This window comes from Vibrio sp. 10N.247.310.17 (genome assembly GCF_041466605.1).
GTDB classification, from domain to species: Bacteria; Pseudomonadota; Gammaproteobacteria; order Enterobacterales; family Vibrionaceae; genus Vibrio; species Vibrio tasmaniensis_A.
In genome coordinates this window covers 1-46,034 of record NZ_JBFSTC010000035.1, presented here as the reverse complement: position 1 = coordinate 46,034, position 46,034 = coordinate 1, and the positions used below count along the sequence as shown (strand labels likewise).

The following is a 46,034-nucleotide window of genomic DNA, read 5'->3' as shown; positions in this document are numbered from 1 at the left end:
TTTGAAGTAGTCATAATTCGTCCTCAATGTGTAAACACATTTCAGGACGGGACAACCAAACGCAAAAGGCCCAATCGACATACCGACTGGGCCTTTTATCTGATGTGTCAAAGTTCTCTCACGAAAGCTCAATCGATTTCAGCTGAGCGAACCATACATCACCAAATTAGAATGCGTAGTTTGCGTCAATCAGTTCGCTTACTTCAACTTTGCTTACTTCTGCGCGAGCTTCAAGCCATTGTGCAACTTGCAGTTGTTCTGCTTCTGTTACTGAACGGTAGCGCTCAATAGAACATAAGAAACCTTCAAACAGCTCAAGGCCACCACCACCAAAGCACAGACCGATGCTATCAATGAAATCGATGAACTCGTCAATGAACACATCGTACTGGTCAAAATCAGCAATCGAAGTCGTGCAGCTTACTTCAAAACCTAAAATAGCGAATTCACCTAGGTATAATTTCTTGCGTAGGCGACGATTTTTGTTTTCGATTTTATCTAATTTCATAACTGTCTCTCTTTTCGTTTGATAAAGCATTTATACACAGTTCCTCGTTAATTCCCAAGAGTTTTGTATTACACGAGAGGCTTAACGGGAAAAATCGTGCTGCAGAAACAAAACCTTAATCAAAACTATAAAAATCTGTCACTTAACTGCTTCACGATTGGTCACACATTGAACCAGCTATTAACTCATTAGAAATAGCTTGGTTACACGTGAATAACGAATAATAAAGTCAGCCAACAGGAAGCAGTCCCGATGAGCAAGGAAACATTTGATAGCACTCGTTTTAACAAGAGTAACAACAAGCCCTTCGAAGAAGTTCTAGATGCGAACCTTTCAAGAAGAAACGTTCTGAAAGGCGGTCTTGGCATCAGTGCAATGACCGCCTTTGGCGCATTTGGTTTAGCGGGTCACAGCACGGCTAACGCTACGACAATGCAAGCAACGGGCGCGCACAAAAGCACCGCAACACTTGCCTTCGAATCGGTTAAAGGCTCTTTAACAGACAGTGTCGTTGTACCAAAAGGCTATACAGCACAAGTATTGGTTCCTTGGGGTACCCCACTGAACAAGCAAGGCAAGGCTTGGTTAAAAGATGGAACCAACAACGCACAAGATCAAGCGAACTCACTGGGCATGCACCACGACGGCATGCACTTCTTCCCGCTTGATGGCAACAGTAACGACGGCTTGTTGGTGATCAACCACGAATACATCGACCAAAAAGCACTGCACACTAATGGCCCAACATACAACGAAGGCGCTCGCCCTAGCCTTGATGAAGTACACAAAGAGATCAACGCGCACGGCGTGAGTGTGGTTCGTGTAAAACTGGATGGCAACCAGTGGGTGATGGTGGATAACGATCCACTTAACCGCCGCTACACGGGCGCGACCGTAATGGATCTATCTGGTCCTGTTGCTCACAGTGAATTTACCAAAACCAAATTCTCACAAGACGGCAGCCAAGCTCGTGGCACGTTGAACAACTGTGGTAATGGCTACACGCCATGGGGCACTTACCTAACGTGTGAAGAAAACTGGCCGGGTTATTTTGTTAACAAAGGCGAGACAACGCCAGCACAAGAACGTATTGGTATCGCAACCGACAAAACACGTTACGGTTGGGACACGCTTTCAGGCAATAAACAAGAACGCTTAGACGAGTTTGCACGCTTTGACGTAACACCAAGCGCTGATTCGCCGATTGATGACTACCGTAACGAAGCACATGGTCACGGCTACATTGTCGAAATCGACCCATATACAGCGAACTCTCGCGCTAAGAAACGTTCAGCATTGGGTTGTTTCCGTCATGAAGGTTGTACGTTTGGCAAACTTACTGAAGGTGAGCCTATCGTGTTCTATTCTGGCCACGACTCTCGTTTTGAATACCTGTACAAATTCGTTTCTGAAGCGAAATGGGACCCACGTGATGCAGAGCCGAGCAATCGCCTAAGTGCGGGTGACAAGTATATGGACAAAGGCACACTGTATGTGGCTAAGTTCAATGATGATGGTTCAGGTACTTGGCTACCACTGACTCTGAGCAGCAAGACTAAAAACGGCGGTAAGCTAGGTGATTCATTTGACTCTCAAGCAGCGCTTATCATCAATACAGCAGGCGCTGCCGACCTTGTTGGTGCAACGCCAATGGATCGCCCTGAATGGTGCTCTGTTGACCCAATGACGGGGACGGCTTACCTAACGCTAACCAATAACAACAAGCGTAAAGAAGCGAACTCTGCGAACCCTCGCGTAGACAACAAGTTCGGTCATGTTATTCGTTGGGATGAAGGTAAAACGGCAGGCGAGTTCGATTGGGATATATTCGTATTTGGCTCTCCAGCAGTAGAAGACAAGTCTATTAACCGCTCAGGTCTAACAGACATGAACCAATTCGCGAGCCCTGACGGCTTAGCGTTTGATGCTCGTGGCATCTTGTGGATTCAGACAGATAACGGCGCAGACGAAGTAACGGGCTACACCAATGACCAAATGCTGGCAGTGGTTCCATCTCAGTTAACGGATGACAACGGCAACAGCGCGGTAATTGATGCAAACAACCAAGCACAACTTAAACGCTTCTTTGTTGGTCCAAACGGTTGCGAAGTAACAGGCTTTACCATTAGCCCTGATTACAAATCACTGTTTGTGAACATTCAACACCCTGCAAACTGGCCATCGTCAGAAGATGCGACCGCACAGACTAAAGGCAATGTGCGCCCAAGAGCATCTACCGTTGTGATTCGTCGTGAAGACGGCGGTGAAATCGCGGTTTAATAAGCAAATCTAGCTAAGATCAGTAACCTTACTGTTATCTAATTTCTGTTCGCTAGCTAAGTAAAATCAAAAAGAGCGATAAGGCCAAACGCCCTATCGCTCTTTTTATATTCTATACGCTCTTTGACTCAACTAATGATCTGCGGCTTTGTGAACTGCTCTTCACCCCAAACCAAATCACGCACCGTCATCCTCGAGAAGGAGGAACGACTGAATTGGGATCTCAAACCGTTACCGCTGATCACAATTAACTCACGAACAACCAAACACCAACACCCATCATCAGCGTGCCAGCAATACGGTTCATCAACTTAACGTTATCGGCTTTGCCCAACATATGCTTTAAGCTCTTTCCGCCTGTCGCGTATAAGGTCATGCAGACAAATTCAGAAACTAGAATAATAGACACTAAAATCAACAACTGCGGCGCTAAGTCTTTATTGCTGTTAATAAAAGGAGGCAGTAACGAAATCATGAATGCCCAGCCTTTCGGGTTCGCAATCGCTGTCACGAAGCCTTGAACCACCAAGTCCCAATCATTGCTGACTTTTGTTGTTTGGTTGTCAGTGCTGATCGCCAGTTTACCTCTCGAACGCCACATCTGAACGCCTAAATAGAACAAGTAAGCTGCACCAACAAATTTGAAGCCCGTAAATAGCCACGGGTAGTTCAACATAATAGATGCAATACCCAATACCGCAGCAATAGAAACCACCGCAACACCAGCCAATTCACCGATCATCATCCATAATGTACGCTTGTATCCAACACTCATTCCAAGTGTCAACGCCAAGGTCATACACATACCGGGCGTAATTGACACAAAGAAAAATGTGGGAATAAAAGCCCAAAGTAGTGCGCTATCCATATTATTACCTTATCGACTTATTTTTATTTAAGTGTTTAGCTTGTTGAGCTGTCTTTCTAAGGAGCTACCTTATATTTAGCGACACAACGAAAAAGAGCCACAATACAGTGGCTCTTTTCCATTACCAACCGTAATTTTACTTACGACGGTTTTTAATTCGCTTCATCATAGTCAAACGACGTTCTGCGCTTGCTTGATCTTGAGGCTCTTCGTTCGCGTTGTTCTTACGACCTTGGCGGTTTTTGTACGCCGATTTAGTGTTCAGCTTCTCGATGTAAGCATCACGTTTCTTCGGTTCATAACCCGGTTGTTCAACACGGCGAATACGTTGTTGAATCAGTGTTTCAACTTGAACAACAGTCAACTCTTCTTCGCGGTTAACGAAAGAAATCGCATGACCTTGTTTACCAGCGCGACCTGTACGGCCAATACGGTGAACGTAATCTTCCGCTAGGAAAGGCATGTCGTAGTTAATTACATGTGGTAAGTCTTCGATATCAAGACCACGAGCTGCAACGTCGGTTGCTACCATCACACGTGCTCTGCCTTCTTTGAAGTCATCCAAAGCACGACGACGAGCGCTTTGTGCTTTATCACCGTGACAAAGTACCGCTTTAATGCCGTCTAATTTAAGCTCTTTAACAACGTCATTCGCTGTTTCTTTGTAGTTCACGAACACAAGCACTTGGCGCCAGTTTTTACGGCCAATCAGCTCAGAAAGCAGTTCTGTTTTACGCTCTTGATCCACAGGGTAAACCACGTGACCAACAGTAGAAGCCGTTGAGTTTTCGCGCTCAACACTGATACGTTTTGGTTTACGTAGAATATCAACAGACAGTTGGTTTAACTGAGTAGAAGTCGTTGCAGAGAACATCATGATTTGCGGTGATGTTTCTACATCTAGCATGATCTTACGAACGGCATTAATGAAGCCCATATCAAGGATACGGTCAGCTTCATCAAATACTAGAAATTCTAGGTTTGCGATAGACACGTTACCCGCTTCTAAGTGCTCTTCTAAACGTCCAGGTGTTGCAACCAAAATATCCACACCCAGCTCTAATTGACGAACTTGTGAAGACATTTTGTTACCACCGTAAACCGCTGAAACGCTTAGTTCAGTGTATTTAACGTAGTCTTTAATGTTTTGAGCGATCTGCGCAGCAAGCTCACGAGTTGGAGCAAGAATAAGGCCGCGAGCCGTTCCTCTAGACGCCTTTTTGTCGCTGTTCAAAAGGTGTTGGATAACAGGCAATGAAAATGCCGCTGTTTTACCCGTACCGGTTTGAGCAGTAGCAAAAATATCATGGCCTTTACGAGCCATTGGAATCGCTTTTTGTTGAATTGGAGTGAGTTTTTCATAACCACACTCAGTCAACGCTTTGACTAATTCAGGAGCAAAACCTTGAGAGGAAAATGACATTGTTACGGGTTCCTTAAGCAGACAGCCTACATTCTTATTTCAGCCGAGCACTATAAAGTAATTAGAGTGATTTATCTCACATTTATCGTGATATAACGCAAACTTTCTCATTTAATCTGGTGTTTATCCCACCTTCAACGAGGTAAACACCAAGATCCTTGGTTCAAACAGCAAAAACAGGGCTATTTGATGCCACACAGCTTGAGTAGAATCTGCTCGAGATCGCTCCACGGCATTAGCTGCGAGTCAATCACTTCAAGACGAGACTCAAAGCCGTCCAGTGTAATTTCATTCACAGATACAACTTGATTCGCCACGTTGAACGCGTAGCAACCTTGGTCAGTATTTACCACGGCTTTCACGCGCTCAGCCGTTAGCTCCGACAACATTGAGAATAGCGCATCGAAGTCGAACTTATGCTCTGCGCCAAACAACCAACCACAACTAAAATAACCCTGCCCTTTATTCTCTTTACGGATAAACGCTTCACCGGGAGGCAGTTGGAATTGAGGCTCTTGTTCAGCGTGGTCATGATGATGCGCTTCAAGATGAGAGGAAGCACTGCCGTAAACCCTTTCAATGTCCAACACTTCCAATGGCACCTCACCATCGTGAATCAGCTTATAGAATACTTTTGCTGGCGTTTGATCCGTCACCCAATCATTGAACACATCGATGTCTTCAGAATGAACAAGGTCAACTTTAGTACCAAGAATCACATCTGCACTGTCCAGTTGGTCATTGAAATTCTGATTCGAGGTGTACTTTTCATTAGATAGATTTCGAGGGTCAACCAAACCAAGCGTCGCTTTTAAATCAACATAAGGTGTGTATTGCTCTGAAGTTAACGTCGCAATAACCTGCTTTGGATGACCAAGCCCTGTAGGTTCAATCAATAAACGGTCCGGCTTCTGGCGTAGTAAAGCATTAATACCCACTGACATAGGCACACCAGCGGTACAGCACATGCAGCCACCCGGTACTTCTTTAATCAAAGCACCTTGATCTGTCATCAATGCGCCATCGATGCCAATTTCCCCGAACTCATTAACCAGAACAGCCCAGTTTTCATTCTCAGGTTTATTTTTGAGCAGGTTCAAAATAGCTGTCGTTTTGCCAACACCCAAGAAACCCGTAATTATGTTTGTAGGAACTTTTTTGGTCATATCAGTTCTCCTTTTTTTAGGAGTATATACACAATCACGGAGAAATTGACCCCAATCGCTTGTTTATACGGAGAATGATTTAAGCCAGAAGTTGTATGAGTGTCACTAGAAAGGGGGGAACTATGAAAAAGGAATGCTCCAGACGAACTAAAGGCGTACTTACTCAGTACGCCTCACCCTCGTTACTCAATCGTGAGTTCGCGAATCAGGAAGCCTTAAATATCGACCTGAACATTGAACGAGGAACTAAAACTTTATTCTGAATCCATCCAAATTGTGTGTAAAACCTCACTTCTCCTTGCGGTTCGTTATGTTGCTTTACGATTTAACTATGGTTCATTTTTGGGGATATTCAAGCCGCCACCGGAGAATCGATCAAAATTGTGACGGCGATTCAACTATTGCCTATAGATTCCATTTATGTAACACGTATATTCCATAAATGAAATTCAACTTTGCATCTTTGCTGCTATAGGATATGCAGAGGACGCGTATAATTTATTGCAGTCCCGCCTCAACCCATTCAGGAGCCTTATCTCAATGACCAGAAGAGAGAAAATTAAGCAGTCCCTACTCGCCAAAATGCCAAGGGATGCTATTAATCAATTTCTCTCAAGAGATAAAACACCCGCTTCCGTTCTCTTTCTTTCTTGTATTGTAGGTGTACTTGCTGGCGTGGTGGGTACCTATTTCGAAGTCGCGGTTCATTTCATCACAGAAACTCGTACCGATTGGCTTAGAGATGAAATCGGTAGCTATTTACCCCTTTGGCTGGCCGCTTTCCTTATTAGTGCTGCATTTGCCTTTATTGGTTACTTCCTCGTTCACCGCTTTGCTCCAGAGGCTGCAGGCTCAGGCATCCCCGAAATTGAAGGTGCTATGGACGGTATGCGCCCTGTTCGATGGTGGAGAGTATTGCCAGTAAAATTCTTTGGCGGTATGGGCGCATTAGGCTCTGGTATGGTTTTAGGTCGAGAAGGACCAACCGTTCAAATGGGCGGCAGTATTGGTCGCATGGTCACCGATATCTTTCGAGTTAAAGATGACGACGCCCGACATTCACTACTGGCTTCGGGTGCCGCAGGTGGTTTGGCCGCAGCATTCAACGCACCACTCGCCGGAATCATGTTTGTAGTAGAAGAAATGAGACCACAGTTTCGCTACTCACTCATTTCAATCAAAGCCGTCATCATCTCGGCGGTTTCAGCCAATATTGTATTTCGTTCGCTCAATGGCCAATCTGCCGTTATCACAATGCCTCAATACCAACCGCCGGAACTGGATGCTCTGTGGTTATTCTTGTTGTTAGGTGTGTTGTTCGGCCTGTTTGGTGTGATTTTCAATAAGCTGATTACACTTTCGCAAGACCTGTTTGTGGCAATACACAAGAATGACCGTAAACGCTACTTAATGACAGGCTCCCTATTGGGCGGTTGCTTTGGCTTATTGCTACTCTATATACCGGAGTTGACTGGCGGTGGTATTGGTATCATCCCGAATATCACTAATGGCAACTACAGCGCAAACGTGCTGCTGTTAATCTTCTTAGGCCGCGTACTCACCACGCTTCTTTGTTTCGGCTCTGGTGCACCGGGTGGTATCTTTGCACCAATGCTTGCCTTAGGAACACTCTTTGGATACGCGTTTGGGCTTATCGCGGCTGCATTCTTCCCTGAACTGAACATAGAGCCGGGTATGTTTGCGATTGCTGGCATGGGCGCCTTATTTGCCGCCACTGTGCGAGCGCCTATCACTGGCATACTGTTGGTTATTGAAATGACCAATAACTACTACCTCATCTTACCGTTGATCATCACCTGCTTAGGCGCGGTAATCATTGCTCAGATGTTAGGTGGTCAGCCAATTTACAGCCAACTACTTAACCGCACGCTGAAAAACGAGAAACTAAGACAGCAAGATCTCCCTCAGCAAGAGGAAGTTCGTTAATTGCATTGAAAACGTCAGTTCAAATGTGGGACTTAAACGTAACTCGTTAAGTTCCACTAATACAATCAAATTCCACTAATACAATAAGCAAACCAAGCTCAATATTTATAGAACACTCAAGAAAATCAAAAACACTTTCATCGCGCTTTATATATCAATTTCGAATCAAAACCTTAAAAGCAAACGTTAAACTTGCTATTATCCACGAAATTATTTACATGCCTAACAACACCGATTGTGAGCATGACTGAACGTTTTGATTAGAGTATACGTTCTACATTTAACTGAGTGGAGCAAGTCGTTGAACTGGAGAAGATTAACCCAAGTAAAGAATGTTCCACCGTCTCAGGCGTCTTTAGCACTTGGCGTTATCGGGCTGGGGCAAGCTTGGGCATTATATCTGCCAGGGGTTGGTGAGATCATTCGCCCTTACCTTGCTGCGTTTGGCGCACTGTTATTGCTGCCCGTTTTACTTCGTTATCTCACAAGTTTTGATACTTTTATCAATGACATTCGCCATCCACTTAGCGGAAGCTTAATGGCGCCGATGAGCATGGCGTTATTGATTCTATGTGACTATCTGGCCGAGATATCTCCAATAATCGCCTATCCAGTCTGGTTCTGCGCGTTGTTGTTGCATTTTACCATGATGGTGTTGTTCTTTAGTTTCCAGATCCTCAATTTCAAAATGTCGAACATTGTGCCGAGTTGGTTCCTGTATCCCGTGGGGTTAATCAGCAGTTCCTTAGCAGGTACACAGTTTGGACACACCGTTTTTTCAGAGACACTGGCGGCCACTTGTATCGGTATCTATTTCCTCATGCTGCCAGTAGTGTTGTATCGCTTGGTGTTCGAGGGAAACCTGCCACGCCGAGCAAGACCAACACTCGCAATCATGGCGGCTCCGGTTAACTTATCTTTAGCCGCTTACTTGGTGAACTTCGACAACCCAGATCCGATTCTGACAGGAGCATTGGCTGGCATTGCTATCACCATGACTCTATTGATTTACTTATGTTACATCCGTCTAATGCGTCTGAAGTTCCAACCTTCGATTGCAGCCGTCACCTTCCCGTCCGTGATCAGCGCCATTGCTATGCACCGCTTAACCACATTTTTCGGTGCTGAATACCCACAATGGTATTGGCTGCATAAATTCGGCTTCTTTGAATTAACCATCGCGACCATCCTAGTGATTTGGGTGGCAGGCGGTTATGTGAAAATGTACTGGCCTGAGTTTTTTGATTCTGATTACATGTCCAAAAAGGTTAAGCGTTCTTAAAACGAACGCCAGAAGATCTTACCCTGATCACCCCCTACTCCAATATCCAATTGTCTCTCGCTGGACAAACCAAACGAAAAAAGGCCTCACAATGTGAGGCCTTTGAATAGGCAAGGTGTTAATAGTTCAGGCGAGTGTTAATAGAACTAGTGAGAGCTATTAGAAATTAGCGTGAGGGCCAAAGACTTCGTAGTGGACGCGAGAACGGTCGACTTTAAGTGCATCTAGCTGTTCTACGATGTTCTTCATGAAGCCAACAGGACCACAAATGTAAAAATCGCTCTCTTCAAAGCCGTTGGTGTCAGAGATAGATGCTAGATCCATTTGACCTTCATGTGTGTTCTCACACGCAGATTCGCCTTTGTTCATGTACCACGTTTTCGCTTCCCAACCTTTATCGGCAACAATATCTTTAACGCGAGTCGTGAAAGAGTGTTGACCTACGTTTTCACAAGCGTGAAGGTACAGTACAGGTTCGTTTTTCTGCTGGTTGTTTAAGAACTCAAGCATTGATTGCATTGGTGTTATACCCACACCTGCAGAGATCAGCGTTACTGGCTTGCTACGCTCTTGATACATGAAGTCACCCGCTGGAGCATATAGGCTAACTTCATCACCGACAGCAACAGTATCGTGCATGTGATTAGATACTACGCCTTGAGTCTCTTGACCTTGGCCTTCACGTTTCACAGAAATTCGGTACTGCTTGCCGTTTGGCTTGTCTGATAGTGAGTATTGACGGATCTCGCTGTACTGAGCACCTTCAGGTTTCACTTCGATACCAATATATTGTCCTGGCGTATAATCCAGAACGTCACCGCCATCTTTTGGTTGTAGGATGAAGCTTGTTACTAATGCTGATTCTTCAATTTTATCTGCAATTACGAATGCACGTGCAGCTTCCCAACCACCAACAGCTTGCTTGCGCTGTAGGTAAAGTTCAGCTTCACGGTCGATGAATACTTGCGCTAAGAATAGGTAAGCCGCAGTCCACGCTTCTTCTACTTCTGGGGTGAATGCATCAGCAGCTAATTCACGCAGTGTTTCAATTAGGTGAAGACCAACGATTTGGTAATGGTCTGGTTGAATATTAAAGCTTGTGTGTTTCTGTGCAATACGCTCAACCGCTGAGGTTAACGCTGCTAGATTTTCGATGTTCTTTGCATAAGCCGCGATAGCTTCAAACAGTGCGACACCTTGGCGACCTGTTCTTTGGTGAGTCATATTGAAGATATCTTTCAATTCAGGGTTATGCGTGAACATGCGTTGATAGAAGTGTTGAGTTAAAGCAGGGCCTGCGCTTTCTAAAAGAGGAATCGTCGATTTGATGATGTTGATATGTAGATTGTTTAGCATTGATTTACTCCGAACACTTAGTCTTTTGACCTTTCATGTCAAATTGACTAATTTTATTTAAAGATGACTTTATATTAATTCTTTCTCAATGAGCTCTTTGGCTACTATTTTTATGAGAATTACGTGGACTGATAAATTCGCATTAATTGATTCAAATCAATGATAGGTCAGATATTCAGTCATATAGACAACACGCAATGGACACATTGCACAAACGGTGCCAACATGCGAAAGCTTGTTGTGCCTAGCATTCCTTCAAAAACCCTCTTCAAACTTTAGTCAAAAAGACCTTTTTTTTATGTCATAAAGACTCTACCATGTATAAAAATACAAACAGTATGAGCCCTTTATGCAAGATATCTCAGCATCCACTCTCATGGAAATGACCATTGGTTTAGCCAGCGGTGTGAACGATCAAGACCGTTTCAATCGCTTAATCGATGCCATTCGTAAAACCATAACGTGTGATTGTGTCGCACTTTTAAGCCTTCAAGGCGACACGCTAGTACCCATCGCAATGCAAGGGCTCAGTCGAGATACATTCGGTCGCCGCTTTATTATTTCAGAACATCCACGTTTTGATGCGATTTGTGCATCGCGTTCTCCAGTTCGTTTTGATGCGGATAGCTCATTGCCTGATCCTTTCGATGGCTTACTGATCGACCACGACGGCGATTTGCCTATGCATGCCTGTATGGGTTTGCCTCTTCTTTTTGGTGACAAATTGTTAGGGGTACTAACCCTCGACAGCCTAAAACCTGATGTCTTCGCGAATATTCCTGCTCGGAACCTAGAAGTTCTCGCTGCTATTGCTGCCTCTACGATGCAAATGGCGATGACTTTCTCGCAACTTGAACATCAAGCAAAACAGTCAAAGCAATTACTGGAAGAGCTGAATGTTGAAGCGTGGGAACGTGACGGCGGCGAATTGATTGGTAATAGTGACACCATGGTCGCGCTTAAAAACGATATCGCGGTTGTCGCACCCTCTGAATTTAATATTCTGATTCATGGTGATACAGGTGTTGGTAAAGAGCTCGTTGCTCGAACCCTGCATCACCAATCGCAGCGTAAACGTAACCCACTCGTCTATGTCAACTGTGCAGCTATTCCTGAGAACTTGGTAGAGAGTGAACTATTTGGTCACGTTCGTGGCGCGTTTACTGGTGCAGACAAAAACCGCTTAGGTAAGTTTGCTCTAGCCGATGGCGGCACGCTATTCTTAGATGAAATTGGTGAATTGCCTTTAGCAGCACAAAGTAAGCTATTGCGTGCACTGCAAAACAACGAAATCCAACCTGTAGGCCAAGACAACATTCAAACTATTGATGTTCGTGTTTTAGCTGCAACCAACCGAGACTTAAAGCAAGAAGTTGAAGACGGTCGATTCAGAGCCGATTTATACCACCGATTGAGTGTGTACCCTATCGCAGTGCCAGCTCTGAAAGACCGAGGTGACGACATCAGCTTGCTAGCAGGCTTCTTCCTAGAACAGGCACGTCGTAAACTTGGTATCAACCAAGTTAAATTCCGCTCTGATGTACTGGTATTTTTAAACCGTTACGATTGGCCAGGTAACGTACGTGAGCTTGAGCACGTGATTAGCCGTTCAGCACTAAAAGCATTAGCTCGTAGCACCAACAAAAACCTCGTGACAATCACTAAAGAAGATTGTGGCCCACTCGACCAAGATCAGCCTATAGCGACGACACAGGTAAAAAACACACCTTTATCAACACCAACGATCGACCTATCTGCAGGTTTACGTGGCGCTACCGATGATTTTCAACGCAGCATCATCACTGAGGTGTTGGAAGATGCCAACTTTAACTGGGCGCAAGCAGGGCGAGTTCTGAAAACAGACCGAGCAAACCTGACTCGACTGTCCAAACGTTTAGGGCTAAATGTGGCGAAGTCTCACACGATCGAACGGACAAAATAGATATTAGCGGTTTGTTGCGAGCATCTGACAAAACTTGTGTATATAATGCTGCAAATTGTAACGCTAATTTTAAATATGTAGAGAGAGTTATGAAGTTTATCCGTTGGTTTTTAGGTCGCGTCATCTTGTTGTTGAATTTTGTTTTCAGCCCACGCGGTGTGAAGCGTTCTCAAGAAGAACAAAGCAAAGTGAACGAGCAGGCAAAAACGCACACGTTGTACCAATTCGAGGCATGTCCATTTTGTGTAAAAGTACGACGCTCGATGAAACGTCAGTCTGTTCAGTTTGAACTTCGTGATGCAAAAAACAACGAACAACACCGTGCAGAGCTTGAAGCTGGCGGCGGTCGTGTGAAAGTGCCTTGTCTACGTATCGAGAAAGACGGTAAAACTGAGTGGATGTACGAATCTTCAGATATCGTATCTTACTTAGAAAATCAGTTCGCATAAGCGGAAAAAGCAACACAAGCAAAATACAAAAAATCCCTCTTCATGAGGGATTTTTTTATGTCTGTAATCGATACGCTCTTTCGATTCAAAGAATCAAGCTTCTCGCATCTATTTCGCCACAATCAGCATCAACTCTACACGGCGGTTACAGGCTTTACCTTGTACTGAAGCGTTGTTACACGCGGGAACGTACTCACCGAAACCGCGGGTGTAAATAGCACGACTCGAAACATAGTTACTTTCTAAGCGAGCTTTCACTTCTTTTGCGCGCTGTTCAGAGAGCGGATCATTAACACGATCACTGCCTGTATTATCCGTGTGTCCTTCAATGACGACATCAATGTCTTGGCGTCGAGAAAGGTAACTGCCTAAAGTATCCAACCATTGATTGTAGGCTGGCTCAGGGAATGCTGAACCCGTTTTAAAGTTCACGTGCTGTTCCAGCTTTACCATCACATGGTTGCCCGGCAGTACTTCAAAATCGATACGGTTTTGTCTTAAAAAAACTTCCAGTGGGTCATTAGTCGAGACACCACGTCCATAGTTGGTAGTGATGGTTTTTTGTTGATGAGTGCTGTTCTGGACTGAGTAGCTGCGATTGCTCGCTACAGATGTCGTTTGAACCACACCCCATTCAGGGTACATAATGTCGTAATCAGTTTTCGGTGCAGTTTGTAACATATCCTCACCGAATAACCCCGTTGGTAACGTAGTTTCGCACCCAGCCAAAGCTATGCTTAACATTATCGCTAAATATCTCATTACTTCACCAACCACTTATGCAGATAAACCATTCACTAATGTCTATATCGGCACTGAGAGAAAAACTTTAGACAAAAACTTTATACGAAAAGAAAGCACGTCCCAAAAAAGTGTTTTTGATCACAATTAACCGTCAACTCGCCTGTCATCGCCCGCCCGTTCCAACTGTTTGCATTTATTTACCTTATAATTGTTTTCCAATTCGTACTAAATAGTTAGAATCTCACGACTTCTCAACGCTAGAGCAAACATTATGTTTAAACCATTTACTAAATTCATCACAGCACTTGCTGCCGTACTGATTATCGCGGGTTGTAGTGAAACAGACGAGCCACAGAAAGGCGTTCAATACGAAGCGCTGCCTACTGCTCTAACTGAATTTAACCTGTCTCCGATCACTGAAATCTTCTCTCTAAATTGTGGTCACTGCCGTCAAATGGAAAGTGCAATTCCAGAGATCGAATCTCTAACAGACCAAACTATTGGCAAGATGCACGTTACGTTCAATGAAAGTGCTCAAATCAGCGCAATGATCTACTACACAGCAGTAATGCAACTTGATGCGACACCTGACCACGCGTTCATGGACGACCTATTTGCTGCGGTTCAAATGGGTGCAGATGCGACTCCTGAACAACGTCAACAAGCTCTAGAGACTGCGTTCACTTCTCGTGGTCTGGTTAGCCCATACCAACTGAACAAAGAACAGCAAGTCGCTCTATTTGACTACGTAAAGAAAGCTGAAGAGATCTCAGTAAAAGGTCAAATCAACTCAGTACCAACATTTATCATCAACGGTAAATACCAAGTACTCACAGCAGGTCACCAAGATGTTCAAGGTATCGCAAAAACGATCAACTACCTTTTGACTCAGCCGTAACGGCTTTTCTCTATAAAAAATCAACAATAAATAGGTTTTACTATGTCTAAATTTATCATCCCGGTCATTGTCTTTATTTTGGCTGGCTTCATGATCTACCGCACTTGGATGAACCATAAATCTGGCGAAGAAAATATCGAACAAGGCCAACAATTCCTTATCGAAAACGGCGCTAAAGAAGGGGTTGTTACGACTGAAAGTGGTCTTCAATACCTAGTTCTTGAAGAAGGTACTGGTACAGAGCACCCAACTAAGAACAGCAAAGTAACGGTTCATTACCACGGTACACTTATCGACGGCACTGTTTTCGACAGCTCTGTTGATCGTGGTGAGCCAATCTCATTTGCTCTTAAACAAGTGATAAAAGGCTGGCAAGAAGGTTTGACTTACATGGTCGAAGGCCAAAAAGTTCGCCTGTTTATCCCAAGCCAATTGGCTTACGGTAAAGGTGGTTCAGGCCCTATCCCACCATCAGCAACTTTGATTTTTGATGTTGAGTTAATCTCTATCAAATAATTGAAGAGACTGATTTAAGCCCTAACATACGAGCTATGCTGGGGCTTTTTTATCTCTGAATATTTGAAGCCACTTTTGTAACGACGGAATATACCTCAAAAAGCCGAAGGCTAGACGACTGGTCTAATTTAACTTATAGTAAGCCCATGAACGATAAAACGAACGACACACGCCTGCATGTTTTAGATGTTGGCTACCAATTAATAGTGAACAACGGCTTTAACGGCGTTGGCTTATCGCAATTGCTTAAAGAAGCGGATGTTCCAAAAGGATCGTTTTACCACTACTTTAAATCTAAAGAGCAATTTGGCGAGGCTCTGATCCAGCACTATTTTGAGACCTACATCAGCAGAGTTGAAACTATTTTGGTTCATGGTGAAGGCAACCATTACCAGAGAATTATCAGTTATTTCACTCGATGGTCACAGATTGAAAACGGTACTTGTAACGCTCATAAATGCTTAGTCGTTAAGCTCAGCGCCGAAGTTTCTGATCTTTCTGATCCTATGCGCCAAGCGCTATTGAAAGGTGCTGAGAAAGTGACGCATACCATCGAGCAGTGCATTGTCGGTGGTATTGATGATGGCTCGATAAAGGTTGAAGAGAGCCAAGAAACCGCTCAAAATCTATATTCTATGTGGTTAGGCGCAAGCTTATTAAGCAAACTAAGCCAGAGTTCACGTAGCTTAGAATCAGCTTTAAACCTAACCCAACAGATTTTAAAAGGTAAAAACTAACCACGTACTGTGTTTAGTCTTTACTAACGACAGATAACCCGCCCTCTTATCATTTGATGACGGCGGGATTTTTAGACAACAAGACTAGACGACTGGTCTAATTCTAAATAAGCATAATATAAAATTAAGGATACCTAATGACTCAACAAGACAACCGCCGCATCGTATTGGCTTCTCGCCCAGTAGGCGCACCGACTCAAGATAACTTCCGTTTGGAGACAGTAGCCGCACCAACAATTAAAGACGGCGAGATGTTACTTCGCTCAGTTTACCTTTCTCTAGACCCGTACATGCGTGGCCGAATGAGCGATGCTAAATCTTACGCAGACCCTGTTGCGATTGATGAAGTGATGGTCGGTGCAACCGTGTGTCAGGTTGAAGAGTCAAACAATAGCGATTTTGAAGTTGGCGAATGGGTACTGGCTTACACCGGTTGGCAAGATCTTGGTGTGTCTGATGGTGAAGGCCTAATCAAACTAGGTAAAGAGCCAACACACCCTTCTTACGCACTAGGCATCATGGGTATGCCAGGCTTTACTGCGTACATGGGCTTACTTGATATCGGCCAACCTAAAGAAGGCGACACTCTAGTCGTTGCGGCTGCAACAGGTGCAGTAGGCGCAACCGTTGGCCAAATCGGGAAATTAAAAGGCTGTCGTGTCATTGGCGTTGCTGGTGGTCAAGAGAAATGTCAGTACGCGAAAGAAGTGCTTGTTTTTGATGAATGTATCGACCACAAAGCCGACGACTTCGCGGAGCAACTGGCTGAAGCGTGTAGCAACGGCATCGACGTTTATTTTGAAAACGTTGGCGGCAAGGTGTTCGATGCGGTAATGCCGTTGCTTAACACTGGTGCTCGCATTCCTGTTTGTGGCCTTATTTCACAATACAATGCGACATCACTTCCTGAAGGCCCAGATCGCATGTCTAGCCTTATGGGCACTCTTTTGGTCAAGCGTATTAAGATGCAAGGTTTCATTATCTTTGATGATTACGCACACCGTTACAATGAGTTTGCCGTTCAAATGACAGAATGGTTGTCTCAAGGCAAGATGCATTACCGTGAGCACCTAGTTGAAGGCCTAGACGAGGCGCCACAAGCATTCATGGGTCTATTGGAAGGCCAAAACTTCGGTAAGCTTGTTATCAAAACAAACGAAGCTAAATAAATTCAAAAACTGAACCAGTTAACTAGGTAAAATCATGATTACTTTGCATCACCTAAACAAATCTCGCTCAAAACGCATCATCTGGCTATTGGAAGAGCTTGGAGTAGATTACCAAATCAAACCATACCAACGAGACAGTGTAACGTTTCTAGCGCCACCAGAATTGAAGGCCGTTCATCCTCTTGGTAAATCTCCGGTTATTGAAGACGATGGCGTCGTGATCAGCGAATCTGGTGCTATCACCGAGTACCTAATCGACAAATACGGTCAAGGTAAGTTCGCACCAGTGCGCGGCACCGCTGACTACGTGGAATACTCACAGTGGCTTCACTTCGCTGAAAGCTCTGGTATTCTGCCAATGCTACTTAAAATCTTTGTGATGAAAGACGGTTGCGAGACTAATTTCCTTGGCGGCTACGCTGATGATGAAAACCAAAAGATCCTAACCTTTGTCAACGAAGCGCTTGAAGGTAAAACTTACCTTGTTGCTGATACTCTGACGGGTGCCGATTTCATGATGTCGTTCATCGTAGAAATCGTGGGTAACTTCGGTGCCACTGCGCTCTACCCTAACATTGCTAAATACGGTGATCTTTTAACGTGCCACCCTGCTTACCAAAAAGCCGAGCAACTAGAGCTAGAACACTCGAACTGATCGAGTTTCAATCAAGCTCGGACGCGCTTCGGATAAGCACAAGCAACTAAATGAAGCCAAAGCCGATTTATCTTTCGCTTTGGCTTCTCATTTGCCTTCATTTCGACAACAATACCGAACTCTAACTGAACAGCCATAGAGTTTGATCTTCATGTCAGCAAACCTTGCTCAATACACACCACTGCACCTAAAAAACGACAATACGAATGTAGACTTACCGCTACCGACTCGTTTTACGTTTCCGTACTACTACACACCACATCCAACGTGTGAGTTTGCCATGCAGCAACTTCAGCAGTCGTTACTCGACTGCGGTGTGAATGAAACATCGCAAGGCAACCTCTACGCCGTGCTTCTTGTTCAGAACCCAACTACACAAGAGCTAGGTTACCTTTCTGCGTTTTCAGGTTTGCAGTTATATCCGTCTTTGGCCTCTCAGTTAAACAACATTAACTTTGTTCCATCAGCCTTCGATTCAGAACAGTTTCAATCTCACAACAGTGCAAACCTTGCTCGCCAATCGCAACTAGCGGATGACATTGAAAAACTACAACAGTCGCACAACCTAGGCGCATTATTGGCTGAATTTGAAGAGTTAAAAATCGAATCAGCACAAGCTATCGAAGCCTTTCAATTAGCCATGGCAGCAAACAAATCTCAGCGTAACGCACTCAGAGAACAAGCCAATCAAGAAAAGGCATTGGGGAATCTAGAGTCAGCAGCGAATTTGCTCAAACAACTGGGCAATCAAAGCAGCCAAGAGAAACGCGACTTAAAAGCACTTAGAATCGAGTGGAAACAAAAGATCGCAGAACGCCAGTCGCAAGTTGATGCTATCGAAAGCGAACTCACGAGCCGCAAGCAAGAGTACCAAGCGATCTCAGCCGAATTAGAAGCGCAACGGTTGTCTCATTATCGCTTTAACAACCAAGCTCTCGAATCAAAGAACCTGCTTGAATTGTTAGATGGCAAAGACGCTCTTGAAGGCTCTGGCGACTGCTGCCTACCTAAGCTGCTTAATTTTGCTTTTGAACACGGCTTTCAGCCATTAGCATTGTCTGAGTTTTGGTGGGGATTGCCTCCAACGGCTGTCATTCGCCAGCACGCAAACCTGTACCCGGTTTGCCAAAGTAAAAGCTTCGAGATCCTCGACCACCAGCTAAACGGCATCGAATTAGAAGAGAACCCGCTTATCGTGAACCCTGCGGTTGGTAAGTCGTTTGATATTGTCTATGAAGATGACGAGATCGTGGTGGTGAATAAACCCGAGGAGTTCTTGTCGGTTCCTGGTAAGTTTATCGAAGACTCGGTTTATACACGCATTAAAGCGCGTTACCCGAATGCAACAGGGCCTTTGATCATCCATAGATTAGACATGTCGACGTCAGGCTTGTTGATCTTGGCGCTCACGGCGGAGTCAAACAAGAACATTCAGAAGCAATTCATTGATAGAACCGTCGAGAAGCGCTACACCGCTTTGTTAGATGGTGAGATAACGGGTGTATCTGGCTATATCAGCCTGCCTTTACGCGGTGACATCACAGATAGACCAAGACAACTGGTTTGCCATGAACACGGCCGAAACGCAGATACCTATTGGGAAGCGATTGGTACCAGCAATGGTAAAACCAAAGTTCATCTGTATCCGAAAACAGGCCGTACCCATCAGCTGCGTGTGCATTGTGCTCATCCATTAGGCCTTGGTGCACCGATTCGTGGTGACGACTTATACGGATACAAACGCGAACGCTTGCACCTACACGCGGGTTACCTAAAGTTAATTCACCCAACAACCGGTGAATGGATGGAATTTGAAGTGCCTTCTGAGTTTTAAGCTGTTCTTATCGTGCTAAAACTATTGGTGCGATAAAACGATTACCGCGCTAAAATTTTTGTCCCATTAAAACTTTTTCTCGTTAAAGCTCTTATTTCACTTAAATTATTGTTTCGTAAAATTTTTATCTCATTAAACGCATCAGGGTTCTAAATCTGCTTGAGATATAGAACCCTGAAGTTTAATTTTTTTATGTGCTTATCACAGGCCGGTAGCGTACTTTCGTTACTAACTTCAATGTTGCAGACGCCTAACCCATAACATCAGTGCGTTGTTCCACACACTCGTAAGAGCCCATTTCGAACTCACGGCAGATCCAAGGTCGGTTTTCGTAAATAGTACACATCAGTGTTTCTCTATCTACCGCAGAGCACCAACCGTCATCTAATCTCAGCATGGTTTCGCCGCCCCACTCGTCATAAGCAATATGCTCTTCAGGAACGCCGGTATCTGTGATGATCATAACCTCTAAACGACAACAGCATGCCTGACAATTGGCACAAGTTACTTCAGGTTCGGTTACGTTCTTTATCTCTATGGTCATAAGTGACTACACTGCTAAATTTTGCGTATAGTAATCGAAACCGTCCGCTACGGCTAATAAAGAAAGTAGATGACGGTGTTTTCATGGATGTAGAAATAACAATGGGCGTTGTGATTTGCTCACAACGCCCATTAAGTTTTCTCGTTTTAGCTGAATAACGACCCTATTTAGAATAGGCTCGCGAAAAACAACTTAACGTAATCCATCAGACGTTTGAATATTCCACCTTGTTCAACAGCCTCTAGCGCAATCAATGGCTGAGTTTGCACATCTTCACCATCGACTGTGTAATGAACCACACCTAGTGTTTGACCTTCTGCAATCGGTGCCTTCAACTCAGAATTAAGTTCAATCGATGCCGTTAGCTTTTTACTGTCTGACTTAGGCAGTGTGATAAACGTGTCTTCTGCAACACCCAGCTTCAATGTATCTTTGGCACCAAACCATACCTTCTCTTCAGCGACTTCATCTCCACCTTGATGTGGGTTTAAAGTATCGAAGAAGCGGAAGCCATAGCTCAACAACTGTTTGCTGTCTGACTCACGGCTCTTAACGCTTGATGCGCCCATAACAACCGCGATAAGTCTCATCTCACCTTGTGTCGCCGAACTCGCTAAACTGTAGCCAGCGCCTGAGGTATAGCCCGTTTTCATGCCATCAACCGTCAAGCTTCTATCACGCAGTAAGCCATTACGGTTGTGTTGTGCGATGCCGTTGTAACTGAACGAACGTTCGCTGTATAAGCCATAAACATCCGGTAAATCACGAATAATCGCACGACCTAGTAATGCAATATCGTAAGGAGTCGAATAAAGATCGTCAGCGTCTAAACCATGCGCGTTCGCAAAATGGGTGTTTTCTAGTTTCAGAGACGAAGCCCAAGAGTTCATAAGATCCACAAATGCATCTTGTGAGCCCGCAACGTGTTCCGCAATCGCTACACTCGCATCGTTACCTGATTGAATAATCAGTCCGCGATAAAGGTCCATCATTGCTACATCGGTGTTCACTTCGATGAACATTTTTGAAGAGTCAGGGAAGTTCTTCGCCCACGCGTTCTCGCTGATTCGTACCTGATCGTCAGCAGAGATGTTGCCTCGCTTCATCTCTTGCCCAGCTACATAGCTGGTCATCAGTTTAGTCAAACTCGCTGGGTTTAACTTAGTGTGTGCGTTTTTTTCTACCAGCACATCACCAGAATTAAAATCAATTAACACATACCCTTTTGCGCCTAGGCTAGGTGGGCTTGGTACTATAGAAGGTGCTGCGATAGCTGCATTACTTACCATCGCTGCGTTACTTACAATGAATATACTTAATAGAGGGAGAGAGTATTTGGAAAACAGTTTCATTGAATCAAACCTAAGTTAACGTTTTGAGCAGTATAGACAAATGCTAGCAAAAGAAGCGCGAACTTTACGTTGCTTTACGTATTTGTACCATTCGTTACAAATAAAAAAGTATAATCTGCGATCTGACCATATTTTCAACAACTAATATTGACTCAACGAATGCATCCAACGCCTAATTCTATCGCTCAGGCATGCGTCTAAATAACATTTCAACAAAGCCAGTAATACGCTGTTTGCTCTCGCTTGGCTCTAAATCAGGTTGAATGCCAGACTGTGCTAATGCTTGCCATTGTACGACCTGAGAGTTAGGTACGAAAAAAGCAATGTACAGCGATCCTTTCTCGGCGACCTTTCCGTCACCATCATAAAATGGCACCCCCGTTGAAAGCTTAATCGCATCGAAAATCGAGTCATCATTTAACTCTGATTCTTCGGCCAATCCAAAACCGACAACAACATCACCAACTGCACCATTTTGATTCAGTTGATAACCTTTCGTAGCGAGTTGATCTTCAATCGCATCACGCACTAGATCAGTTACTACGGTCTCATCGTATTTTTGAGAAAGGTAAACCTGCTCTGATTCAGGGTGCCACGAGTACGTCGTTACTCCGTTTTCCATGAACTCAAAATCACCGCTGGTGACCACACCATAATTGTGCGTTGGCGGCATTTCTTGTGTGGTACATGCTGTCAGTCCAATCGCTATCAAAGCCAACAACGCTGCTTTTTTTATGCTTTTTGTTGCACAAATGGATCGTTTTATCATTCGCGGCTTCCTTACCTATATAAGAATAAATATCAATTAACCTCCCAACATAAATAGTAATTATGTTAATAGAAAGGTCATTAAACGTTTGCGTAATCGCTAACCTTCACTTCTGCCCGTTTTGGGGGTTTAATCACAAAAACAGAGTTGGTATAGTCTACCTCGTTAAACATAACCAGACCATTCGAGGCACGGAGCTTCCTCAATCATCTCATGAAGAGAAGAATTGGTACCGACAAAGTATCGGCAAATTTAAGAGGGTCAAACAATGGAATTCAATATGGTTGAAATTTTAGGTTACGCGGCATCTATTATGGTCGCAATTTCATTAACAATGAAAGATATCGTTCGTCTGCGTGTCCTTAACTTTATTGGCTGTACTCTCTTTACAGCATACGGCGTTATGATTGACGCATGGCCAGTGGTCGCGACCAACGGTTTCATCGCTTGTGTAAACATCTACTTCCTTGCAAAAATGCAAAAGGAAAAAAAAACGGAAGCGATGAAAGCAGCGAAAGCTTAAATTAGCGATTAGCATTTCAAATATTTCTGAAAAAGCCCAAATAGAGCGATCTATTTGGGCTTTTTTGTGTTTGTCGTTCTCAAGAGCATGATTTCCAATTTTCTAGCCTTTGAAGACATCGATTCTTTCAACTGATCACATATAAGCAACGCGATATTCGTTCTTTTGATACGTCTGAGTGTTGTTACGTCCCCTCTCTTTTGCTTGATAAAGCGCTTTGTCAGCTTTATCGATCGCTGTTTCAATATCAGTGAGCGCTCGATCGTGACAACAGCCAGCACTGATTGTGACAGGTGACACCAAACCTTGCAGTTGCTCTACACTTCGTCTGAGTTCCTCAGACAATTCGAATAACTCACGCTCATCACAATCAAACGTCACCAAAATAAACTCTTCACCGCCATAGCGTGCAATCAAGCGACGACGATTAACAAATCTCTTCAGTGATTTTGCGACCTCACAGATAACCCTATCGCCTTGAGCATGACCATATTGATCGTTCACCCGTTTGAAATGGTCAATATCAAGCAAAATGACACCGACATTTGTTAGCGGGTAAGGCGACCTTTGAGCAATTTTCAGCTTTAACTGCTCGATAAAACTCCGCCGGCTAGGAAGGCCAGTGAGGTAATCGAGGCTCGCAACATCCAAGATTTTGAGATGACGATGCCGCAGGTAAAGCACCAGCACGATGATAATGCTCAATAGGCTCACGACCAAAGCCATCAAGCTAATGAACAGCAAACTATGATTTCTATTGAGCTCCTGCTCTAAAATACCGGCGGAAATGACCCAATTCAGATAGGGGTAAAACTTATAGAAGACGTTTTTGTTGGTCGTACCATTGTCACTGGAAATTGAATAGCTAAAGTGACCTTCTGGCTGGGTTGCGATTCGATCAATGAGCAGTTCGGACGAGTAGCCTATCAAGGCTTTCAATGACTTGTGTTCATAATCAGGATGAAGCACTAAGTTACCCTGAAGATCAATAATGTACACATATCCGCTATCACCGAACGCGTACTTTCTCAGCTTATCTTTTAAGCCTTCAAGATCGACCAAATACATCAATTCTTCTTTATAGGTCGTCGCGACCAAAGTATTGCCACTCGGTAGCCTCATCGAATAGGCAACTTTTGCACGCCGAGTTATCTCATGTGGATTAGCGTGAAAGTATTCGATCATACCAGAGTCGATACTGAGCTGTTTTTGGATATGGATAAGATGCCCGCGCTTCTTTCCTTGCAAGAAAGGATGGTAGAGGTGAACGCCTTGCGGTGACATCAAATAGATATAACCTGATTGTCCAATGTGCAATTCATTGGCGATCTGGCTTACTTGTTCAATTTCCTGTTCCGGTGTGGCATGCCATACATGGGACGCAACGGTATCGGTAATTCCTTTGAGATATGTCTTTATCGCCTCATTAACTGTTGTGTCGACAATATCGTAACTCGCATTCACAATCGTTCGAAAAAATAGCTGGTTGGATTCCAACAATGACCTTTCAGTTCGGTTAAATTGAAAGGCCGAAAGAATCATCGACACAATGGCGAGCGCAATGGAAAAACTAAGAATGTATTTACGTTTGACTTTCAAGATTACCCCATAGATTTATAATTTTAGGTAACGCTGTGACTTCTCTTATATACAGACTGTTTTATATCATGGTTTTATTTTTTACTGAACGAGTGTCGATATTTTTAAGGGTTTCTATACGCAATCTGTGACTTAAGGCAAAAACGCCGAACTGGATTCAGTTCGGCGTTTTAATTTTACGTTGAAGTTGATTACTTAAATTACACTAAAACCCTGATAAATAGACTTAAAAGCATTCGTATTTACTGGCTATTACTGCGATCTATTGTCTATAAATGGATTAGTGAGCATTAAATTAAGAACAAATCTGACTCCAGCTACCATCACTACCCGGTTCAGAACTTGTCCACCAGTTCGCTTGGTAAATACTACCGTTATGAACCACTTGGTCGCCAGTGTTTGCATGGCTTGGGTTACCCGCCCAATCTTTCTGAGGTAAGTCTGGGTAAACCGCTAAACCGGCTGTATCACATGTACCTGGGTTGGTGCCACCATCGCCAGGGTTACCGCCACCTGAACTGATATCACCTAATGGTAAGTCTGGTTGCTCAAAGCTAAAGGCATAATCGACTCCGTTCACGCTCACTGCATAGTTAGCGGGGCCGGAGATTGGCAGGTAATACACCATATCTAGCTCATACACACCACCAGCTGGAAGCTCTTCCCATGTAGGTAAAGTAAACGCCACTCGGTGCATGGTTCCATCTAATCCACCAATGTTATCCGCACGAGTATGACCCGAAGCAATCACAGTTAAACCACCACCCGATTGATCTTTTGCATTGTCAGGCGCTGACACTGGGATATCGAACTGGAACTCGGTACCGCCCGGAAGTGCTTGACCTGTGTTGTTTGTAAACGTGATCTTAGGGTTAATTGGGTAGTTTTGGTCACCGACTTTGAAGCCACCAACCGATACCGTAATATCTAGTGCTTCTGTCGGGATAGCGCCCGTCGCTACCTTGTTTCCGTATGGGGTCGCAGACTTAAACTTATCGTAGATAGCTTTCGTCATGGTGTTACCCATGTGGAACTCACCGTTACCGCTATTACACGCTTGTTCGGTCGTATCGATAGACGTTCGGTTGCCACTCGCATCGAGTACATAACAGTTATAATCCCCTGCTAGTTCCCAGAACATGATACCGCCGATCTCTTTGTCGATAACGTAGTCTGCTTTCACGTTGATAGAATCTTTATCTTCCGTTGAAAGGAATACGCCCTTCTCTGCGTTCCACAACCAAGGGGCAACCGCTACACTGTCGTAGTTACGCGTGTAAGTTCCCGTTAGAACATCAGATGGATCATTCACAGGATCAAGCTTGTAAGCCTCTGCATAAGAACCCCAAATGCCTTTCTCTAGGTTCTTCGCGTGCCACATTGGGTTAGAACCCGCGCCCATTTCGTTACCTTTTGGATCGGTATCGTGCCACATGTTGTCGATACCAATTGCACCATGGCCACAGTTATTCTTCTCACCTTCCCCCGTACCTGCTGAACATTCAGCTTGGTTTGGAAGTGCAGCTCGGCCCCAAAGACCATTTTCGCCTCCGGTTACACCTTGCCAACCACGAGTGTAGTAAGGCACACCGATATTAATACGACCTGCTGGCATAGAACCACGGAAGTAATGGTAAGCCCAATCCGTGTTCAGATAACCGATACCACCGTAAGCCGCAGTGCCGTAAACGTTCCACTGTGCTAACTCTGAATCTTTACCCGTATCAAACAAGGCTGCGTTGTGTCCTACGTGATCGTTCCACGCACCGTGAAGGTCATAAGACATGATGTTCACGTAATCGAGATACTTAGTCACATCGAATGTTTCCATACCGCGTAACAGGTAACCAGAAGAAGGCGCCGCGATAGTTAACATGTAGTGATTGCCATCTTGCGCAGACGCCGCATCAAGCTTCTCACGAAGCACTTTCATCAAGACTTGGTACGAAGCCCACAGGTATTGGCGACGCGGCTCCATGAAGTCTTTGTCGTACGGATTACCAGCACCCGCCATAGAGGTTGGGTATTCATAATCAATATCTAGACCATCGAACTGGTACTTACGAAGCATTTCAACCGCTGAAGTGGCGAATGTTTCGATGCCTTGATGGTTAATAGAACCGTCGGCGTTGGTCGTCATTGTGTAGAAACCACCATCAGCTACTCGGCTACCGTCTGTCGCGAAATGACCACCGGTTTCAGCCCAACCACCGATTGAGATTAAAGTCTTAACATCGTGTTTTTTCTTAGCTGTCGCTAATGCACCGAAGTGACCTTTGAAGCCTAAGGTAGGATCAACTTCAACGCCCGGCCACTCTTTACCAACCGCTGCGTTGTTCGGATCATTCACATCACCCACGTTTACTTTGCCATCTGAGCCAATGCTCACGAAAGCGTAGTTAATGTGTGTAAGTTGTTCCCAAGGAATATCATTGACTAAGTATGCGGCTTGTGGGTCGTCCCCTGCACGCCAACTTGTGAAGTAACCAATCACACGACGTGGGTGATCCGCGCCCATCTTCTCACGACCTTCATCATCGTAAATCGTACAATAAGGAACATCGACACCTTGAGTTTGATATAAGCCATCAGGTCGACAAGTACTCACCGTTGGTGCGCCATTCACCGTCAAAGAAGCCAGCGCGGAATCTGTCGTTGCCCCTTGATTGTCAGTCGCTTTTGCGTAGACCGCTAAAGAACCCGCTTGAGTGGTTGTGTAATCAAGCGTGTAAGGGTTAGTTGCAGCTGTGCCAATAAGAGCACCTGCTACGTAGAAATCAACCTTATCGACCGTGCCATCGCTGTCTGCTGCTGTTGCGGTAAGCATTACTACACTACCAACATCGACCGAAGCTGCTGAAAGCGCAACCGAAACTGTCGGTGCTTCATTTCCTGGCAGAGCTGAATCAACAACCACTGAAACTTCACTAGCAAGGCTTGCCGCACCTTCGTTGTCTGTCGCGACAACAGAAACCTGATGATTACCCGACGTTGCAGCCCACGTTGCTTCAAATGGTGCCGCTGTCACAACCGCGACCGAAGAACCATCAACAAAGAATTCTACGGAAGCAACACTACCATCAGCGTCCAGTGCTGTTGCGCTTAATACGACACTGTCGCCTTCAACAATCACATCTGATGCTGTAGGCGTTGTTAATGCAGCCGTTGGTGCTTCGTTTAGTGTACCACCACCGCCATTACCACTACACACATCGACTTTCTTCCATTGTGCGTAATCGCCTTCAAATTGGCTTGGGTTGTTATTTTGATTCCAGTAGTTTGCTGAGTACGCGCTGCCGTCATGTGAAACCTGATCACCACCGGTATATACAGTGGCAGAGTCCCACGTTTCTAACGTTGAGCAATCCACAGCCGCATAGCTATTGAACGCCATTAAGCATGACGCGGTGAGAGTACTGAGTGTAAAAACCTTCTTGGCCACTCTTCCTTGGTTTAGGTGCATGTTAGCTATCCCTTAAGTTGTTGTTTCAAGATGTTTAATTTAAATGGGACTTTACTCACCACTTAAATCTCTTCGCAAAACAACTGTAGGTAACAACGCAAATTTAACACCTAAAATATTCTCTATTTATAAAATAACTCGCATTAATTTGTTTATAGCATGCAATGAGTCGACACTTATTTTGCACCAACAACTAATATTAATTTATTTCGGAAAGATAAAAAATAATGTCTCAAAAATCAGAAATGTGACTCAGCGTTGACAAAAAATTCGTATCAAAACTAACCAAAAAGTAGAGATTTACAGTCGATTTGGCTTTCTTTTTGGAATTCGCCCACCTTTTGATAACAAATGTGTTAGTATCTGCGGCTTTTTTGACGAACCTCACACTTCTATGCAAGTGTGGGAGAAATACATAGGCTTGAAAGAGCCAAATATAGCGAAGAAATAATGTCCAACTTGACGCAAGTCGCCAACGAAAACATCAACGCAGAAGCTACTTCTATCGATTTCAATAAAGCTCAATCTTTGGGTGAAAAACTGGAACTCGGAAACCCAGTATTTTGGCTTAGTGGGAGTTTTTTAACCCTCTTTGTCGTCCTTGCTTTCACCAACACCTCCGTGTTGTCCGAACTTGTAAACATCGGCTTTAGTTACTCAACTAAGTGGTTCGGTGCTTTCTGGCAAGTCCTACTACTACTCAATTTCATTATCGGCTTAGTGCTTGCACTAGGACGCACAGGCCACGTTCGTTTAGGAACGCTTGCTCTCCCTGAAATGACCACCTTTAAATGGATGTCTATCGTCCTATGTACGCTGCTAGCTGGCGGTGGTGTGTTCTGGGCAGCCGCAGAGCCTATTGCTCACTTTGTTTCAGCTCCACCACTTTATGGTAACGCTGATCCTCAAGCGATGGCGTTCAACGCCCTATCACAATCTTTCATGCACTGGGGCTTCCTTGCCTGGGCAATCTTAGGTGGTTTGTCTTCCATCGTGTTAATGCACCTGCATTACGACAAAGGTCTTCCTCTTAAGCCACGCACGCTGCTTTACCCAGTACTTGGCGACAAGGCAATCAACAGCTGGATTGGTAACGTCGTTGATGCGTGCAGCATTGTGGCAGTAGCCGCAGGTACAATCGGCCCTATCGGCTTCCTTGGCCTACAGATCAGCTATGCGTTGAGCGAACTGTTTGGTATTTCTGACAGCTTTGCAACTCAAAGTGTGGTTATCATTTTCGCTATCGCAATGTACACACTGTCTGCATTGAGTGGCGTGAACAAAGGTATCCAACTGGTTAGCCGTTACAACATCATCTTATCAGTGTGCCTAATCGGCTACATTCTGCTAGTAGGCCCAACGAGCTTCATCATTGATGGCTACCTACAAGGTATGGGCGAAATGGTGGATAACTTCATCCCAATGGCACTGTACCGCCAAGATACAGCGTGGCTAGGTGGCTGGACGGTATTCTTCTGGGGTTGGTTCTTAGGCTATGGTCCGATGATGGCGATCTTCATTGCTCGTATCTCACGTGGCCGTACGATTCGCCAAATGATCGTTTCTATCAGCATCGTTGCACCGCTAGTAACATGTTTTTGGTTCAGCATCGTTGGTGGTAGTGGTCTAGCGTTTGAATTAGAGAACCCAGGCGTAATTTCTAGCGCGTTCGAAGGCTTTAACCTTCCTGCAGTGCTACTGGCAATTACCGCTCAACTGCCGTTCCCTACTTTGATTGCGATTCTGTTCCTTATCCTGACGACCACGTTCATCGTGACAACAGGTGACTCGATGACTTACACCATCAGTGTGGTAATGACAGGCACTACAGAGCCAAACGCAGCCGTACGTACCTTCTGGGGTATCATCATGGGTGCAGTAGCTATCGCGCTTATCTCAATGGGTTCTGGCGGTATCTCTGCCCTACAGTCGTTCATTGTGATCACAGCCGTTCCTGTATCGTTTATCTTGTTGCCGTGTTTATGGCACGCACCGAAGATCGCGAAACAGATGGCCAGAGATCAAGGTCTCGCTTAATGCCTAATCCGATTTAGTTTCGGGTAGCGTATAAAATTAAAAAGCCACTCAAGTGATTCACCTGAGTGGCTTTGTTTTATCTGTTCGCTGTCTAATTGATTAGCTGATTAGTGTTTATACGACCAATTACTTCTACCGATATTTCGGCTTATTGAAACTTTTCACCCGCAGCAACCATAAACGACATCTCAACCAATAGCTCAGGGTTTGCCAGTTCTGCTTTCACACATGCACGGCTTGGCGCACAGCCTTCAGGAAACCACGATTCCCACACTTCATTTAGTGCGTCAAAGTTAGCAAAATCTGTTAGGTAAATCGTTACCGACAATACGCGAGATTTGTCACTGTCGACCAAACTCATCATTTCTTCAGCTTGTTCGAAGATTTGCTGAACCTGACTCTTAATTCCTGCCGCTGTATCCGTCTCTGGTACCTCAACAAAACTTGCGATGCCATTAAATACAGTTACATCTGACCAACGTTTGGTCGGGTTAATTCTATGGATTTTCACGGTCAATTCTCTTCTTATAATTAGGGATTTACGTCAACGTAATCTAATCCAAATCGTGAATATTGAAAACAAAAATTGGAAGGCTCGCTGTACCTTTTGAACAGCACTATCGCCTACACATTGCTTCGGTTCTCAACATCACCAGTATTTAAGTTCATATCGAGACAATAAGTCTCTAGATAAATATATTAATTATTGTTCTCAATGCGAAATTTAATCTGAGCTCCTGCGGTCATATTCAGGGATTTTATTAAATGGAGTACTTTTATGCATGTTCAAACCTATGATTTAAAACAGAGTAATGTCGGATACAACCTAGGCGTGGTTGGCGTAGCATTAGTGCTCGCTTAGATTGGTATTTATAAGTTTACGCCAACCGAAGCGATGCTCATTGAACCGCTAATCGCAAATCATCCTGCAATGAACTGGCTTTACAATCTGTTCTCAGTACAAGCTGTGTCTAACATGGTGGGTGGCGCGGAGATCATTGTCGCGATTGGACTGATCGTTGGATTTAAGAAACCAACAATTGCTTTCTATTCAGGCATTGCTGCAGCGGCCATCTTTGTTGTGACACTCAGCTTCCTAATTACAACGCCAAATGCTTGGAAAGTATCGGATGGCATCTTAGTCACTAACTTCTTCCTAGTGAAAGATATTCTATTTTTGGCGATCGCGATTAGCGTAATCGAACGTAACAAACCTCAGAAGTAACCGTAAATCTATAAGTGGCCGAAACTAGAAGTAACCTTAAACCTGAAAATAAAAAGGCTCGAAGCTGGCTAGAAGGACGCTGCCAGCTTCTAATATATAAGGCGATAATCTAGATGATAAAGTTTAATTAAAATAACAAGTTAAGATCCTAATTAACTTCGTAGAGTAAATGTAACCTATAACAAAAACTCGAACTCTTGAGATGCCTTGGTCGGCAACATCTCGATGACTTCATACTTAGCGATATTCTCTCGATGAAAGGGATCCTCGGTCAAAATCATGTCTAACTGTTCCCTGTTACTAAGCGTGGATAAAATAACACCACCAGTTCGAGGGTTCTTACGACCCGACAACTGAAAGTGTCCGAGTTCATACTGCTTGTTTAAAAACTCAACATGTTCTGGAATGAAGCGATCTACTTCCTTCAAAGGCGCTTGGTATTCGAGAGAAACAATAAACATGATATTTCCTTACTGTAGGTTAATATTAAGAGTGTTCAGTTACATAGATAACGCCCTACGATAATAATGAGCATCTTGATCCTTCCCTTTGAACACGGCGTAACTTTCAACGCGTTCAACTAAGTTAAAACCGGCCTTGGATAAGATTTTATTTGATCCAACATTACCCACTAACGCATAGGCATCAACATATTTAAGGGATGAGTGCTCGGCCAAGTAGATAAGTAACTTCCTCACCGCGTTAGACGCAATACCCTTAGAACCATATGCGTGACCTACTCGATAACCTAGTTCTCCACTTCCAGCGTTCTGGTCGATATCACGAACATTGATTCGCCCACAAATAGTGCCATTAGCGTCTTTGATCAACATAGGAATCATCTCACCATTCTCGTATTCAGTTAGAAAGCTGGTGATTTGCTCGGCCACACCCTCATTGGAATAGAAACTGTCTTCCCTCGCTGGAACAAATTGCTCAAACCACTCTCGATTTTCGACTTCAAACTCCAATAAAGCACTGGCATCGCTTGGATGAAGTACGTGTAAAAATACATCCATAATAAATACCCTGTCGCTTATCTAAAAAGCCGCACCTAATGATTCATACAGTTCAGCTTGTCTTATGAATCTAAGGTAAGTCTCTTAACTTCTTAGCAGGGTTGCCTGCATAAATACCTTTCTCAGTGATGTCTTTTGTCACCACACTGCCCGCGCCGATTACCACCCCTTCGCAAACACAGACAGGCAACACTGTCGCATTAGAACCAATAGTAACGTTATCAGCGATAACAGTTCGCCCCCAACTGTCTGGGTTTGGATCTGGTTTTCCCTCTTTGAACAAGTCATTGGCAAACATGACTCCGTGACCAATAAAGCAGTCACTTCCAATGGTCACATACTCGCAGATAAAGGTGTGAGATTGAATCTTACTTCTAGCACCTATCACGGTGTTCTTTTGAATCTCAACAAAGGGGCCAACGAACACATCATCTTTAAGCTCACAGCCATAAACGTTGCTTGGCTCGATGATAGTGACATTCTCGCCACAGGTAATGTCAGTAATCTGTGACTTTAATACTCTTGGACTTGCCATACTTCACTTCCTCTCGACATTAGCGTCACAATTCAACCTAAGCGATTGTGCCGTATGCATTAAAGTGCATCAAATAGATGTGTTGAGAGTTGGTAATGGATCAAAGATTCTGCATAAATTAAAACAGTCCCACCAGCACAACTGACAACAACACCCCGCCAATAAAACTCGGGGCGTGGAATGGCCGAGCCCGAGATTTAATGTACTCTTTCTCAAGGTCTTCTTGGTAAGTTTTAACGGCGAGTTCTTTTACGTAGTTATTTTGCATATTAAGCTCCTTCTTAATCAGTAAGAGAAGCTTAAGACTTGAAGTTAGGTTGAGGTAAAGCAAAAAATCAGATTAATTGAACACTTTATTTTTGTTACTCGAGAATTACCCTGAACACATCGTTATTCACACCGCCAACATCCACCAACTCTCCTGGTTTCATAAGAAGCGAGGTATTCAGTTGTCGTGTTGAACGTGGCTCTTTCGTTTCTCGAATCACTAACATATCGACAAAATAGCCTGAGTCTTGCTTTGATATTGAGCCCGAAAACGTAACGCTTTCAACCCTATCGGCAAGGACTGAATTGAATGTTTTATCCTCTAAAACACCTGCAGAGATGGATGTATCACCATAAAATAGCGTGATGGTTGTTGGGTCGGGTACCAACTCTTGATTGGACGAACACCCTATTAGGGTAAGGCATAGCAGTAAAATGGCTCGAAATTGCATAAGCTGGTTTTCTTTATTACGTTAAGCGTCTGTTTTTCATATTAAAACACTTCAACCTTATAAATACCATATTTACGGGATAAGCTTAGGTGTATAGCTTCGATGGACTTGAGTAATGAGGTGAACGGATCAGATCACGGCCTGTTGAATTTGCTCCCTGTTTGGAAACTAAAGCCGAGATCTGATCGATATTATCGAGAAGGATTCAATTAATTTAAGCAACCACATCTTGTGGTGGTGTACCTTCGCAGTTGGAAACGACGGCATCAATTTGAATTAGAGCATTCATAGGAATCTCTGAAACCCCAACCACCGTTCTTGCCGGTAATTCAGCATTAAAGAATGTTGTGTAGACCTCGTTCACTGTATCAATGTCTGAAACATTTTTAAGCTGAATATTGATTTTCACTGTATCGTCCATACTATGAGCAACACTTTCAATGATCGCCTTAATATTTTTCAAACATTGTTCAGCTTGCTCTTTTACACCACCAGCAACCACTTCATTAGTTTTCGGGTCTAAAGGTAATTGGCCTGAAATATGATTGTAGTGAGAGAAAGCAACGGTGTGCGAATAAGCCATGAAAGGAGCATCGACAGTATTATTAGCTTCAATAACCAACAAGCGAGTGTCTTCTGGTAATTGCGGCGGTGTACCGTCGCCATGTGAAACGGATGTATCAATTTGAATTAAAGCGCCCATTGGTAGTTCAGCGGCGTTAACAACGGTACGAGCAGGAACGTAGCTTGGGAAGAATTTAGCACATACTTCATTTACCACTTCCGCATCTGCGATATTTTTCACGTAGATAGTCGTTTTAACCACATCATTCATGACATGACCGATACTCTCTAGAATCGTTTTAATGTTTGCTAAACATTGTGTCGTTTGCTCTGTGATACCACCTGAAACCAACTCACCTGTATTTACATCGATAGGCAATTGAGCTGAAAGGTTGTTGTAGTGAGAAAAAGCCGCTGTCTGCGTCGATACAGCACTTTGAGGCGCATTATCTGTATTTCTTGAGACCTTAACTAGTGCGCAAGGTGCTTGTGGTTTAGTACCTTCGCCGTTTGAAATAAGAGCATCCATTTGAACTAAAGCGTCACTGTTCGGTAGCGCAGCTACACCCACGACTGTACGTGTCGGCAGGCTGTTGTTGAAGAAGCTTGCGTAAACCTCATCAATAGCATCGATATCAGAAATATTCTTAACGAAAACATTAATCTTCACGACATCATCCATAACATGGTCAATGCTTTCAACAATAGATTTAATATTACTCAAGCATTGTGCTGCTTGGTCTTTAATATCTCCAATAACTATTTCACCTGTTTTAGGGTCAACAGGCAGTTGAGCAGAAAAGTTATTATAATGAGAAAAAGCGACCGTTTGTGTAGATACAGAATTAATTGGTGCATTTTCAGTATTTCTTGAAATTTTAATGATATCGCTACTCATCGGAATTATCCTTTTAATAATATAGGAATACGTATTTATATTGAACAATCGTATTGGAAAGAATGATTAAAGTAGCGCCATGTTAAGTGAATTATTTTAGGGTAAACGTGATATACATCAGACTCTCAGTTGACTATAAATCAGTAAGTTACAGGATAATTAGTCATCAAGCGACTAATTATCCGTCACATTAGGCTTTATCAACTGCTAAATTCTCTTTAATTTTAAGTCTATTCAATAATCCTGAATACTCTCTCAGGTAATTGAAAGGATAATTACCAAAATTTAGATGATATTTGATAGGTTGTTCACACTAAAACTCCGTTACTAGCTAGGTTAGTAACTTTATCCCTTATACCCGTGCATAAACTCTTAGGCTATTTAATTAATTATTTTCGAGAGCTTATTTTATATAAGTACGTTAATAATATATTCGAGAATCAAATACCTACAATCTGACAATGCCTATGATTAGATACATTTACTCATATAATTCAACAAATATGAGACTCAGGGGGATGACATGAGAAGTATGGTGTTCAGCCAAGACATGGGACTTTCAGGAATCACGATGGCATCAACGAAGAGCAATCGACACCATAGCTTTTGGCACCATAGCTCTCAACAGATAGTTTCGTTGAAAGAAGAGCTAAACCGCTCTTGGAGTGGTATTGAAGTGGCGCTTAAATTCGCGACTGAATTGGGATGGGCTCGAGTAGCCGACTCGGCGAGCAGCATCGCTGATGCGAAGGCCTTCTAGCTGAATCAGTTCTTTGGCTTTGTTGAGTCTTACCTTCTTCAAATATTGAAGAGGAGATTCAAAGGTGACATTACGGAATGCATTGTGGAAGGCAGACACGCTCATGTTGGCTTCGTCGGCAAGCGATTGAACAGTGATGGTTTGGTCGTACTCTTCATGCACTTTAGACAGCGCTTTAGCGACACGTGCGTAATGGCCGTCATGATGAGCTAAATCAAACAGCACACGCCCTTCTGAACCGGTTAGGGCGCGGTAGACAATTTCGCTGACCATGGCATCGCCCAATATATTGGCTTCAATGTCACAATGTAGAGTTTTGACCAATCGAGTAAAGCTCTCCAGCATTTGCTCTTCCATTGGCGTCGATTCTAAGCCGCTCGAATTCTGCTTGTGCTTGTTGCAGTAGCTCTCTAGAAAGCCTTGGTCTTCGAGCTTTTTGACTAAGCTGTGCAAGCGCTGAGAATCGATGCTTATCGACAAACCAAGCAATGGTTCGCCATTTACAGGTAAGGCTTCACACTCCAATGGCATTGGCACGCCTACCACAAGATAATCACCAGCAGCGTAAGTAACGGGTCTATCGCCAATATAGATGTTCTTTTTGCCCTGCCCGAGCATGATAATACCCGACTGGTAAGTGAATGGCTGACGTTGATTCCCGCCACTGCTTCTATACAACCACACACCGCCAATTTCAGTTTCTCTGATCCCTTCGAGATCATCCCAACCTTTGTGTTCTACATAAGACTGTAACAACTGCGCGAGTGTTTTCATAAGTGGCGACTTTCCATTCCAAGTGCTAAGAGTAAGTAAGCTAAAGCAGAGAAAGAATATCAATTTTGTAGAAATAGGCAATTTATTTGGAGAATCAGCTCTTCATCACCCTAGATTACTGTACTAATATGCAAATATAGAAATTGAGCAATCAAATAAAATAACAAATTGAGCTTTACACAAGGAATCTCTAATGCAATTCACTTATGTTAACCCTACAGTTATCCACTTCGGCCAAGGCCAAATCAACGCTATCAGCCAAGCGGTTGATACTTCGAAGAAAGTACTAGTCATCTACGGTGGCGGTTCAATCAAAAGCAACGGTGTTTACGACCAAGTTGTCGCTTCTCTAAAGGATCACGCTTGGATTGAGTTCGCTGGTGTTGAAGCTAACCCAACCAAAGAGACGCTAGATAAAGCCGTCGCTCTTGTTAAAGAAGAAAACGTAGAGTTCATTATCGCTGTTGGCGGTGGTTCAGTAATCGACGGTTCTAAATACGTTGCTGCGGCAGCTAAATACGACGGCGACGGTTGGGATATCCTAGCCGGCAAACACCAAGTTACTGAAGCAACCCCTATTGGTGCTGTACTGACACTCCCTGCGACAGGTTCTGAATCTAACATGGGTGCTGTAATCACTCGTAAAGAGACTCAAGAGAAACTGGCGTTCATGAACCCTGCAGTACAACCTAAGTTCGCGGTTATGGACCCAGACGTAATGAAGTCTCTGCCAGAGCGCCAACTGATCAACGGTCTAGTTGATGCGTGGGTTCACGTATGTGAGCAATACATCACAATGCCAACAGACGCGATGGTTCAAGACGGTTACGCAGAAACACTGCTTAAGAACCTACTTGTACTGGGTAAGCAATACGACGAGCGTGACAACGACGCATGGCGTGCAAACCTAATGTGGACTGCAAACCAAGCGCTTAACGGCCTGATTGGTACTGGCGTTCCTCAAGATTGGGCAACACATATGATTGGCCACGAATTCACAGCACTATGGCACGTAGACCACGCACGTTCTCTTGCGATTGTTCAACCTTCACTACTTCGTAATCAAATCGAAGCGAAGCGTGGCAAGCTAGAGCAAATGGGTCGCAACGTATTTGGCCTAGAAGCGGGTGCTGATTTAGCCGAGCGCACTATTGCTGCAATCGAAGCCTTCTACCACAGCCTAGACGTTGCAACTATGTTCGACGGTTACGAAGCAACTAAAGCGGCAGCAATCGACAACGTTGTTGCTCAACTTGAATCACACGGTTACCTGCAACTTGGCGAAAACCAAGCAATCACGCCAGAGAAAACGCGTGAGATTTTAGAGTCTGCGATTCACTAAGAATTGCTAAAGTAGAGAGAAAGCAAAGACAATGACCACAAAAAGATGATTTTTTACATCTGACTGAACCCATTACTTATTTCTTTCGTACAAACAAAGCAGCGTTCATTTTGGGCGCTGCTTTTTAATTTGCCCTACAAGATGCTATTAAATTCTCATAAGTCCTTAATTTAATGTGCAATCATATTTCTATATTGTTAAGGTAAACCTGTCTCTTTATTAGGTATGAACAACGATTTGAACAATCTCAAGGAAATGGTTAAGTTTAAGTCACTTAACAAGTGGTATGGTGATTTTCATGCCCTAAAGGATATCGATTTAAAGATTGAACAAGGAGAGATACTGGTGATTTGCGGGCCATCAGGTTCGGGTAAATCAACTTTAATCCGTTGTATCAATCAGCTAGAACCTTTCGAAAGTGGCGAGCTTTGCGTGTTAGAACAAGTACTTCCGAGTAAATTCAACACACCTGGCCAAGTCGGAATGGTGTTTCAGCATTTTCATTTATTCCCCCATCTTACCGTGCTTGAAAACCTGACTCTGTCTCCAATACGTACGCTGAAAAAAAGCAAACGAGAAGCCGAGAAGCTTGCAATGCACTATCTCGAGCGCGTACACATCGCTGAACAAGCCAACAAATACCCAGTACAACTTTCTGGCGGTCAGCAACAACGTGTAGCTATCGCCCGTTCGCTGTGCATGAAGCCTGAATTACTGCTTTTTGATGAACCGACTTCAGCGCTTGATCCGGAGATGATCAACGAAGTGCTCGACGTGATGGTTGAACTGGCGAGCGAAGGTATCACCATGGTGTGTGTGACCCACGAAATGGGCTTTGCGAAACAAGTGGCCGACCGCGTTATCTTCATGGATGAAGGACAAATTGTGGAATCGAATACGCCACAAGCGCTCTTTGAAAACCCTCAACATGAACGTACTCAAGCGTTCCTAAATCAGATCCTGACTTATTGATGTTGATTCGAATTATTAAACCCGCCCTATCTGCTTTGGTACAGATTGTTGTACTGGTGGCTGCTGTTGTTTGGATTCTCGACTCTGGCGCACAAACCATGGGATACAGCTGGCAATGGGAGCGCGTGCCGGACTATATTGCTTTCTATGAAGATGGCGAATGGTGGCCTGCAGAGTTAGTTGAAGGGCTACTGGTTACCATCAATATCTCTCTGATTTCTTTGGTCGCGACACTGATCATCGGCTTAACGACGGCGCTATTGAGAAACTCAAATTCTGTAGTTGGACGCACCTTAGCCACCAGCTATGTTGAGTTGATTCGTAACACGCCGTTATTAGTACAAATTTATTTACTCTATTTTGTGTTTGGCCCCGTGTTAGGGCTGGATCGTTTTAGCACTGCCGTTTTAGCCTTGGCACTTTTCCAAGGTGCTTACACCGCCGAAATCTTCCGTGCTGGTTTAAATGGTATTGCGAGAGGACAATTTGAAGCAGCTCAATCTTTGGGCTTATCAAAGACCTATACTTACTGGGATGTGATTCTTCCTCAGGTGGTGCAACGTACCTTGCCACCTTTGACTAATGAAGTGATCTCTCTTATTAAAAACTCTTCAATTGTGAGTGTCATGGCTATTTTTGACCTGACGACTGAAGCCAGAAACATTGTTTCTGAAACCGCGATGCCATTCGAGATTTGGTTCTCTGTGGCGATCATTTATCTTGCTCTTACACTTTCACTTTCTGCCGTTGCTGCTTGGCTTGAGCATAAGCTCGGGGCTAACTGGCGAACACAATAAGGATTTATCAGCATGAAGCTATTTAAAACCGCGATTACAGCCCTACTTGCGCTTGCCGTAAGTTTGCCTGCACTTGCTTCTGAAACGCCTAACCTCGATAAAATCAACGAACGTGGCTCACTGCGCGTTGGGATGTCGACATTTGTTCCTTGGGCGATGCGTAACAAACAAGGCGATCTCGTTGGCTTTGAAATCGACGTGGCGAAACGCCTTGCCGAAGATTCTGGTTGGAAAGTCGAATTTGTACCTACGGCATGGGACGGTATTATCCCTTCTCTATTATCGAAAAAATTTGATGTAATCATCGGCGGTATGTCTATCACTGAAGCGCGAGCTAAAAGCGTATTGTTCACTGAACCTTACTCGCACTCTGGCGTTCAACTGGCGGCTAACAAAGAGCTAGCGGAAGGTTTTACTCAGATCTCTGATTTTGATTCTCGCCGCGTAAAAATTGCAGCACGTCGTGGAGCATTCACGGTTCAAGTCGCTCGTGAAACCTTCCCTAAAGCGAAAGTTCTACAGTTCGATGACGATGCTCAAGCATTCCAAGAAGTGTTAAACGGCAACGCGCACGCGGTTATCGCGTCTAGCCCGAAACCAGAACACGAAACGATCAAAAATGCAGACACGCTATTTATTCCATTTGAAGAGCGTCTATCAAAAGGTAACGAAGCATTTGCAGTTCGCCTAGGTGAAACTGACAAGGCAGAATTCTTCAACGAATGGATCAAAGCACGTACTGAAGACGGTTGGTTGAAAGAGCGTTACGAGTACTGGTTCTCTACTCTAGATTGGCAGGACCAGATTGCTCAAGGTCAGTAATCTGAACTTTTGCTAGTGAATCGAGGCAGTGCGTTGTCTGCACTGCCTCGATTCGGCAACTTGATTCGCTTTAATGATGATCTAAAACTCACAAAACAGCCTACTAATTATTATTGTTTAAACAGGAATGACGTGAGTAGTACTAGCGCATTAACAACACCTAAGCCCAACGTTTATATGAAGCCTTGGTATCAACGCCTTAACCTTTTGGATGGCGTGTTACTCGCTGTCATTTGTGTGTTTGCAGGCTGGCTTTATTATCGTTCTGCTGTTGGTATCAACTACCAGTGGCGCTGGGAAGATGCGTTTACCCTAATTTTCATTCCACCTTCTCAAGGCAGTATTCCCTACTTCTTCCAAGGCTTGATCGCTACACTGCGCTTGAGTGTCTGGAGTATGGTGTTAGCACTCTCTTTTGGCACATTGTTAGGTGTAGCAAGACACTCAAAGATCGCTTTCTTCAAAACACCGGCACTGATTTTTATCCAGTTGGTTCGAAATATTCCGCCACTGGTGTTTGTCTTCATATTCTATTTCTTCGTTTCTAACCAACTGATTCCATTACTTGGTTTAGAAAGTATCTTACGTGAACACAATGGCGAGATTAACGCTGTTCAAGCCTTTCTGTTTGGTCCTACTAACCTTTGGGAAAACTTAGCGTCTGGTGTTATCTGTATTGGTTTGCTCTCTTCAGCTTACATTGCGGAAGTGATTCGAGCGGGTTTAGAAGGTATTCCTAAAGGCCAATGGGAAGCGGCCGATTCGCTTGGCTTGTCTGCATTGTCTAAGTATCGATTTGTGGTTGGCCCACAAGTATTAACTGCCATCACCCCACCATTGGCAGGCCAAGCAATCTCCTTGGTTAAAGACACGTCGATTGTGTCTCTGATTTCGATCCAAGAGATGACGTTTGTTGGTACTGAGATGGCAAACTCATCGGGGTTGATCTTTGAGATCTGGCTGATTGTAGGCTTCGTATATTTTGCTTTATGCTTTGCGCTTTCGCGTCTGTTCAAAGTGATTGAACAACGTTCTAGTGCTTACCTTAACCATCAGTAACGTCATTAATTAATAGTACCGACTCGCCCGACCATTCCTTTCCCTTATCAAGTTCACCTGATTGGTTTAAGCTATTGACCAATCGGGATTTATCCCTTCATATTCCCTCTTAGAAACACAGCAAAAAACTCGTTTAATCACTATACTTAACATATCGAACTACGTTGATTCTTCTCAAGGACATCACTCAGCATGGACAATCATAAAGAAAGAGCTTTTTACGCCGTTGTCGGCGCATTGGTTGGAGACGCCGCTTCCATGGGGTTGCACTGGCTGTATGACCAAGAGAGGATCTTACACGTGGCTGGTTTCGAGCCAGAATTTCGCTCACCGAATCAGTTCGATTATCAAGACAAAGGCTACTTTGCGCACCAAGGAAAAACGTCCGGTGAGCACTCGCAATACGGTGCTCAGTTATTGGCGATGGTCGATAGTTTAGTCGACAACCAAAAATACGATGAAGCGAGCTATATTCAACATTTCCGCAAATGGTTTGATTTCGGTGGTAGTTGGCAAGGCTACATTGATAAAGCGACGCGCATGAGCTTGCTGAACATCCATCAATTAGAACTAGAGGGCGCCCCGATTACTGCCTGTGGCGCAGACGATACGCAGCTCCCCGCAGTTTCAAAGATCATTCCATTAGTAGCCTGTACTTATACCTCTCACACCTTACCAGCGATGGTAGAGAGCGCGGTACGAGTGACCAACAACAACGACAAAGCCGTGGAATGGGCGCAAACCATCACCCTGTTGATTCAAGCAGCGATTCAAGGCAACTCACCATTACAGTCCGTAGAAATGGTGCGACAAACTTGCAGCAGATTTATACATGATCAAATCGATGAAGCATTGGCTGAACCTGAGCTTTCAATAACAGATGCCGCGAAGAAGTTTGGATTGCATTGTGAACTAAGTGCCGCGTTTCCACTGCTGATTCGCATCATTGCGGGTGCTCAGAATTACAAACAAGGCATTCGCGACAACATCTTATGTGGTGGTGACAGCTGCGGGCGTGCGATTGTGATTGGCGCGGTATTAGCGGCGTGTTTCTACGAAGAAGATGTTGGAATTCCAACCGAATGGCTAAAACAAGTCAAACTCAATGGCGGTGTATTGTCTTTACCTATTGAGTGATTTCCACAATAACGAATAAAACGAAAGCGCCTCTCGATTTCTTGGTCAAGAGCTCGAAAGGCGCTTTTCTTTTCACTAGCCACCTAAAGTAATCACTAGAAGTAATCACTTAAAAGAATGACTTAAATGAATGCTTTAAACGACCGACTTAAAGGAATAGCTTCAGTTTTGGTCAATAAACTTTGCGGATGCCTACGACCGCCAGTTTATTGCGCTAACCAACCCTGAGAACTAGAACCTTCTCTAGAACTGATACGCGGCAGAAAGCTTGTAGTTACGACCCGGTTCATAGTCATCCAAGGTAAAGCCTCTTGCTGTACCCGAACGAGACGCGTGTGAAGTGTATTGCTCATCAAACACGTTATCGATACCAAAGGTGACAGACAATCCATCAAGATTCGAAGGCACCCACTGAGCAAACAGGTTATGAACGTCATAGCCTTCTTTGATCGGCTGACCATCAAATACATTGTCTTCGTCTTTAACAAACATCGAATTCCAACCAAAGATAGTCTCAAGCGCTTCAGACTGATAATCGAGTGTCAGCGTAATGCTGTCACCCATATCAATACTTCGACCATTGCCACCTGCGACTGCACCGCCTGTGTCTTTATTTTTAGTCTCTGAAAGCGCATAGGACAGCTTACTGTTAAACATCTCGTAGCCATAAGATAGGCTCGCCTCGAAGCCCTTTATCTCAACGTCACCTAGGTTATAAATCAAATAACTCTTACTTGCACGTTGATACTTTTCGGCAATATAGTCATCAATATTAGTTTGGAATACTGTCAGGTTGGCACCAATAAAGTGATTATCCAAGCGCTTATCGAAACGGACACCACCTTGCGTGTTCTGCCCTGTCTCAGCCTTCAGATCATTAGCCAAATAAGCGACATCTTGGTAAGCAATAAAGCTCTCCATCAACTCAGGGCCTTTGAACAACGAACGTGTACTCGCGAACAGCGTCCAATCTTGAGTAACATCCCATTGAGTGGCCAACGACCAAGTTACATCGTCAAAATCTTCGCTACCGACTTCTGCTTTACGTTGGTAATCATCAAAACGAAGCCCTGCCGTAACCGAGAATGCTTGAGTAAAGTAGAACTGATCTTCAACAAAAAGGGCTGTAGAGATTGCTGACTCGTCCATAAACTTGCTGCTGCCGTAATAGCTGCTCGATGACTTGTCCATGTAGTCAAAGCCATAAGTCGCGATGTTATCAAACGACATCAGGCGATAATCGGATTGGAACTTTACGTTGAGACCAAAGTTTTGGTTTTTAGCCGTGTTTTTGGATAAGCGATTAGAAGGCCAACGTGGTGCCATAACACTTTCATCTCGCTGAATCTCAGTTTCCGTGTTGTATAGAGTCACGTTACCTTGATGACTTTCACCACGCAGCTCATAGCTGGCCGTGATGGTGTCACGGTTGTAATCGGTAGGAATGAGGATGTTTTTAGACAAACCCACGTTCGTACCACCCGACATATCAGGGCGTGGACTGTAATCACCGTTATCACGGTACATATCATAAGAGAGTTCAAAACGGTGTAAGTCACTTGGCTCAAAACCAATCTTACCTAGAATATTGTATACATCCCCTTCTGAGCCAAAGGTTTCAGTACCATCACCATCTTCAAAGTTGTCACGGCTCATGTAATGGCTGTAAAGCATGGCATCGACGTTATCTGACAACAAACCATACACAGTAAGTGAACCTTGCTGGCTTGCATTCGTGGCATACCCGCCATAAACACGAGCGCCAAAAGTCTCGTCGTAGCGAAGTAGATCTTTGGCATCTTTGGTTTCAAACAGCACTGAACCGCCTAACCCATTTTGCGTCACCGAGTTGTTACCTACTTGGATATCCGCTGATTTCAATATGTCAGGGTTAAGAGTCAAATTACCAATATGATGGAACATGTTGGCGTGCTGAGAAGCGCCATCTAATCGAATGTCTAAGTCAGTTTCGCTTAGGCCGCGAATCGTAATTCGCTGGTTGATCGAGTGCGTTCCCCCAACATCAACTCCGGGGATTTCGCGCAGCAAGTCCGACATATGGTCAGCTTGCTTCAGTGACATGTCATCTGCAATGATCGATTCAGTGTTGCTTGAGACTTTCGTTCCCCACACCACAACTTCATCGAAGTGCGATGTACTTTCTTCGGCAATAACAGAGCTACTAAACGTGCTGGCAATTGCGATATAGAGGGCTGAAAGCTTAATTGTTGATCTGACTGGGCTTTCCATAGATTCAATCCTAGATGTAAATGATAATAATTATCAATTATGATAAGGTTGTAACCTATAAATGCACAGATGATTTGCTTATGCAAAAACGCACAGCTGTTATGAGGAACGGTCAAATGAGTGAAGTAATGTCTAAACGGGCTAAAATTGGCAAAGTCACTCTGACTAAAAAGTTGGAGCAAACAGAAAAGCAGATTATTGTCACACAAGGTCAAACTACACAGACATCACTGGCTGAGGGGAAATTTCTTTCTTATCAATATAATGACCTAATATTTATCCACGGTGGCCGCTGTATTGAGCTCGTCGATACTAAGATAATCTCTACCGCTCACGCTTCAGTTCTGATCACCATTCTTTTGGAAGGTAAGCTATCATTTGGTTACGATGATCTCGAATTTGATCTCGATGCCACTCATCAACCTCAAGGGGTGGTGGTCAACCTCACTAAACCCGCCAATTTCCGTCGAGTGATGACAGCAAGCAATAAACTCAATAAGATTAACATCTTAGTTAAACCAAAATGGTTCGAATCTCGAGTAACCGAAGAGTGTAAATGCCGAAACTTCATCAATACACATAATGCCAACTTCCAATTGGAAGTGACGGAAGAAATCTGGAAGCTTACACAAGAATTGACGACTTGCTCTTCACCCAATAACTTCCATCAGAAGTTACATATAGAATCCTTAACTCAACAGATCCTTGAGAATTCGATGCATCAACTACCACAAACTTGCTGTCTGGCTTACCAAACTAAACCAAAAATAATAAAACCAGCGACACGTGCAACTAACATTGAACATCAAAGTTATGACGAACGAATTGAGGCTGTAATCTGCTTTATTGAAATTCATCTCGACCAAGAGCTGAGCCTAAAAATGCTTGCTGAGCACTTTTCGATGAGTGTATCTAATATTCAAAGGCGTTTTAAGCAGTCATACAACATGACAATCAACGGTTACATCCGTTTGAGACGATTAGAGATCGCACGCCAGCATTTAGAACGAGGGTTGGTTTCAATCACCGAGGCCGCCTATGAAGCTAACACTGATCATTTAAGCATTTTCCTGATCAGTTGAACGATCCTACAGATGGTT

At 44.0% G+C, this 46,034-nt stretch carries 40 protein-coding genes and 1 pseudogene; 21 read left to right on the top strand and 20 right to left on the bottom strand.

What is annotated here, in order from left to right; all coding sequences use genetic code 11:
* Positions 1–166: 166 nt before the first annotated feature.
* Positions 167–508, bottom strand: a complete 342-nt coding sequence (locus tag AB6D80_RS11920) for a YggL family protein (protein ID WP_102333496.1) — start codon at positions 506–508, stop codon at positions 167–169.
* A 252-nt stretch (positions 509–760) separates the two neighbouring features.
* On the opposite strand from AB6D80_RS11920, the gene AB6D80_RS11915 reads away from it, so the two are divergent.
* The gene (locus tag AB6D80_RS11915) at positions 761–2,788 is read left to right on the top strand and encodes a PhoX family phosphatase (protein ID WP_372188600.1); all 2,028 of its coding nucleotides are present in this window, start codon (positions 761–763) and stop codon (positions 2,786–2,788) included.
* A 247-nt stretch (positions 2,789–3,035) separates the two neighbouring features.
* On the opposite strand, the gene AB6D80_RS11910 is transcribed toward AB6D80_RS11915, so the two are convergent.
* From AB6D80_RS11910 to AB6D80_RS11900, 3 genes are all read right to left on the bottom strand, one after another.
* The gene (locus tag AB6D80_RS11910) at positions 3,036–3,656 is read right to left on the bottom strand and encodes a LysE family translocator (RefSeq protein WP_004731394.1); all 621 of its coding nucleotides are present in this window, start codon (positions 3,654–3,656) and stop codon (positions 3,036–3,038) included.
* Between the two features lie 136 nt (positions 3,657–3,792).
* On the bottom strand, positions 3,793–5,079 hold the full coding sequence (locus AB6D80_RS11905) for a DEAD/DEAH box helicase (RefSeq protein ID WP_371702202.1): 1,287 nt from the start codon (positions 5,077–5,079) through the stop codon (positions 3,793–3,795).
* 182 nt (positions 5,080–5,261) lie between these two features.
* Positions 5,262–6,245, bottom strand: a complete 984-nt coding sequence (locus AB6D80_RS11900; RefSeq protein ID WP_372188598.1) for a GTP-binding protein — start codon at positions 6,243–6,245, stop codon at positions 5,262–5,264.
* Positions 6,246–6,785: 540 nt separating this feature from the next.
* Here AB6D80_RS11900 and clcA point away from each other — a divergent pair.
* Positions 6,786–8,192, top strand: a complete 1,407-nt coding sequence (gene clcA / locus AB6D80_RS11895) for a H(+)/Cl(-) exchange transporter ClcA (protein WP_372188596.1) — start codon at positions 6,786–6,788, stop codon at positions 8,190–8,192.
* A gap of 301 nt (positions 8,193–8,493) precedes the next feature.
* Complete coding sequence (locus AB6D80_RS11890) at positions 8,494–9,474, top strand: TDT family transporter (protein ID WP_135383796.1); 981 nt, start codon at positions 8,494–8,496, stop codon at positions 9,472–9,474.
* A 159-nt stretch (positions 9,475–9,633) separates the two neighbouring features.
* On the opposite strand, the gene hmpA is transcribed toward AB6D80_RS11890, so the two are convergent.
* Entirely contained in the window at positions 9,634–10,830 is a 1,197-nt protein-coding gene (gene hmpA / locus AB6D80_RS11885) for an NO-inducible flavohemoprotein (protein ID WP_372188594.1), read from the bottom strand.
* Between the two features lie 349 nt (positions 10,831–11,179).
* Between hmpA and norR the strand changes: the two genes are divergently transcribed.
* Together norR and AB6D80_RS11875 are read left to right on the top strand one after the other, a co-directional pair.
* The gene (gene norR / locus AB6D80_RS11880; RefSeq protein WP_372064639.1) at positions 11,180–12,772 is read left to right on the top strand and encodes a nitric oxide reductase transcriptional regulator NorR; all 1,593 of its coding nucleotides are present in this window, start codon (positions 11,180–11,182) and stop codon (positions 12,770–12,772) included.
* Positions 12,773–12,861: 89 nt separating this feature from the next.
* Complete coding sequence (locus AB6D80_RS11875) at positions 12,862–13,221, top strand: glutaredoxin (RefSeq protein ID WP_029222916.1); 360 nt, start codon at positions 12,862–12,864, stop codon at positions 13,219–13,221.
* Between the two features lie 108 nt (positions 13,222–13,329).
* Here the strand turns inward: AB6D80_RS11875 and AB6D80_RS11870 are convergent, their stop codons facing one another.
* On the bottom strand, positions 13,330–13,965 hold the full coding sequence (locus tag AB6D80_RS11870) for an OmpA family protein (protein WP_372188593.1): 636 nt from the start codon (positions 13,963–13,965) through the stop codon (positions 13,330–13,332).
* Between the two features lie 271 nt (positions 13,966–14,236).
* On the opposite strand from AB6D80_RS11870, the gene AB6D80_RS11865 reads away from it, so the two are divergent.
* The 6 genes from AB6D80_RS11865 to AB6D80_RS11840 all read left to right on the top strand — a co-directional run bounded on the left by AB6D80_RS11865 (position 14,237) and on the right by AB6D80_RS11840 (position 19,774).
* On the top strand, positions 14,237–14,863 hold the full coding sequence (locus AB6D80_RS11865) for a thiol:disulfide interchange protein DsbA/DsbL (RefSeq protein WP_017097500.1): 627 nt from the start codon (positions 14,237–14,239) through the stop codon (positions 14,861–14,863).
* Positions 14,864–14,905: 42 nt separating this feature from the next.
* The gene (locus AB6D80_RS11860; protein WP_012600489.1) at positions 14,906–15,379 is read left to right on the top strand and encodes an FKBP-type peptidyl-prolyl cis-trans isomerase; all 474 of its coding nucleotides are present in this window, start codon (positions 14,906–14,908) and stop codon (positions 15,377–15,379) included.
* A 146-nt stretch (positions 15,380–15,525) separates the two neighbouring features.
* On the top strand, positions 15,526–16,116 hold the full coding sequence (locus AB6D80_RS11855; RefSeq protein ID WP_009845490.1) for a TetR/AcrR family transcriptional regulator: 591 nt from the start codon (positions 15,526–15,528) through the stop codon (positions 16,114–16,116).
* A 137-nt stretch (positions 16,117–16,253) separates the two neighbouring features.
* Positions 16,254–17,285, top strand: a complete 1,032-nt coding sequence (locus AB6D80_RS11850) for an NADP-dependent oxidoreductase (protein WP_372188591.1) — start codon at positions 16,254–16,256, stop codon at positions 17,283–17,285.
* Between the two features lie 34 nt (positions 17,286–17,319).
* The gene (locus AB6D80_RS11845; protein ID WP_372188589.1) at positions 17,320–17,940 is read left to right on the top strand and encodes a glutathione S-transferase family protein; all 621 of its coding nucleotides are present in this window, start codon (positions 17,320–17,322) and stop codon (positions 17,938–17,940) included.
* A gap of 151 nt (positions 17,941–18,091) precedes the next feature.
* Complete coding sequence (locus AB6D80_RS11840; protein WP_372188587.1) at positions 18,092–19,774, top strand: pseudouridine synthase; 1,683 nt, start codon at positions 18,092–18,094, stop codon at positions 19,772–19,774.
* Between the two features lie 250 nt (positions 19,775–20,024).
* Here AB6D80_RS11840 and AB6D80_RS11835 read toward each other — a convergent pair whose 3' ends face one another.
* From AB6D80_RS11835 to AB6D80_RS11825, 3 genes are all read right to left on the bottom strand, one after another.
* On the bottom strand, positions 20,025–20,318 hold the full coding sequence (locus AB6D80_RS11835) for a YkgJ family cysteine cluster protein (protein ID WP_017076090.1): 294 nt from the start codon (positions 20,316–20,318) through the stop codon (positions 20,025–20,027).
* Positions 20,319–20,485: 167 nt separating this feature from the next.
* Positions 20,486–21,670, bottom strand: coding sequence for a serine hydrolase (locus AB6D80_RS11830; RefSeq protein WP_372188585.1), 1,185 nt, complete (start codon positions 21,668–21,670; stop codon positions 20,486–20,488).
* A 178-nt stretch (positions 21,671–21,848) separates the two neighbouring features.
* Complete coding sequence (locus tag AB6D80_RS11825) at positions 21,849–22,439, bottom strand: DUF4136 domain-containing protein (RefSeq protein ID WP_280601106.1); 591 nt, start codon at positions 22,437–22,439, stop codon at positions 21,849–21,851.
* Between the two features lie 268 nt (positions 22,440–22,707).
* Here AB6D80_RS11825 and AB6D80_RS11820 point away from each other — a divergent pair, with 268 nt between their 5' ends.
* Entirely contained in the window at positions 22,708–22,962 is a 255-nt protein-coding gene (locus AB6D80_RS11820; RefSeq protein ID WP_010430226.1) for a YgjV family protein, read from the top strand.
* A gap of 135 nt (positions 22,963–23,097) precedes the next feature.
* On the opposite strand, the gene AB6D80_RS11815 is transcribed toward AB6D80_RS11820, so the two are convergent.
* Both AB6D80_RS11815 and AB6D80_RS11810 read right to left on the bottom strand, forming a co-directional pair.
* Positions 23,098–24,561: a diguanylate cyclase domain-containing protein gene (locus AB6D80_RS11815; protein WP_372188582.1), complete on the bottom strand. Its 1,464-nt coding sequence runs from the start codon at positions 24,559–24,561 to the stop codon at positions 23,098–23,100.
* A gap of 295 nt (positions 24,562–24,856) precedes the next feature.
* Positions 24,857–28,024 (bottom strand): chitinase C-terminal domain-containing protein, encoded by a 3,168-nt coding sequence (locus AB6D80_RS11810; protein ID WP_372188581.1) that lies wholly within the window; start codon positions 28,022–28,024, stop codon positions 24,857–24,859.
* A gap of 450 nt (positions 28,025–28,474) precedes the next feature.
* On the opposite strand from AB6D80_RS11810, the gene AB6D80_RS11805 reads away from it, so the two are divergent.
* On the top strand, positions 28,475–30,061 hold the full coding sequence (locus AB6D80_RS11805; RefSeq protein WP_029224269.1) for a BCCT family transporter: 1,587 nt from the start codon (positions 28,475–28,477) through the stop codon (positions 30,059–30,061).
* A 148-nt stretch (positions 30,062–30,209) separates the two neighbouring features.
* Here AB6D80_RS11805 and AB6D80_RS11800 read toward each other — a convergent pair whose 3' ends face one another.
* Positions 30,210–30,572, bottom strand: coding sequence for a RidA family protein (locus AB6D80_RS11800; protein ID WP_372188579.1), 363 nt, complete (start codon positions 30,570–30,572; stop codon positions 30,210–30,212).
* 267 nt (positions 30,573–30,839) lie between these two features.
* On the opposite strand from AB6D80_RS11800, the pseudogene AB6D80_RS11795 reads away from it, so the two are divergent.
* Positions 30,840–31,286: pseudogene (locus tag AB6D80_RS11795) on the top strand (DUF417 family protein).
* 176 nt (positions 31,287–31,462) lie between these two features.
* On the opposite strand, the gene AB6D80_RS11790 reads toward AB6D80_RS11795, so the two are convergent.
* From AB6D80_RS11790 to AB6D80_RS11760, 7 genes are all read right to left on the bottom strand, one after another.
* Entirely contained in the window at positions 31,463–31,747 is a 285-nt protein-coding gene (locus AB6D80_RS11790; protein ID WP_372188578.1) for a YciI family protein, read from the bottom strand.
* A gap of 39 nt (positions 31,748–31,786) precedes the next feature.
* On the bottom strand, positions 31,787–32,305 hold the full coding sequence (locus AB6D80_RS11785) for a GNAT family N-acetyltransferase (RefSeq protein ID WP_372188576.1): 519 nt from the start codon (positions 32,303–32,305) through the stop codon (positions 31,787–31,789).
* A gap of 70 nt (positions 32,306–32,375) precedes the next feature.
* Positions 32,376–32,840, bottom strand: a complete 465-nt coding sequence (locus AB6D80_RS11780) for an acyltransferase (RefSeq protein WP_372188574.1) — start codon at positions 32,838–32,840, stop codon at positions 32,376–32,378.
* A 118-nt stretch (positions 32,841–32,958) separates the two neighbouring features.
* On the bottom strand, positions 32,959–33,108 hold the full coding sequence (locus tag AB6D80_RS11775; protein WP_017085590.1) for a hypothetical protein: 150 nt from the start codon (positions 33,106–33,108) through the stop codon (positions 32,959–32,961).
* Positions 33,109–33,202: 94 nt separating this feature from the next.
* The gene (locus AB6D80_RS11770; RefSeq protein ID WP_048615368.1) at positions 33,203–33,559 is read right to left on the bottom strand and encodes a hypothetical protein; all 357 of its coding nucleotides are present in this window, start codon (positions 33,557–33,559) and stop codon (positions 33,203–33,205) included.
* Positions 33,560–33,773: 214 nt separating this feature from the next.
* Positions 33,774–35,021 carry a RidA family protein gene (locus AB6D80_RS11765; RefSeq protein WP_372188573.1) on the bottom strand — a complete coding sequence of 416 codons (1,248 nt, stop codon included), beginning with the start codon at positions 35,019–35,021 and terminating at the stop codon, positions 33,774–33,776.
* Positions 35,022–35,670: 649 nt separating this feature from the next.
* Positions 35,671–36,555, bottom strand: coding sequence for an AraC family transcriptional regulator (locus tag AB6D80_RS11760; RefSeq protein WP_009845512.1), 885 nt, complete (start codon positions 36,553–36,555; stop codon positions 35,671–35,673).
* A gap of 193 nt (positions 36,556–36,748) precedes the next feature.
* Between AB6D80_RS11760 and AB6D80_RS11755 the strand changes: the two genes are divergently transcribed.
* The 6 genes from AB6D80_RS11755 to AB6D80_RS11730 all read left to right on the top strand — a co-directional run bounded on the left by AB6D80_RS11755 (position 36,749) and on the right by AB6D80_RS11730 (position 42,684).
* A complete protein-coding gene (locus AB6D80_RS11755; protein ID WP_372188571.1) occupies positions 36,749–37,897 on the top strand; it encodes an iron-containing alcohol dehydrogenase in 1,149 nt (382 codons plus the stop codon).
* A gap of 225 nt (positions 37,898–38,122) precedes the next feature.
* Positions 38,123–38,869: an amino acid ABC transporter ATP-binding protein gene (locus AB6D80_RS11750; RefSeq protein WP_012600470.1), complete on the top strand. Its 747-nt coding sequence runs from the start codon at positions 38,123–38,125 to the stop codon at positions 38,867–38,869.
* Positions 38,869–39,666: an amino acid ABC transporter permease gene (locus AB6D80_RS11745; protein WP_009845515.1), complete on the top strand. Its 798-nt coding sequence runs from the start codon at positions 38,869–38,871 to the stop codon at positions 39,664–39,666. Before AB6D80_RS11750 ends, AB6D80_RS11745 begins: the two co-directional genes overlap by 1 nt.
* Before the next feature lie 12 nt (positions 39,667–39,678).
* The gene (locus AB6D80_RS11740) at positions 39,679–40,488 is read left to right on the top strand and encodes a transporter substrate-binding domain-containing protein (RefSeq protein ID WP_012600468.1); all 810 of its coding nucleotides are present in this window, start codon (positions 39,679–39,681) and stop codon (positions 40,486–40,488) included.
* A 132-nt stretch (positions 40,489–40,620) separates the two neighbouring features.
* The gene (locus tag AB6D80_RS11735) at positions 40,621–41,547 is read left to right on the top strand and encodes an amino acid ABC transporter permease (protein ID WP_135383780.1); all 927 of its coding nucleotides are present in this window, start codon (positions 40,621–40,623) and stop codon (positions 41,545–41,547) included.
* Positions 41,548–41,739: 192 nt separating this feature from the next.
* A complete protein-coding gene (locus tag AB6D80_RS11730) occupies positions 41,740–42,684 on the top strand; it encodes an ADP-ribosylglycohydrolase family protein (RefSeq protein ID WP_372188569.1) in 945 nt (314 codons plus the stop codon).
* 243 nt (positions 42,685–42,927) lie between these two features.
* Here AB6D80_RS11730 and AB6D80_RS11725 read toward each other — a convergent pair whose 3' ends face one another.
* Entirely contained in the window at positions 42,928–44,934 is a 2,007-nt protein-coding gene (locus tag AB6D80_RS11725; protein ID WP_372063368.1) for a TonB-dependent siderophore receptor, read from the bottom strand.
* Positions 44,935–44,954: 20 nt separating this feature from the next.
* On the opposite strand from AB6D80_RS11725, the gene AB6D80_RS11720 reads away from it, so the two are divergent.
* The gene (locus AB6D80_RS11720; RefSeq protein WP_372188567.1) at positions 44,955–46,016 is read left to right on the top strand and encodes a helix-turn-helix domain-containing protein; all 1,062 of its coding nucleotides are present in this window, start codon (positions 44,955–44,957) and stop codon (positions 46,014–46,016) included.
* Positions 46,017–46,034 lie beyond the last annotated feature (18 nt).

Coding starts and splice junctions, on each gene's coding strand:
- AB6D80_RS11920 (WP_102333496.1), bottom strand. CDS start 508: ATGAAATTAGATAAAATCGAAAACAAAAATCGTCGCCTACGCAAGAAA.
- AB6D80_RS11915 (WP_372188600.1), top strand. CDS start 761: ATGAGCAAGGAAACATTTGATAGCACTCGTTTTAACAAGAGTAACAAC.
- AB6D80_RS11910 (WP_004731394.1), bottom strand. CDS start 3,656: ATGGATAGCGCACTACTTTGGGCTTTTATTCCCACATTTTTCTTTGTG.
- AB6D80_RS11905 (WP_371702202.1), bottom strand. CDS start 5,079: ATGTCATTTTCCTCTCAAGGTTTTGCTCCTGAATTAGTCAAAGCGTTG.
- AB6D80_RS11900 (WP_372188598.1), bottom strand. CDS start 6,245: ATGACCAAAAAAGTTCCTACAAACATAATTACGGGTTTCTTGGGTGTT.
- clcA (WP_372188596.1), top strand. CDS start 6,786: ATGACCAGAAGAGAGAAAATTAAGCAGTCCCTACTCGCCAAAATGCCA.
- hmpA (WP_372188594.1), bottom strand. CDS start 10,830: ATGCTAAACAATCTACATATCAACATCATCAAATCGACGATTCCTCTT.
- norR (WP_372064639.1), top strand. CDS start 11,180: ATGCAAGATATCTCAGCATCCACTCTCATGGAAATGACCATTGGTTTA.
- AB6D80_RS11875 (WP_029222916.1), top strand. CDS start 12,862: ATGAAGTTTATCCGTTGGTTTTTAGGTCGCGTCATCTTGTTGTTGAAT.
- AB6D80_RS11870 (WP_372188593.1), bottom strand. CDS start 13,965: ATGTTAAGCATAGCTTTGGCTGGGTGCGAAACTACGTTACCAACGGGG.
- AB6D80_RS11865 (WP_017097500.1), top strand. CDS start 14,237: ATGTTTAAACCATTTACTAAATTCATCACAGCACTTGCTGCCGTACTG.
- AB6D80_RS11860 (WP_012600489.1), top strand. CDS start 14,906: ATGTCTAAATTTATCATCCCGGTCATTGTCTTTATTTTGGCTGGCTTC.
- AB6D80_RS11855 (WP_009845490.1), top strand. CDS start 15,526: ATGAACGATAAAACGAACGACACACGCCTGCATGTTTTAGATGTTGGC.
- AB6D80_RS11850 (WP_372188591.1), top strand. CDS start 16,254: ATGACTCAACAAGACAACCGCCGCATCGTATTGGCTTCTCGCCCAGTA.
- AB6D80_RS11845 (WP_372188589.1), top strand. CDS start 17,320: ATGATTACTTTGCATCACCTAAACAAATCTCGCTCAAAACGCATCATC.
- AB6D80_RS11840 (WP_372188587.1), top strand. CDS start 18,092: ATGTCAGCAAACCTTGCTCAATACACACCACTGCACCTAAAAAACGAC.
- AB6D80_RS11835 (WP_017076090.1), bottom strand. CDS start 20,318: ATGACCATAGAGATAAAGAACGTAACCGAACCTGAAGTAACTTGTGCC.
- AB6D80_RS11830 (WP_372188585.1), bottom strand. CDS start 21,670: ATGAAACTGTTTTCCAAATACTCTCTCCCTCTATTAAGTATATTCATT.
- AB6D80_RS11825 (WP_280601106.1), bottom strand. CDS start 22,439: ATGATAAAACGATCCATTTGTGCAACAAAAAGCATAAAAAAAGCAGCG.
- AB6D80_RS11820 (WP_010430226.1), top strand. CDS start 22,708: ATGGAATTCAATATGGTTGAAATTTTAGGTTACGCGGCATCTATTATG.
- AB6D80_RS11810 (WP_372188581.1), bottom strand. CDS start 28,024: ATGCACCTAAACCAAGGAAGAGTGGCCAAGAAGGTTTTTACACTCAGT.
- AB6D80_RS11805 (WP_029224269.1), top strand. CDS start 28,475: ATGTCCAACTTGACGCAAGTCGCCAACGAAAACATCAACGCAGAAGCT.
- AB6D80_RS11790 (WP_372188578.1), bottom strand. CDS start 31,747: ATGTTTATTGTTTCTCTCGAATACCAAGCGCCTTTGAAGGAAGTAGAT.
- AB6D80_RS11785 (WP_372188576.1), bottom strand. CDS start 32,305: ATGGATGTATTTTTACACGTACTTCATCCAAGCGATGCCAGTGCTTTA.
- AB6D80_RS11780 (WP_372188574.1), bottom strand. CDS start 32,840: ATGGCAAGTCCAAGAGTATTAAAGTCACAGATTACTGACATTACCTGT.
- AB6D80_RS11775 (WP_017085590.1), bottom strand. CDS start 33,108: ATGCAAAATAACTACGTAAAAGAACTCGCCGTTAAAACTTACCAAGAA.
- AB6D80_RS11770 (WP_048615368.1), bottom strand. CDS start 33,559: ATGCAATTTCGAGCCATTTTACTGCTATGCCTTACCCTAATAGGGTGT.
- AB6D80_RS11765 (WP_372188573.1), bottom strand. CDS start 35,021: ATGAGTAGCGATATCATTAAAATTTCAAGAAATACTGAAAATGCACCA.
- AB6D80_RS11760 (WP_009845512.1), bottom strand. CDS start 36,555: ATGAAAACACTCGCGCAGTTGTTACAGTCTTATGTAGAACACAAAGGT.
- AB6D80_RS11755 (WP_372188571.1), top strand. CDS start 36,749: ATGCAATTCACTTATGTTAACCCTACAGTTATCCACTTCGGCCAAGGC.
- AB6D80_RS11750 (WP_012600470.1), top strand. CDS start 38,123: ATGAACAACGATTTGAACAATCTCAAGGAAATGGTTAAGTTTAAGTCA.
- AB6D80_RS11745 (WP_009845515.1), top strand. CDS start 38,869: ATGTTGATTCGAATTATTAAACCCGCCCTATCTGCTTTGGTACAGATT.
- AB6D80_RS11740 (WP_012600468.1), top strand. CDS start 39,679: ATGAAGCTATTTAAAACCGCGATTACAGCCCTACTTGCGCTTGCCGTA.
- AB6D80_RS11730 (WP_372188569.1), top strand. CDS start 41,740: ATGGACAATCATAAAGAAAGAGCTTTTTACGCCGTTGTCGGCGCATTG.
- AB6D80_RS11725 (WP_372063368.1), bottom strand. CDS start 44,934: ATGGAAAGCCCAGTCAGATCAACAATTAAGCTTTCAGCCCTCTATATC.
- AB6D80_RS11720 (WP_372188567.1), top strand. CDS start 44,955: ATGATAATAATTATCAATTATGATAAGGTTGTAACCTATAAATGCACA.